Genomic DNA, 56,880 nt, shown 5'->3' with positions numbered 1-56,880 from the left:
ACCATCCGTACGGCGTCCTGGAGGCGGGCCTCGGTGGGGTGGCCGGTGTAGGTGCGGCGGCGGGGGCCCTTGGGGTTCCAGGTGGTGTAGTGGTGGACGGTGTCGCGGGGCACCATGTCGGTGCGGCGGCCGAGGAGTTCCAGGACGGGCAGGGCCTCGGGGACCGCGTGCAGCGGCTGCACGCCGTGCCGTTTCAGGGAGCCGAGCAGGATGCCGAGGTCCCGCATGGCGGCGAGCGCGCCGCCGACGCTCCACTGCGCGGCCCGGTCGAGGTCGGGGACCAGGGCGCGCAGGGCGACGGTCAGGGCGGCGACGTCGGCCCGCGCGTTCATCGCGGGCACCGCGGCGAGCAGGGCGTCGGCGCCCAGCGGGTCGGCGGCGCGTATGTCCTCGGTCGTGTGACGCGGGTCGCCGAGCAAAGGGGCCTCTATTCTTCGGGGCTCGGTGCGCCGGGGGAACGGGGCTCACCGGCCGGGTGGTCAGGGGGTGGGCATCGCGTCGTGGGGGGGGTCAGTACGGGTCGGGCACCCGGTCCTTCGGCGGGGCGGTCCGCGCCGGGAGGTGCGGGCGTACGGAGAGCAGGGCGGCCAGGGCGGCGAAGGCGGCGCCGGTGAGCAGGGCGGCGCGGAAGCCGGCGGTCTCGGCGGCGGCCCGGGCCGTGTCGCCGGCCGCGGTGCGGAGGGCGTCCCCGGTACGGCTGGTGGCGACGGCCACCAGGACGGCGAGGCCGAGGACGGAGCCGAACTGCTGGCTGGTGTTGACGAGTCCGGAGGCGAGTCCGGTCTCGGCGGGCGCGGCCTCGGCGGTGGCAGCCACGTTGGTGGTGACCGTGACCAGCGGCAGGGCGGCGCCGAGGAGGAGGCTGGGGGCGAGGACGGTGCTCGCGAAGGTGCCGTCGGAGGTGAGCGCCAGGGCCAGCCAGAGGGTTCCGGCGCACAGCAGGACGAAGCCGAGGGTCATGGTGCGGTGCAGGCCGACGCGGAGGATGATCCGGCCGGTCCGGGGGGCGACCGCGACGACGACGAGGGAGAGCGGCAGGAGTCCGAGGCCGCCGCCGAGGGGCGTGTGTCCGAGGACGTCCTGGAGGTAGAGGCTCACCAGGAAGAACATCGGGAACAGCGTGGTCTGGGCGAGCGCGGCGAGGACGTTGGCGAGCCGGAGCGCGGGCCGGGCGAGGACCGGGGGCGGGACGAGCGGGGCGGCGGCGCGGGTCTCGACGGCCGCGAAGACGAGCAGCAGCGCCAGGCCGGCGCCGCCGCTGCCGAGGGTGCGGACGGTGAGCCATCCCGCTTCGGAGCCGCCGACGAGGGCGTGGGCGAGGAGGCCGAGGCCGGCGGTGGCGGTGAGCGCCCCGGCGAGGTCGAAGCCGCCGGACGCCCCTCCGGTGCGCGGGTCGAGGACGGCGACGGCGAGGACGGCGAGGACGGCGGCGAGGAGGACGTTCAGCCAGAACGTGGCGCGCCAGCCGAGGGCGTTGGTGAGGACGCCGCCGAGGACCGTGCCGAGGACGCCGCCGAGGCCGCCCATGGCGGCGAAGGCGCCGAGGGCCCTGTGCCGGGCGGGGCCGTCGGGGAAGAGCAGGAGCAGCAGGGCGAAGGCGGCGGCCGCGGCGAAGGCGGCGCCGACGCCCTGGGCGGCGCGGGCCGCGACGAGGGCGCCGGCGCCGGGGGCGAGACCGCCGGCGGCGGAGGCGGCGGCGAGCAGGCCGAGGCCGCCGAGGAAGACCCGCCGGTGGCCGAGGAGGTCGGCGACGCGTCCGCCGAGGAGGAGCAGTCCGCCGAAGGCGATGAGGTAGGCGTTGGCGACCCAGGAGAGGCCGGCGGAGCCGGAGCCGAGGTCCTCGCCGACGGAGGGCAGCGCGACGTTGACGATCGCGGTGTCCGTGATCAGCAGCAGCTGGGTGGAGGCGAGCAGGGCGAGCGCCCCGCGCCGCGGGCCCGGTGGTGGCGGCGTCACCGGGTCGTCCCCAGGCCGTAGCCGTCGAGGCAGGCGCGGGCGAGGTTCTCGCACTCCTCCGCCGAGCCGGCCCAGGTCTGCATGGTGAGGTAGACGTGCGGGGCGCCGTGGTAGAAGCGCTCGTACTGCTCGTGGCGGCCGGCGAACTCCGAACCGAGGGCGTCCCAGGCGAGTTTGAGGAGTTTGACGCGGTCCTCGGCGGGGTGGCCGGGGCTGGAGAAGTAGCGGCGGACCAGCGGCCCGAGTTCGGGGTGGAGGAGGTCGCGGCCGCTGGCGGGGAGCTGGACGAGGGCGCCGCCGGCGAGGAGCTTGATGTCCTGGACGGCACGCGGGTAGAGCTCGCCGGCCATGATCCGCTGGGCGAAGGAGATCTCCTGCCCGGGGCGGACGCCGCCGCGCCCGCCGTCGACCTCCTCGTACGAGGCCTCGGCGGCGAGGACGAAGGCCTTGGCCTGGGCGACCATGCCGAGGAGCCGGCCGAGGGCCTGGGTGACGGCGGGCAGCTTCTCGGTGCCGTTCGAGCGGGTGATCAGGATCGCGAGGCCGGTGAGGAACTCCAGCTTGGTCCAGAAGCGGGTGGCGGACTGGTGGACGAGGTTCAGGTAGGCGGGGGTCCGCCACCAGATCGCGCCGGTTCCGGCCGGGTCCCGGTAGGTGAGGACCCGCTCCCAGGGCACGAAGACGTCCTCGCAGACGAGCATCGCGTCGTTCTCGTCGTACCGGGAGGAGAGCGGGTGGTCGAAGACGGACCGGGCGCGTTCCTCGTAGGAGGTGCGGGAGATCAGCTTGAGGCCGGGGGCGTCGAGCCGTACGGAGAAGGTGACGGCGTGCTCGGTGTCGTCGTCGGCGAGCGGTTCGATGGTGCCGACGAGGAGCTCGTCGGCGAAGACCGCGCCGGTGCCGATGGTCTTGGCGCCGCGGACGACGATCCCGCCGTCGCGTTCGGCGACGACCCGCAGGGCGAGGTCGTCCTCGCCGCGCCCGGTCGCGGGGTTGGTGAGGGTGAACGCGGTGTGCAGGTCGTCCTCGGCGATCCGGCGGTGGAGGGCGAGGGCGTGGCCGGCGGCGTCGAAGGCCTCGCCGGTGAAGACGGCGGGCGCGGCGGCGAACCCGGCGGCGCCGGCGGCCATGTAGTCGGGGGTGCGGCCGAGGAAGCCGTAACTCGCCTCGGCGGTGGTGCGGAAGGCGCGGCGCCGGGCGACGAGGTCCTCGTACGAGCGGGGGACGGCCCCGGCCCGGCGCACCCCGCCCTGGACGAGGACGGGGCGGTGCGCGGGGTCGTCGGCGAGGTCGAAGAGTCCGGCGAAGGAGGCCGCTCCGGCGCGGAAGGCGGGGTGGGCGGTGACGTCCTTGACGCGCTCGCCGTCGAGCCAGATCTCGCGCCCGTCGCGCAGTCCCTCCAGATACTCCTGCCCGGACCTCGTCACCGGTGTCTCGCCTCTCCTCGGGGTCGCGGCTGTGCCGGTCCCGAGCCTCTCCGGGCGGCCCCGGCCGGACAATGAACGTCCGTCCAGGGGTCCTTAAGAACCGTCCAGGGGCTCCCGAAGATGTCAGGTCGGGCGGTCCGGAAGCGCCTGCCGGTCCCGGCCGGGGGCGGATCAGGCGGCTCTGACCTCCCCCGACCGGTACTCGCCGGGGGTCATCCCGAACCATTTGCGGAAGGCGAGGTGGAAGCCGACGGCGCTGCGGTAGCCGACCCGCTCGGGCACGGCGGACTGCGGGAGGGAGGTCTCGGCGAGGAGCCGGCCGGCCTCCTGCATGCGGCGGGCGGAGAGGTACCGGGCGGGGGACTCCCCGACGAGCTCGCGGAAGGCGGCGGTGAACGCGGAGCGGGACATGCCGACCTCGCGGGCGAGGGAGTCGATGGTCCACGGCTCGGCGAACCGGGTCGCCATCATGACGACGGCCCTGCTGATCCCGGGGTGGCGGAGCAGCGGCAGCGAGGCCGGGTTGCCGGCGAGCTCGCGGAGCAGCGGGCGGAGCGCGAGGACGAACGCCATCTCGAAGGCGCGCAGCGTGATGAGCCGGTCGCCGGGGCCGACGGGCCGGTCGGGGGCGGCGAGCAGCCGGAGAGTGTCGCGGAGCAGCGGTTCGCGGTCGACCTGCCGGCCGTCGAGGACGAGGGCCCAGGGCAGGGAGGTGTAGAGGCCGGTGGCGGCGCCGGCGTCGTAGTGGAGTCCGGCGCACAGGAAGCGGCTGGCGGGTCCGCTGCCGTCGATGACGATCTCGCCGGAGGTGCCGGGCTGCCGTTCGGGCAGGACGGCCCTGAGGGGGACGCCCTGGCGGTCGGGCCGGTCGGAGAGGCGGTGCGCGGCGCCGGTGGGGAAGACGACGAGGTCGCCGGCGTGGAGTTCGACGGGGGTCTCGTCGTCGGCGGTGATCCAGCAGTCGCCCTCGACGACGTAGTGGAGGACGGCGCAGCTCCGTTCGGCGTCCCCCTCGATGGCCCAGGGGGCGCGGACGTGCCAGCGGCTGTCGAAGACGCCGGTGAGCCGGAGGGGTTTGAGGAGTTCGCTCAGCAGGTCCTCGTGCTCGCCCTCGCGGGGAGGGTCGAGGGGGTCGCGCTGGTCGTGACGGTCGGTTCCCACGGTTTCCATGGACGATCCTTCAACTTCCGCCCCGGTTTGTTAATTGAACGGACGAAGCGGCCGCGGCGAGCCTGGAGGGACGCCGACACGGCAGCGGTGACAGCCTATCGAAGGGCCTCAGACACACATGTCCAGTGAGATTCCGATGCGGGTGGCGGTCGTGGGCGCGACCGGCTTCCAGGGCGGCGCGGTGGCCCGCCTCCTCGCCGAGCGCCACCACCGGGTGCGGGGCCTGACCCGCCGCCCGGAGGCGGACCGGCCGCCGCTCCCCGGGGCCTTCCTCCTCGGCGGCGACCTGGGGGTGCCGGGCGACGTGCGGCGGCTCTTCGCGGGGACCACGCACGCGTTCGTCACGATGCCGCTGGTGTACGACGAGGAGCGGGTGGAGGCGTACGCGCGGAACGTCGCGGAGGCGGCGCTCGCGGCGGGCACGGAGCGGCTCGTGTTCAACGCCAACACCCGGCTGCCGCTGGGTCCGACGGGCGTCGCCGCCTTCGAGACGCGGCGGCTCGCGGAGCGGGTGCTGCGGGACAGCGGCGTGCCGCTGGTGGTGCTCCGGCCGCCGGTGTACCTGGACAACCTGTTCTCCCCGTGGAACGGGCCCGCCCTGGTCGACGAGGGCGTCCTCGCCTATCCGCTGCCGGAGTCCGCGCGGACGGCGTGGCTGTCGCACCGGGGCCTCGCGGAGGCGGCGCTCGCGGCGCTCACCCGGGAGGACCTGGAGGGCCGGACCTTCGACATCGGCGGGGACCGCGCCCTGACGGGCCGGGAGCTGGCGGCGGCCTTCGGGCGGGGGCTGGGCCGGGCGGTGCGGTACGAGGAGCTGGATCCGGCCGTGTTCGAGCGGGGTCTGGCGCAGCTGCTGGGACCGGCGACGGCGGCGGGGGTCGCGGGGATCTACCACTACATGGCGGGCGGCGCGGACCCGCTGCTGATGGCGGACGACGACGGGGTGTCGTCGGAGGTCCTCGGCGTGGAGCCGGCCCCGGTGGAGGAGTGGGTGGCGCGGCAGCCCTGGCAGGTGTGGTCGTCGGACGCGGAGGAGCCGGACGCGTCGCCGCTCCCCTGATCCCGGAACGGAGGAAGGAGCCCCGCCCACAAAGGCGGGGCCGTTTTCTTGTCCGGGTCCCGTCCTTGTCCGCTTCCCTACGCCCTAGTAGTTAACAAAGCGCCGGATTGCCCACCCGACAACCGTGGGAAGGCTCCTCCGGTACCGCCCCCGACCCCGTCTCCCCGTGCCCCCCGTTCCTATCGGTTCATCCCTGTGGACCCGCCATCCGAGTGAACGCGGACAGGAGCCGTCATGCCCGCAACCCGCCGGCCGCCGACGGAGCTAGAAAGAGCGCACCACCACCCGCACCCCCGTAACCCGTCAGGTGATGCCGTGAATCCGCTCATGGGACGCATTCCCGTACTGGACGTCCGCCCACTGGTCGACTGCGGTCGACGCCCCGCGAAGGCGGTGGCCGGAGAGACCTTCGAGGTGACGGCGACCGTCTTCCGCGAGGGCCACGACGCGGTCGCCGCCAATGTCGTGCTGCGCGGCCCGTCGGGCCGGCCCGGCCCCTGGACCCCGATGCGTGAACTGGCCCCGGGCACCGACCGGTGGGGTGCCGAGGTCACCCCGGACGTCGAGGGCCTGTGGACGTACACCGTGGAGGCCTGGAGCGACCCGGTGGCCACCTGGCGCCACACGGCGAGGATCAAGATCCCGGCCGGGATCGACTCCGAACTGGTCCTCGCCGAGGGGGCCGAGCTGCACGAGCGGGCCGCGAAGGGCGTCCCGAAGAAGGGCGGCGGCCGGGAGGCCGTGCTCGCGGCGGCGGACGCGCTGCGCGACGTGTCCCGCCCGGCGGCCGTGCGGCTCGCGGCGGCGCTGGCCCCGCGGGTGGTCGACGCCCTGGACCGCCATCCGCTGCGCGAACTGCTCTCCTCCTCCCCCGCGTTGCCGCTGCAGGTGGAGCGGGAGCGGGCCCTGTTCGGCTCCTGGTACGAGTTCTTCCCGCGCTCGGAGGGCGTGCGGAAGGTCAAGGGGCGCACGGTGCCGGGGAACTTCCGCACGGCGGCCGAGCGGCTCCCGGCGGTCGCGGCGATGGGCTTCGACGTGGTGTACCTGCCGCCGGTGCACCCGATCGGCGAGACCCACCGCAAGGGACCGAACAACTCCCTGTCGGCGGGCCCGAACGACGTCGGCGTGCCGTGGGCGATCGGCTCCCCGGAGGGCGGGCACGACGCGCTCCACCCGGACCTGGGGACCTTCGAGGACTTCGACGCCTTCGTGGCGCGGGCCCGGGAGCTGCGTCTGGAGATCGCCCTGGACTTCGCGCTCCAGTGCTCCCCGGACCATCCGTGGGTGGAGAAGCACCCGGAGTGGTTCCACCACCGGCCGGACGGTTCGATCGCGTACGCGGAGAACCCGCCGAAGAAGTACCAGGACATCTATCCGATCGCGTTCGACAAGGACATGGACGGGATCGTCGCGGAGACGGTGCGGGTGCTGCGGTTCTGGATGGACCACGGCATCCGGATCTTCCGCGTGGACAACCCGCACACCAAGCCGGTGGTGTTCTGGGAGCGGGTGATCGGCGAGATCAACCGGGCGGACCCGGACGTGATCTTCCTGGCGGAGGCGTTCACCCGGCCGACGATGATGCGGACGCTCGGCGCGATCGGCTTCCAGCAGTCGTACACGTACTTCACCTGGCGCAACACCAAGGAGGAGCTGACGGAGTACCTCACCGAGCTGTCCGGGGAGACGGCCGCGCTGATGCGGCCGAACCTCTTCGTGAACACCCCCGACATCCTGCACGCCTACCTCCAGGAGGGCGGCCGGCCCGCGTTCGAGGTGCGGGCGGTGCTCGCGGCGACGCTCTCGCCGTCCTGGGGCATGTACGCCGGGTACGAGCTGTGCGAGAACACCCCGCTGCGGGAGGGCAGCGAGGAGTACCTGGACTCGGAGAAGTACCAACTGCGGCCGCGGGACTGGGAGTCGGCTGAGCGGTCCGGGGCGACGATCACCCCGCTCATCACCGCCCTGAACCGGATCAGGCGCCGTCACCCGGCGCTCCGCCGGCTGCGGAACCTGACCTTCCACGACGTCGACAACCCGCAGGTGATCGCGTACTCGAAGCGCTCGGGTTCGAACATCGTTCTGGTGGTCGTCAACCTCGACCCGCACCACACCCAGGAGGCTTCCGTCTCGTTGAACATGCCGGAACTCGGCCTCGACTGGCACGAGACCGTGCCGGTGCGCGACGAGCTCACCGGCGAGACCTATCACTGGGGCAGGAACGCCTACGTGCGCCTGGAACCGGGCGTCACGCCCGCGCACGTGCTCGTCCTGCGACCGTCCCCGCAGACCGGAGGGTCACCCACCTCATGACGACTGTCAACGAGCCCGTCCCCGACACCTTCGAGGACACCCCCGCCAAGGACCGCGATCCCGACTGGTTCAAGCGGGCGGTGTTCTACGAGGTCCTCGTCCGCTCCTTCCAGGACAGCAACGGCGACGGCATCGGCGACCTGAAGGGCATCACGGCCAGGCTGGACTACCTCCAGTGGCTGGGCGTGGACTGCCTCTGGCTGCCGCCGTTCTTCAAGTCCCCGCTGCGGGACGGGGGCTACGACGTCGCCGACTACACGTCGGTGCTCCCCGAGTTCGGCGACCTCGCCGACTTCGTGGAGTTCGTCGACGCGGCCCACCAGCGCGGCATGCGCGTGGTCATCGACTTCGTCATGAACCACACCAGCGACCAGCACCCGTGGTTCCAGGAGTCGCGGCGCGACCCGGACGGCCCGTACGGCGACTACTACGTCTGGGCGGACGACGACAAGCAGTACGCCGACGCCCGGATCATCTTCGTCGACACCGAGTCCTCCAACTGGACCTTCGACCCGGTCCGCAAGCAGTACTACTGGCACCGGTTCTTCTCGCACCAGCCGGACCTCAACTACGAGAACCCGGCGGTGCAGGAGGAGATCCTGTCCGCGCTGAAGTTCTGGCTGGACCTGGGGATCGACGGCTTCCGGCTGGACGCGGTGCCGTACCTGTACCAGCAGGAGGGCACCAACTGCGAGAACCTCCCGGCCACCCACGCCTTCCTCAAGCGGGTCCGCAAGGAGATCGACGACCACTACCCGGACACGGTGCTGCTCGCCGAGGCCAACCAGTGGCCGGAGGACGTCGTCGACTACTTCGGCGACTTCCGCTCCGGCGGCGACGAGTGCCACATGGCCTTCCACTTCCCGGTCATGCCGCGCATCTTCATGGCCGTGCGGCGCGAGTCCCGCTACCCGGTCTCCGAGATCCTGGCGAAGACCCCGGAGATCCCCTCCGGCTGCCAGTGGGGCATCTTCCTGCGCAACCACGACGAGCTCACCCTCGAAATGGTCACGGACGAAGAGCGCGACTACATGTACGCCGAGTACGCCAAGGACCCGCGGATGCGGGCCAACATCGGCATCCGGCGGCGGCTCGCCCCGCTCCTCGACAACGACCGCAACCAGATGGAGCTCTTCACCGCACTGCTCTTCTCGCTGCCCGGCTCGCCGGTGCTCTACTACGGCGACGAGATCGGCATGGGCGACAACATCTGGCTCGGCGACCGGGACGGGGTGCGGACCCCGATGCAGTGGACCCCCGACCGGAACGCGGGGTTCTCCTCCTGCGACCCGGGCCGGCTCTACCTTCCGGCCATCATGGACCCCGTCCACGGGTACCAGGTCACGAACGTCGAGGCCGGCATGGCGTCCCCCTCCTCGCTCCTCCACTGGACGAAGCGGATGATCGAGATCCGTAAGCAGAACCGCGCCTTCGGGACGGGGACGTACACGGAACTCCCGGCGTCCAACCCGGCCGTGCTCGCCTTCCTGCGGGAGGACGGCGACGACCTGGTGCTGTGCGTGAACAACTTCTCGCGCTTCGCCCAGCCCACCGAGCTGGACCTGCGGCGCTTCGACGGCACGCACCCCGTGGAGCTGATCGGCGGGGTCACGTTCCCGGCCATCGGCCAGCTGCCGTACCTCCTGACCCTTGCGGGGCACGGCTTCTACTGGTTCCGTCTCAAGAAGGCCTGAGCCGCAGCCAGTTCCCGCTCGACCCGGGTGGGGCGGTTTCCCCCGCTCCACCCTGGGCACTGTGAACCACACACGATTCAGGTCCATACGGGTTTACTCACCGGACCCGTACGGATCTTCCCTTTCCGACACGTCCCGCACATCCGGACAGTCACAGCCGCCATCCGGGACACTCTGCGCATTTGAACGCATACGAAAGCCACTTGCGCGCCCCGGGGAAAGGACGCGATGCCATGCCGGAGACCGCATCCACCACCCGGGCCCCGGACGCCCTCCTTCCGTCCCTCGCCCCCCTGCTCCACGAATGGCTGCCACGGCAGCGCTGGTTCGCGGGCAAGGGCCGCCGGGTCACCGGATTCACGCTGGACGCGGCCACCGAGCTGCTGCCCCTGGACGGGACCGGACCCGGACTCCTCCACCTCCTCGTACGGGTCGAACAACCCGGCCGGCCGGCCGGGACACCCGCCGACTGCTACCAAGTCCTCCTGGGCGTACGGTCCCAGCTGCCGCCCCGCCTCGCCCCCGCCCTGATCGGGCGGATCCGGCAGGGGCCGCTCGCCGGACGGGCGGTGTACGAGGGGCTGCGCGACCCGCGCCTCGCGGGGCTCCTGTACGAACGCCTCCGCAGCCCGGGCCGCACCGGCCCCCTCCGCTTCCACGCCACGACGGCCCTGCCCCCCGCCCTGGCCCCCCGGATGCTGGACACCGAACAGTCCAACTCCTCCCTCGTCTACGGAGATTCGTTCATCCTGAAGATCTTCCGGCGCGTCAGCCCCGGAGCCAATCCGGACCTGGAACTGCCGCTCGCCCTCGCCGGAGCCGGCTGCGCCCGGGTCCCGGCCCCGGTGGCCTGGTTCGAGTCCGGGGCCTCCACCCTGGGCGTCCTCCAGCCCTACCTCCGGGACTCCCGGGACGGCTGGCGGCTCGCCCTCGACGCGCTCGCCGAAGGACGGGACTTCACGACCGAGGCGCGGGCCCTCGGCCGCGCCACCGCCGAGGTCCACCTGGCGCTCGCGCGGGCCCTCCCCACCCGGCGCCTGGACCGCGCGGAGACCGAGCAGCTGGCGGCGGCGATGGACCGGCGGCTGCACGCGGCGGCCCAGGCGGTCCCCGCCCTCCTGCCCCACGTGCCGGGCCTGCGGGCCGTGTTCGCGGCGGCGGGCGGCGGGAGCGTGGTGCAGCGCATCCACGGGGACCTGCACCTCGGGCAGACCCTGCGCGGCTCCGACGGGGCCTGGGCCGTCATCGACTTCGAGGGCGAACCGGCGAAGCCGCTGGACGAACGGCGCAGCCCCCAGCCCACCGTCCGCGACGTCGCCGGAATGCTCCGCTCCTTCGACTACGCGGCCCGCACGCACCGGCCCTGGAACGCGGAGTGGGCCTCCCGCTGCCGGGCGGCGTACTGCACGGGCTACGCGGAGGCGGCGGGGGTGGATCCCCGGGCGGATCCGGCGCTCCTCCGCGCGTACGAGACGGACAAGGCGGTGTACGAGGTCGTGTACGAGGCCCGCCACCGGCCGGACTGGCTCCCGGTCCCCATGTCCGCCATCCAACGCCTCGCCTCCTCATGACCACCCCCGCACCCTGCGGGGCGCTGCCCCTCCCGCACCCCCCGCACGGGACCCGCACCCGGGTGGGTCCCCCTCCGTGTGGGACCCGCGTCCGGGTGGGCGGCTCCCCCGCCCATGTGGGCCCGCGCCCTGCGGGGCGGTTTCCCACCCGCCGTGTGGGCAATCGTCCCGCTGGGGCGGGACGGGTGGGCACACGGGACGGCGCCCTCCAGCGGCGCCTCCGCGTTCCGCGCCTGGACCCGCACCACCAGCTGGGTGCACCTGGGGTGCGGGTTCAGGCCCAACAGCCTCGGGCGCCGGCCGGGCGCGGGTCCGTTGTGCCCACCCGTTCCGCCCCAGCGGAACGACTGCCCACAACGGGGGGCGCGGGGGCGCCGGCCCAGCGGGCGCAGCCCACAACGGGGGCGCGAGGGGTGGGCACCGCCCGGCGGGCGCACGCCCACAACGGCGGGTGGGCACCGCCCCGGCGGGCGCGCCCACAACGGGGGCAGACGCAGTCCGCAGCGGGGCGGGGCGACCCGTTCGGAGCAGTGGGCGGCGGGGGCGCACCCGGTCCCGCCTGCGCAAGCAGCACCCGCCCCCCGTTCGGCCGAGTGTCCCCCGTCACCACCTCACCGTTCCGTACCCGTACCCCCTTCCCCTGCCCCCAGGAGGCATCCCCGTGACCGCCCGTCCCGCAGGCAAGACGTCCAGCTCCGTGCGGAAGGCACGGAAGGCGCCGGTACTCGACCCCGGCGACCGGGCCCGGCTGCTCGCCGGGGAGCATCACGATCCGCACGGCGTGCTCGGCGCGCACCCGGTGAAGGGCGGGGTCGTCATCCGGGTGCTGCGTCCCTGGGCGAAGGAGGTCGCCGTCCTCACCAAGGGCAAGCGCCTCACGATGGACGACGACGGCGACGGACTCTTCTCGGTGTTCGTCCCGCTGCTGCGCAAGGTGCCCGCGTACGAGCTGCGGGTCAGGTACGACGGGGACGAGATGCCCGTCCACGACCCGTACCGCTTCCTCCCCTCCCTCGGCGAGCTGGACCTGCACCTGATCGGCGAGGGGCGGCACGAGGAGCTGTGGACGGCGCTCGGGTCGCAGCCCATGACGCACGAGGGCGTGGCCGGCACCCGCTTCGCGGTGTGGGCGCCGAACGCGCGCGGGGTGCGGGTGACGGGCGACTTCACGCACTGGGACGGCACGGCGCTGCCGATGCGTTCGCTCGGTTCGACGGGCGTGTGGGAGCTGTTCGTGCCGGGGATCGGCGAGGGCGCCGTCTACAAGTACGACATCGCGCGGCCCGACGGCTCGCACACCCTCCGCGCGGACCCGATGGCCCGCCGTACGGAGTGCCCGCCGAACACCGCGTCGATCGTCACCGCCTCGCACCACGCGTGGGAGGACGCGGAGTGGATGGAGCGGCGCGGGGCGCGGCCGGCGCACGAGGCGCCGATCTCCGTCTACGAGGTGCACCTGCCGTCGTGGCGGCCGGGGCTGACCTACCGCGAGCTGGCCGAGCAGCTGCCCGCGTACGTCCGTGACCTCGGGTTCACGCACGTGGAGCTGATGCCGGTCACCGAGCACCCCTTCGGCGGCTCCTGGGGCTACCAGGTCACCGGGTTCTACGCGCCGACGGCCCGCATGGGCACCCCGGACGACTTCAGGTTCCTGGTGGACGCGCTGCACCGGGCGGGGATCGGCGTGCTGATGGACTGGGTGCCCGCGCACTTCCCGAAGGACGACTGGGCGCTGGCGGAGTTCGACGGGCGTCCGCTGTACGAGCACGAGGACCCGCGCCGTTCGCACCATCCCGACTGGGGGACGCTGGAGTTCGACTACGGCCGCAAGGAGGTGCGGAACTTCCTGGTGGCGAACGCCGTGTACTGGTGCCAGGAGTTCCACATCGACGGTCTGCGGGTGGACGCGGTGGCGTCGATGCTCTACCTCGACTACTCGCGGGAGCACGGCGAGTGGGTGCCGAACGAGTTCGGGGGCCGGGAGAACCTGGACGCGGTCCGCTTCCTCCAGGAGATGAACGCGACCGTCTACCGCCGCTGCCCCGGTGTCGTGACCTTCGCCGAGGAGTCCACCGCCTGGGACGGGGTGACGCGGGCGACGGACCAGGTGGGTCCGGGCGGCTTCGGCGGGCTGGGCTTCGGCATGAAGTGGAACATGGGCTGGATGCACGACTCGCTGGAGTACATGCAGAAGGAGCCGGTGCACCGCAAGTACCACCATCACGAGATGACGTTCTCGATGGTGTACGCGTACAGCGAGAACTACATCCTGCCGATCTCGCACGACGAGGTGGTGCACGGCAAGCGGTCCCTGGTGTCGAAGATGCCGGGCGACTGGTGGCAGCAGCGCGCCAACCATCGCGCCTACCTGGGCTTCATGTGGGCGCACCCGGGCAAGCAGCTGTTGTACATGGGGCAGGAGTTCGCGCAGGGCGGCGAGTGGTCGGTGGACCACGGGCCGGACTGGTGGCTGCTCGACCCGGCGTACGGGGCGGAGGCGGACCACCGGGGGGTGCGGGACCTCGTCCGGGACCTGAACACGGTGTACGCGGCGACGCCCTCGCTGTGGGAGCGGGACACCGTTCCGGAGGGGTTCCAGTGGGTGGTGGGGGACGCGGCCGACGACAACGTCTTCGCGTTCCTGCGGTACGACGCCTTCGGTGCGCCGCTGCTCGCGGTGTGCAACTTCTCGCCGGTGGTGCGGCACGACTACCGGATCGGGGTCCCGGACGCGTTCGCGGCCTGGGCGGAGGTCCTGAACACGGACGCGGCGCGGTACGGCGGTTCGGACGTGGTGGGCACCGACCCGGTGAAGACCGAGTCGGTGCCGTGGCACGGCCGTACGTCGAGCGTGCGGATGACGCTGCCGCCGCTGGCGACGGTCTGGCTCAGGCCCGCGTGATGATCCCGAGCCGCTGAGTGGCCCGGGTGAGCGCCACGTACAGGTCGTTGACGCCGTGCGTGGCGCCCTCCCGGATGCCGTCGGGGTCGACGACGAGGACCGTGTCGAATTCGAGGCCCTTCGCCTGGCGGGGGTCGAGGAGGACGACCGGGCGGGTGAGGTCGGGCTTCGGGCCGTGGGAGGCCTCGGGGAGGGCGGCGACGAGGGCGGGGTGGAGCGCGGCGGGCGCGATCACGGCGAGCCGTCCCTCGGCCCGCGCCTCCCCCGCCACCGCGTCGGCGGTCTCCTTGACCACGTCCTCCACGGCCCGCCGCCAGGGCTCCACGCCCGTGGAGCGGACCGAGCTCGGCGGTTCGAAGGCGGGGTCGTCCTCCCTGCGGACCTCGGCGGCGACGGCCATGATCTCGGCGGGGGTGCGGTAGTTGACGCCGAGGCGGACGTGGTCCCAGCGGTCCTCGACGTACGGGCCGAGGATGGACTGCCAGGCGCCGACGCCGGCGGGGTCGCCGGTCTGGGCGGGGTCGCCGACGAGGGTCATGGAGCGGCTGGGGCTGCGGCGCATGAGGAGCCGCCAGGCCATGGCGGAGAGCTCCTGGGCCTCGTCGACGATGATGTGGCCGAAGGCCCAGGTGCGGTCGGCGGCGGCCCGCTCGGCGGCGGTGCGGTGGTCGGCCTCCTCGTGGCGCTCGGCGAAGCGTTCGGCGTCGATGATGTCGTGGGCGGAGAGGACCTCGGAGGCGTCCTTGTCGAGTTCCTCCTTGTCCTCGAACTCGTAGGTGCGGGAGGCGAAGGAGACGTCGAGGACGCCCTGCGCGTACTGGATCTGCTTCTGCCGTTCGGCCTCCTCGGCGGCGCGGAGGGCGGAGTCGTCCTCGCCGAGGAGTTCGGCGGCCTCGTCGAGGAGGGGGACGTCGGCGGGGGTCCAGGTGCCGCCGGTGCGGCAGACGGCCTCGATGTCCTCCTCGGGGAGGTGGGTGGGGTCCGCCAGGTAGTCGGCGAGGAACTCCTGCGGGGTGAGGGCGGGCCAGAGGGTGTCGATCGCCGCGTGGACGTCGGGGTTGGCGGCGATGCCCTTGGCGAGCAGGGCGATGTCGTCGGGGCCGAGGAAGTTGGGGCCGCCGTAGGGGTCGGCGCCGATGCGGTCGGCGAGCTGCTCGGCGAGGGCGTCGAGGATGCGGAAGACGAAGTAGGGGCGGGCGAGGTTGTGCGGGAGGAAGGTCTCGCGGGCCTTGTGGCGGGCTTCGAGGGCCATGTCCCAGTCGATGACCAGGTCGCCGTCCTCGTGCGGGACGATCAGCGGTTCGCCGCGCTCGGGGACCTGCTGGCGGTCCCGTACGGCCGCGGCGAGGGCGTCGGCCATGGCGGCGGCGCCCTTGACGGCGGCGGCGCGCGGGGTGTCGGTGCCGGTGGCGTGGACGCCGGGGAAGAGTTCGGCGGGGGTGGCGAGGAGGACGCCGGTCTCGCCGAGGGAGGGCAGGACGTTCCCGATGTAGCCGAGGAAGGCGGGGTTGGGGCCGACGATGAGGACGGCCCGCTTGGCGAGCTGCTCGCGGTGCGCGTAGAGGAGGTACGCGGCGCGGTGCAGGGCGACGGCGGTCTTGCCGGTGCCGGGGCCGCCCTCGACGACGAGGACCCCGCGGTGCGGGGAGCGGATGATGGCGTCCTGCTCGGCCTGGATGGTCTGCACGATGTCGTGCATGCGGCCGGTGCGGGCGGCGTCGAGGGCGGCGAGCAGCACCTCGTCGGCGTCCCGGCTCTCGTGGCCGGTGCGGGTGCCGTCGGCGAGGTCGAGGACCTCGTCGTGGAGGGAGACGACCTCGCGGCCCCGGGTGGTGATGTGCCGGCGGCGGGTGAGCCCCATCGGCTCGTACCCGGTGGCCAGGTAGAAGGGGCGGGCGATCTCGGCGCGCCAGTCGACGACGAGCGGGGTGCGGTTCGGGTCGTCCTCGCGGATGCCGAGCCGGCCGATGTGGTGGTCGCGGCCGTCCTTGAAGACGAGCCGGCCGAAGCAGAGACCGCTCTCCCCGGCGTTGAGCGCGGCGAGCAGCCCGGACTGTTCGGCGACCAGCACGTCCCGTTCGAGCCGTCCCTGGCTGCTGCCGACCCCGGGGGTGCGCAGCGCCTGCTGGACGGCGGCCTCGGCCTGGTCCCTCAGGTCGTCGAGTCGTGCGTAGAGATCCGTGATGAATCTCTGCTCATTCCGAAATTCCTCGGTTGACAATTCGACTCCCGGCGCGATACAGTGCGTTTATTGAACTTCTCCGTGTCTTCGGTGCGTCTGAACACGGAATCCATCAATATACGCGAGGCAATACCCCGACTGTCAATTCTAGTCGGGGTATTTCTGTATGCCCCGGTGTCGGACGGGCGCCTCGGCGCCGACCGCCTCAGTCCCCGTCCAGCACGTCCTCCAGTTCCGCCAGGAGGCGGCGCTTCGGGCGGGCTCCGACCATCGACTTCACCGGCTCGCCCCCGCGGAACACCATGAAGGTCGGGGTCCCGAGGATCCCGTACTTCAGCGCGGTCTCCGGGCTGCGGTCCACGTCGACCTCGACGATCCGCAGCCGCTCCGCCTCCTCGACGGCGATCGCGCCGAGCACCGGCTTCATCTGCCGGCAGGGCGGGCACCACTCCGCCGTGAACTTCACGAGCACCGGCAGTCCGGCGCCCAGCACCTCCGTGCCGAAGTCCCCGTCCGTGACCTCCGCCACGCCCTCCGCGTACGTCGTCATCTCCGCCGTCCCTCCGTCTCCGTCACCGCTTCGAGTTCGCACCGGGGCTCCGGGCCGTGCGGCAGTTCCGCCTCGGCCCGCAGCAGCTGGGCGCCCACCTGGGCGCGCACCGCCCGGAGCTGTTCGATCAGCCCGTCCAGCTCGGCGAGCTTGCGCCGGTAGACGGCGATCGAGGCGGGGCACGAGTCCCCCGCCGGGTGGCCCGCGCGCAGGCAGTCGACGAACGGCCGCGTCTCCTCCAGCTCGAACCCGAAGTCCTGCAGGGTCCTGATCTGCTGGAGCAGCCGCAGGTCGCCCTCGTCGTACGTGCGGTGGCCCCGCTCCGTGCGCCGTGCGGTCAGCAGACCGCGGGACTCGTAGTACCGCAGGGTCCGCGTGGTCGTCCCGGCCCGCTCGGCCAGCTCTCCGATGCGCATGTCCCCGACGGTAGGCCTTGACGCCGACGTCAAGGCAAGGGGTCGGCGCCCCGCCGGGTCAGCGCCCCGCCGGGTCAGCGCCCCGCCGGCGGAAGGAGGGGTTTGCGGACCACCGGGGACGACAGCACGATCGAGGTCGTGGTCCGGCCGAGGGCCGAGGTCTGCTCCAGGACCTCCTCCAGGTGGACGGTGTCGGTGACGGCGACCTTCAGGATCCAGCAGTCCTCGCCGACCACGTGGTGGACCTCCAGGACCTCCGGGCGCGCGGTGAGCTCCAGGGTGCGGGGGTGCTTCAGGGTGTAGCCGCCGTGCGGGTTCACGCGGATGAAGGCCTGGATGCCGTAGCCGAGCACGGCCGGCGAGACGTGCGCGCCGTAGCCGGTGACCGCCCCGCCCGCCTCCAGCCGGCGGACCCGTTCGGTGACGGCCGCGGGGCTCAGCCGGACGCGGCGGCCGAGCTCGCTGAGCTTGATGCGGCCGTCGGTCTGCAGGAGGTCCAGGATCTGCCGGTCGATGGGGTCGAAAACGGACACCGAGGTTTCGTCGGCGGCGGTGCGCGAATGCCGTGGTTCCTTCGGCGAGACGGCCTGGACTCCCATGTTTCCCCCTTCGACCGGCGAGCGCACAACGTAACACTTGTCGAAGAAACAAAACGCTCGGAAGAGCAGGGAAACCGGGGGAGTTGAGAGGGTTGGAGAAGACGGAACCCATGGACGTTCTGGTCATCGGCGGGAACCGCTATTTCGGAAAGCGGCTCATCGCGCTGCTGCGGGAATCCGGGCACCGGATCACGGTGCTCAACCGGGGTTCTTCCCCGGCCCCGGAAGGAATCGAGCAGCTGGTCGCCGACCGCGACGACGAGAACGCGCTCGTCTCCGTTCTCGCGGGCCGTTCCTTCGACGTCGTCGTGGACCAGGTCTGCTACACGCCGCGCCAGGCCGAGATCGCCCGGCGCGTGTTCGCGACGCACACCCGGCGCTATGTGATGACGTCGACGGTCGAGGTCTACGAGTACGAGGACTCGGCCGAGCCGGTCGCCGAGTCCGCCCTCGACCTGGCCGCCGTGACCGTCGACACGGGCCTGCCCTGGGAGGACCCCGAGTTCCTCGAAGCGCACTACGGGGAGGGGAAGCGGCAGGCCGAGGCGGTCTTCGCGGCGGGGACGCCGTTCGCCTGGGCCTCGGTGCGGGTGGCGCACGTCCTGGGCGGCGCGGACGACTTCACCGGCCGGCTCGACCACTACGCGCGGCACATCCGGGCGGGCGAGCCCATCGCCGTGCCGGCGGTGAACCGTCCGGCGACCTATGTGTACGTGGAGGAGATCGCCGCGTTCCTCGCCTGGGCGGTCCGGGCGGACTTCACCGGACCGGTGAACGCGCACTCCTCCTCCCCGCTCACCACCGCCGACCTCTGCGTGGAGATCGAGAGGCTGGTGGGCGGCCGGACCGTCTTCCGGGAGGTGGAGGTCGGCGAGGTCTCGCCGTTCTCCTTCGCCCGCTCGTACGCCATGTCCAACTCCCGCGCGGCCTCCCTCGGTTACTCCTTCTCCGACTCCGGCGCGTGGCTGGCGAAGGCCGTCTCCGAGACGCTGGGGGTGGAGCGCTGATGCGGTACCGGATGCTGGGGGACGTACGCGTCGGCGCCGTCGGGCTCGGCACGATGCCGCTCTCCATCGAGGGCCGCCCGGACGAGGCGCGGGCCGTCGCCACCGTGCACGCCGCCCTGGACGCGGGGGTGACCCTCCTCGACACCGCCGACTCCTACCACCCGCCGGGCGGCACGCCGGGCGAGGGCGAGCTCCTCGTCGGGCGGGCCCTCGCCTCCTACGGGGGCCGGGTGGACGACGTGCTCGTCGCGACGAAGGGCGGCCGGGGGCGCACGGCCGACGGCGGCTGGACCGTGGACGGCCGGCCCGAGCACCTGCGGCGGGCGGCGGAGGGCTCGGCACGGCGGCTCGGCGGCGACGCGATCGGCCTCTACCAGCTGCACAAGCCGGACCCGGCGGTCCCGTACGCGGAATCACTCGGCGCGGTACGGGAGTTGCTGGACGCGGGCACGGTGCGGCTCGCCGGGATCTCGAACGTGGACGCCGGGCAGATCCTTCTGGCCCGCGAGATCCTGGGCGACCGGCTGGTCTCCGTACAGAACCGCTACTCGCCCGCGGTGCGGGACGGCGAGGCGGAGCTGCGGCTCTGCGTCTCCCTCGGCCTCGCGTTCCTGCCGTGGAGCCCGCTGGGCGGGATCTCGCGCAGCTCCCTGGACGGGGCGTCCGCGCTGGAGGAGGACCCGGAGTTCGGCGCCTTCCACCGGGTGGCCCGGGCGCACGGCGTCAGCCCCCAGCGGGTGGCCCTCGCCTGGCTCCTGACCCGCTCGGACACGGTCCTCCCCATCCCGGGCGCGAGCCGCCCGGAGACGGCCCGGGACTCGGCGGAAGCGACGACCCTGCGCCTCTCCCCGGAGGACCTGTCGTCCCTCTCCCCGGGGGACTCCTCGCCCCTGAACACCCCCTGACCCACGCACCCACCGGGACCCACCCGCAGGGCCGCGCCGCTCCCACGCCCGGTTGCGGGCCCACCCGCGGGGCCGATACCCCCGCCCACCCCCGTTGCGGGCTGCGCCCGCTGGGCCGGCGCCCCCGCGCCCCCTGTTGTGGGCAATCGTTCCGCTGGGGCGGCGCCCCTCCCCGTACCCCGTTGTGGGCGCGCGCCCGCGGGCGGTGCCCCCGCCCACCCCGTTGTGGGCAATCGTTCCGCAGGGCGGAACGGGTGGGCACAACGGACCCGCGCCCTACCGGCGCCCGAGGCTCATGAGCCTGAACCCGCACCCCGTGCACAGCGCACCGGGGGTGCGGGTCAAGGCGCGGAACGCGGAGGCGCCGCTGAAGGGCGCCGTCCCGTGTGCCCACCCGTCCCGCCCCAGCGGGACGACTGCCCACACGGGGGTGAGCGGGGGCACCGCCCCGTCGGGCGCGGCGCACACGGCCCGGAGGCGTCGCCTCGCCGGGTGCGGGCCCGTACGACGGACGCAGGGCCGTACGGGCGGAGGCCGGTCGGGCGCGGCCCGCACGGGGGTGGCCGGTCGGAGGCCGGTCGGGCGCGGCCCGCACGGGGGGTCGGTCGGAGGCCGGGGGTCAGACGCCCGCTCGGGCCCTCTCCTCGCCCTCGTCCGTACGCTGGTCCGGGACCCCCGCCGCCCCGTGATCGTCCACGAGGGTCGTCTCGTCGAACGGCACCCGCCCCGCCAGCACCTCCGCGGCCCGCGCCTTGTCGATCTCCTTCGTCCACGTGCCGACGAGCACCGTCGCGACCGCGTTGCCCGCGAAGTTGGTCAGGGCGCGCGCCTCGCTCATGAAGCGGTCGATGCCGACGATGAGGCCGACCCCGTCGACGAGGTCGGGCCGGTGCGACTGGAGCCCGCCCGCCAGGGTCGCGAGCCCGGCGCCCGTGACGCCCGCCGCCCCCTTCGAGGCGATGATCATGAAGACGAGGAGCGAGATCTGCTCGCCGACCGACAGCGGGTCGCCCATCGCCTCGGCGGTGAAGAGCGAGGCCATCGTCAGGTAGATCGCGGTGCCGTCGAGGTTGAAGGAGTAGCCGGTCGGCACGGTGATGCCGACGACCGGCTTGCTGACGCCCAGGTGCTCCATCTTCGCGATGAGCCGCGGCAGCGCGGACTCCGAGGACGAGGTGGAGAGGATCAGCAGGAACTCGCGGCCCAGGTACTTCAGGAGGGCCCAGATGTTGATCCCGGCGATCAGGCGGAGCAGCGCGCCGAGGACCACGAAGACGAAGAGCCCGCAGGTCAGGTAGAAGCCGATCATGATGACGGCCAGCGACTTCAGCGCCGCCGCACCCGTCGCCCCGACGACCGCCGCGATCGCGCCGAACGCGCCGACCGGCGCGGCCCACATGATCATGCCGAGGATGCGGAAGACCAGCTTCTGGATGTGCCCGATGCCCCGGAGGACCGGTTCGCCCGCCGCGCCCATGGCCTGGAGCGCGAAGCCGGCGAGGAGGGCGACGAGGAGGGTCTGCAGGACCTCGCCCCCGGTGAAGGCGGAGACGAGGGTGGTCGGGATGATCCCGAGCAGGAAGTCCGGGGTCGACTCGTGCGCGCCCTCGGCCTGCTTGACGCCGGCCTCGGCGAGCTCCTTGGTGAGGTGGAGCCCGGAGCCGGGTTCCAGCAGGTTGCCGACGAGCAGACCGATCGCGAGCGCGACGGTCGACATCACGAGGAAGTAGCCGAGGGCGAGGCCGCCGACGGCGCCGACCTTCGCGGCCTTCCGGACGGAGCCGACGCCGAGCACGATCGTGCAGAAGATGATCGGCGAGATCATCATCTTGATCAGGTTGACGAAGCCGGTGCCCAGCGGCTTGAGCTCGACGGCGACGCCCGGCGCCAGGAAGCCGACCGTGATGCCGAGCAGTACGGCGCCGATGACGGCGAGATACAGATAGTGGGTGCGGTCCCGGCGTGCGGCCACGGGGTCCTCCTCGTGCTGATGGGTGTCCACGTCCCGGTGGACCTCCGCGACTATCCATCAGCCTGTGACCGGGGTCACGGTTGCGTGCGTTTCGTTCACGACGGGAACGGGATCGGGAGCGGGACGGGAACGCCCGGAAGGGCACGATTCGGGAACGCGGCGCCGCCGCACCCCTTCCCACGTGCACACTTACCCGCATGCGCCGCATGCGTCTCCCCCTCCCTCGCCCCCGCAGCCTGGCCGGCCAGCTCTTCGCGATGCAGGTCGTGCTCGTGGCCGTCGTCGTGGCGGGATGCGCGGTCTTCGCGTACGTCACGGACCTCGCGCAGGCCGAGGAGACCGCGCGGCGCCAGTCCACGGCGACCGCCGCCGCCGTCGCCGACTCCCCGTCCGTGGTCGCCGCCGCCCGCTCCGCCGACCCGACAGCCGCACTCCAGCCGTACGCGGAGTCGCTGCGCCGCCACGCGGGCGTCGCCTTCGTGGTGATCATGTCCCCGGACGGCACCCGCTGGACCCATCCCGAGCCGGCGCAGATAGGCCGCACGTACCTCGGGCACATCGAGCAGGCGCGGCAGGGCCGGCTCTACTCCGAGACGCACCTGGGCGTCCTCGGCCCCTCCGTGCGGACGGTGGCACCCGTCCTCGACCGCGACGGCCGGGTCGTCGCCCTGGTCAGCGCGGGCATCACGATCGACAAGATCAGCGAGCAGGTACGGGAGCAGGTGACCGCCCTGCTCGGCATGGCGGGCGTGGCGCTCGCGCTCGGCGGGGCGGGGACGTACGTCGTGAACGCGCGCCTGCGCCGCCACACGCACGGCATGAACGCCACGGAGCTGAGCCGGATGCACGACTACCACGAGGCCGCGCTGCACGCCGTGCGGGAAGGGCTCGTGATGCTCGACGGAGGGCGGCGGATCGCCCTCATCAACGACGGCGCGCGGGAACTCCTCGGCCTGGACGAGGGCGTGGTGGGCCGGCCGGCCGCGGAGCTCGGCCTGCCCGCCCCCCTGACCGGCGCGCTGCTCTCCTCGGAGCCGCGCGTCGACGAGACGCACCTGACGGCCGACCGGGTCCTCGTGGTCAACACCCGTCCTGTGGTGGGCGGGGAGCGGCGCGGCACCGTGGTCACGCTCCGGGACCGCACCGAGCTCCAGGCGCTCTCCGGCGAGCTGGACTCCGAGCGGGGCTTCACGGAGGCGCTCCGCTCCCAGGCCCACGAGGCGGCGAACCGGCTGCACACGGTCGTGTCGCTCATCGAACTGGGCCGGGTGGCGGAGGCGGTGGAGTTCGCGACGGCGGAGCTGGAACTCGCCCAGGCGCTCACCGACCGCGTCGTCGACGCCGTCGGCGAGCCGGTCCTCGCGGCGCTGCTGCTCGGCAAGGCGGCGCAGGCCAACGAGCGGGGTGTGGAGCTGGTCCTCACCGAGGACAGCCGCATCGACGACGGCCGGGTCCCGGAGGCCCTGCCCTCCCGGGACCTGGTGACGATCCTGGGCAACCTCATCGACAACGCGGTGGAGGCGGCCGGCGGGACCCCGCACGCGCGCGTGACGGTCACGGTCGCGGCCCGCGCGGGCGACGGCGAACTGCTGATCCGGGTCGGCGACAGCGGACCGGGCGTCCGTCCCGCCGACCGGGAGGCGGTCCTCGGCCGCGGCTGGTCCACCCGGGGCCCCGGCCGCGGCCTCGGCCTGGCCCTGGTGGGCCAGGCGGTCTCCCGCGCCTCGGGCACCCTGCACCTCACGGACGCGGAGGAGGGCGGCGCCCAGTTCACCGTGCGCCTCCCCCTGCGGCGGGAGACGGGGACGGAGACGGGGACGGGGTTTTCCGGGACCTCCCGAGCACCCGAGGCCGCCGAGCCCCCCGAAGCCGTCGAGGCCTCCAAGGCCGCCGGGGCCGCCGACGCGGAGGTGGCCCCGTGAGCGCGCAGTCCCTTCGGGTGCTCGTCGTCGAGGACGACCCCGTCGCCGCCGACGCCCACGCGCTCTACGCCGGGCGGGTCGAGGGCTTCACCGTCGTCGGGGTCGCGCACTCGCGGGCCGAGGCCGTGCGGATCCTGGACCGGACGCCGGTCGACCTGATCCTGCTCGACCTCTACCTGCCCGACGGCCACGGTCTCCAGCTGCTGCGGTCCCTGCGGGCCGCCGGCCACTCCGCGGACGTCATCGCCGTGACCTCCGCCCGCGACCTGGCCGTCGTCCGCGAGGGCGTGTCCCTCGGCGTCGTCCAGTACGTCCTGAAGCCGTTCGCCTTCGCCACCCTGCGGGACCGGCTCGCCCGGTACGCCGAGTTCCGGGCGGCCGCCGGGGAGGCCTCCGGACAGGACGAGGTGGACCGGGCCCTCGCCGCGCTCCGGGCCCCGCACCCCGCCACGCTCCCCAAGGGCCTCAGCGCCCCCACGCTCGAAGCCGTCACGCGCACCCTCCGGTCCACCCCGGCGGGGCTCACCGCCGCCGAGGCGGGCGCGGCCGTCGGGATCTCCCGGATCACCGCCCGCCGCTACCTCGAACACCTGGTCACGGAGGGCCGTGCCGTGCGCGCCCCGCAGTACGGCCAGATCGGCCGTCCCGAGCTCCAGTACCGCTGGCTCGGCGGCCCGGCACGCGGCCACTGAGCGGCCCCGGCTGTTACCGCCCGGTTCCCACGTTCCTACGACGTCGCACGTTGGAAGAACACACCGTAGCCAGCCGTCACCCTCCGCACCTACGGTGGCCGGGTGCACCAACCCTCCCCGCCCTTCGACGCCCTGGCCGCGCGCCGCCTCCGCGAGGGCCTCGGCATGCTCCCCGAACACGTCGCCTACGGCCTGCGGGCACAGTACGGCCTCTTCGTCGAACCCGAGACCGTCTTCGCCTGGGAACGCGGCCGGGCGGTCCCCGACGAGCAGGAGCTCACCGCCCTCGCGGGCGTCCTGTGGTGCTCCCCCGCCGACCTCATCGCCGCCGCCTCCACCCTGCGCGAGCACCGGGTCGCGCGCGGCCTCTCCACCGAGGAGCTCGCCCGGCGGGTGGGCGTGGCGACCCACGCGTACCAGCGGATGGAGGACGAGGGCCGCTGGCGCGGCACCGATCGCCAGACGGTCGCCCTCGCCGAGGCGCTCGGCCTCGGCCCGCGCGCCCTGATCACCGCGACCGGCGGCGACGAGGCCCTCGCCGAGCTGCTCCGCGACGCGGCGACCACCCGCTGGCAGGCGTACGTGAAGCCGACCGTGAAGCTGGTGCCGCTGCCGAAGCGGGTCGTGGAGGCCGCGCTCCAGCAGCTCCACTCGGACTACCACGCCCGGATGACGGCGGTCAGCAGCTGGGGCGCCCCGGGGACGACCGGCGACGAGGGACGCGCCTACCTGGACGGGATCACCGAGCACTTCTGGGCGGCGGTCGGCCCGTAGATCATCCGGGACCGGGGCCGTACATTGACGGCCGTGAGACGACACATACCCTTCGACCGACTCCACAACTTCCGTGACCTGGGCGGCTATCGGACCGCCGACGGCGGGACCGTGCGGTGGGAGATCCTCTACCGCTCCGACTCCCTCGGCAAGCTCGCGGACGCCGGCCCGGCCGACCTGCAACGCTTCCGCGCGCTGGGGGTGGGCACCGTGATCGACCTGCGCTACCCCTGGGAGATCGCCGGCAAGGGCCGCCTGCCGGAGACCGAGGAGGTCTCCTGGCACAACCTCTCCATCGAGCACCGCCCCTACGACCAGGAGGCGATCGACCCCGCCCTCGACCCCTGGCGCTACCTCGCCGACCGGTTCGCCGAGGTCGCCGAGGACGGGGCGGAGGAGCTCCGCGCGGCCCTGGAGCTGATCGCCGCCGCCGAGAGGCCGCTCGTCTTCCACTGCGCCTCCGGGAAGGACCGCACGGGTCTGCTCGCGGCCGTCGTCCTCGGCCTCCTGGAGGTCCCGGACGAGGAGATCCTCGCGGACTTCGCGCTCACCGAGCTGGCCACGGAACGGCTGATCGCCGACTGGCGGGCCGCGCACCCGGGCCGGGAACCGCGCTGGCCGGGCTACGGCCGGGCGCCCGCCGACGTCATCCGGCTGTTCCTCGCGGACCTGCGCGAGCGGTACGGCTCGGTGTACGAGTACGTCACCGGGCACGTCGGACTCGACCCGGCGGTGGTGACGGCGCTCAGGGCCCGCCTGGTCGAGGCCGCCTAGCCTCCGGGCCCCGGGGCCGCGTGTTCCCGGCCGCGTCCCCGGCCGTCGGGCGTCCGCCCGTCAGTCCCACCGGTCGAAGTCGAAGAGCTGCCCGGCCGCGTCCGGCGCGCAGGGCGCCTGGGCGAGCCGCGCCCAGGCGGCCGAGCGGTCGCCGACGACGGTGACGCAGCTGCCGGGGGTCGCGGAGCCCACCGGGACGATGCGGTAGCCCTCGACGGGAGTGCCGTACGCCTCCAGGGCGAAGGACTCGACCCGGGTCGGGTCGCCGCACTCGGAGTCCTCGTACGGGGCGCCGGGTATCCGGCCCCCGGAGGGTATGCCGGAGCAGCCGGGGCCGAAGTCGGGGTGGTCCGAAACGATCCTCCACCGGCCGCCGCCCGCCTCCGCCAGCGAGTAGCGCGGGAAGCCGGCGGCGGCGCACGGCAGCTGGTGGACCTGGCCGGTGCGGGTGCCGCGCCGCTCCCCGAGGCAGAAGTCGGTGCCGGCCACCCGGATCCGGACGTCCCCGGCGGCGGGGGCGGTGGGGGTGCGGGGCGGATGCCCGGCGTGCCCGTCCCGCAGGAAGGCGACGACGCTGATCCCGGCCAGTACGAGCCCGGCGAACGCGACGGCCGCGACGAGCGCGCGACGTATCCGGGAACCGGGACCGTGCGGGCCCCCGCCCTCCCCGTCGCCGCTCCCGGGGCCGGGAGCGGCGGGGCCGGGCCGGTCGGGGTCCTCCCCGCGGTCCTCGGGCGTGTCGGGGGCCTCCCCGGGCTCCGGGGCCCGCTCGTACACCCCCCGCCCCGCCAGCTCCCTCCGTACCGCCCGCCAGTGTTCCGCCTCGCCCTCCTCCACCCCGCAGGCGCGGACGAAGACGGTGAGGAGTTCCTCCCGGGGCAGGGTGGGGCGGGCCAGCATGTTCGCCACCGTGGAGCGGGGCAGGACGTCGCCGTGCGTCTCCGCGCGCGCCGACAGCTCGCGGTAGGTCAGGCCCGACCAGTCCTTGAGGGCCTGGAGGCGGGCGAGGAACTCGGCGGGGTTCCGTACCTCCCGTGGATCGGGCGCGTGCTCCCCCGGCGTCATCCGCCCCTCCTCCCTTCCCTCCGGACAGGGTTGGGACATGTCCGGGACAGCCCCAAGCCTTGTTGATCTCGCGCCGGGGCTCAAGAGTGGAATCCGGCATTTCCGGGGGAGTGCCGGGCACAGCGGGATGGCCCCGACCGTCCACGGGGGACGGTCGGGGCCACTCGGCGCCACTCGGGTCGTCCCGGGGAGGCCGGAAGCCCCGTCCCGGGTCCCGAAGGCGCCCCGGTCCGGTCAGAAGACCGACTCGGCCTCGCGCATCCGGTCCTCGGGGACCCTCTTGAGCTGGGTCACGGCCTCGGCCAGCGGCACCATCTCGACGTTCGTGCCGCGCAGCGCCGTCATGCGGCCGAAGTCGCCGCGGTGCACGGCCTCCACCGCGTGCCAGCCGAAGCGGGTGGCGAGCACGCGGTCGTACGCAGTCGGCGTGCCGCCGCGCTGGACGTGGCCGAGGATGACGGGGCGGGCCTCCTTGCCGAGGCGGCGCTCGAGTTCGTACGCGAGGGCCGTGCCGATGCCCTGGAAGCGCTCGTGGCCGAACTGGTCGATCTCGCCCTTGTCGTAGTCCATCGTGCCCTCGGCGGGGTGGGCGCCCTCGGCGACGCAGATGACGGCGAACTTCTTGCCGCGGGAGAAGCGCTCCTCGACCATCTTGACCAGGTCGGCGGGGTCGAAGGGCCGCTCGGGGAGGCAGATGCCGTGGGCGCCGCCGGCCATGCCGGACTCCAGGGCGATCCAGCCAGCGTGGCGGCCCATCACCTCGACGACCATCACGCGCTGGTGGGACTCGGCGGTGGTCTTGAGCCGGTCCATGGCCTCGGTGGCGACGCCGACGGCGGTGTCGAAGCCGAAGGTGCGGTCGGTGGAGGAGATGTCGTTGTCGATGGTCTTGGGGACGCCGACGACCGGCACGCCGGCCTCGTGGAGCATCCGGGCCGCGGTGAGGGTGCCCTCGCCGCCGATCGGGACGAGCGCGTCGAAGCCGCTCTTCTCGATGAGCTCCTTGGCGTTGTCGCAGGCCGCGCGGAAGCGGTCGCGCTCCAGGCGGGAGGAGCCGAGGATGGTGCCGCCGCGGGCGAGGATGCCGCTGACGGCGTTGAGGTCGAGGGGGCGGTAGCGGCCGTCGAGGAGGCCCGCGTAGCCGTCCTCGAAGCCGATGACCTCGTCGCCGTAGTGGGTGACGGCCCGGTGCACGACCGACCGGATCACTGCGTTCAGGCCGGGGCAGTCGCCGCCTGCGGTGAGAACTCCGATGCGCATCGTGCTTGGTCTCCTGCTCGGTCGCGGTCCGTTGTGAGCCACTCCAATTCTCACACGCGCCGCCCGACGGGCACGGTCGTCGCCCGTCCGCGCGTCCCCGCCCGCGGCCCCGCGGAGGCCTTTCGTCCCGGGGTTCCGGGCCCTTCGTCCAGGGGGCGACGTAACCATCGGCGGGGGTATTGTCAAGGGGGTGATGCCGCCCTATAGGGGGCTTTCCGAGCACTGCCGATTGACGCACGGGGCGCGGATCGGTGCCGCGAGAGCACCGCTCGGCCCTTCCGCAGGACTGGACAGGAGACCACGGCGTGACGCGCAGCGTGTACGTGACCGGGATCGACCGCGGTGACGGCCGCCAGGTCGTCGAGCTGGGAGTCATGGAGCTCCTCACCCGCCAGGTGGACCGGGTGGGGGTGTTCCGTCCGCTGGTGCACCACCGCCCCGACCGGCTCTTCGATCTGCTGCGCGCCCGCTACCGGCTCTCGCAGGACCCCTCGTCGGTCTACGGCATGGACTACCACGAGGCCTCGGCGCTCCAGGCCGAGCGGGGCACCGACGAACTGGTCTCCCGGCTCGTCGACCGCTTCCACGCCGTCGCCCGCGACTACGAGGTCGTCCTCGTCCTCGGCACCGACTTCGCCGCCACCCAGCTCCCCGACGAGCTCGCGCTCAACGCGCGCCTCGCCAACGAGTTCGGCGCCTCCGTCATCCCGGTGGTCGGCGGCAAGGGCCAGCCCGCCGAGTCCGTACGGGCCGAGGCCCGCAACGCCTTCCGGGCGTACGACGGTCTCGGCTGCGACGTGCTCGCGATGGTCGTGAACCGGGTGGCCTCCGAGGACCTCGTGGCCCTGGAGCGGCTCGCGACCCGGGTCCCCGTGCCCTGCTACGTCCTGCCCGACGAGCCGGCGCTCGCCGCGCCCACGGTCGCCCAGATCACCCACGCCCTGGGGGCCTCCGTCGTGCTCGGCGACGACGCGGGTCTCGCGCGGGACGCGCTCGACTTCGTCTTCGGCGGCGCGATGCTGCCGAACTTCCTCAACGCGCTGACCCCGGGCTGTCTCGTCGTCACCCCCGGGGACCGGGCCGACCTGGTCATCGGGGCGCTCGCCGCGCACTCGGCCGGCACCCCGCCGATCGCGGGCGTGCTGCTCACCCTGAACGAGCGACCCAGCGAGGAGATCCTGACCCTGGCGGCCCGCCTCGCGCCCGGCACCCCGGTCATCTCCGTGCCCGGCAACAGCTTCCCGACCGCCGCCGAGTTGTTCGCGCTCGAAGGGAAGCTGAGCGCGGCGACCCCGCGCAAGGCGGAGACCGCCCTCGGTCTCTTCGAGCGGCACGTGGACACCGCCGACCTCCTCAAGCGGATCTCGGTGGCGCGCAGCGGCCGGGTGACACCGATGATGTTCGAGCACGAGCTGCTCGAACAGGCCCGGGCCGACCGGCGCCGGGTGGTGCTGCCGGAGGGCACCGAGGAGCGGGTGCTGCGGGCGGCGGACGTGCTGGTCCGCCGTGACGTCTGCGACCTGACGCTGCTCGGCGACGTCGAGGCCATCCGCAAGAAGGCCGCCGACCTGAGCGTGAACCTGGGCGACACGCAGCTGATCGACCCGCAAACCTCGGAGCTGCGGGACTCGTTCGCGGAGAAGTACGCGGCACTGCGGGCCCACAAGGGCGTCACCGTCGAGCTGGCGTACGACGTGGTCTCGGACGTGAACTACTTCGGCACCCTGATGGTGCAGGAGGGCCTCGCCGACGGCATGGTGTCGGGGTCCGTGCACTCCACGGCGGCGACGATCCGGCCCGCGTTCGAGATCATCAAGACGAAGCCGGACGCGTCGATCGTCTCGTCGGTGTTCTTCATGTGCCTCGCCGACAAGGTCCTCGTGTACGGCGACTGCGCGGTCAACCCGGACCCGAACGCCGAGCAGCTCGCGGACATCGCCGCCCAGTCGGCGGAGACCGCGGCGCGCTTCGGGGTGGAGCCGCGGATCGCGATGCTCTCGTACTCCACCGGCACGTCGGGCTCCGGCGCGGACGTCGACAAGGTGCGGGAGGCGACGAAGCTGGTCCGCGAGGCCCGTCCGGAGCTGCGGATCGAGGGCCCGATCCAGTACGACGCGGCCGTCGAGCCGTCCGTGGCGGCGACGAAGCTGCCGGGTTCGGAGGTGGCGGGTCAGGCGACCGTGCTGATCTTCCCGGACCTCAACACGGGCAACAACACCTACAAGGCCGTGCAGCGTTCGGCCGGCGCCGTGGCCGTCGGCCCGGTGCTCCAGGGCCTGCGCAAGCCCGTGAACGACCTCTCGCGCGGCGCGCTCGTCAGCGACATCGTCAACACGGTCGCCATCACGGCGATCCAGTCCCAGGTCCCGACCCAGGAGCTCCCGGCATGACCGCCCACCCGTCGCCCACCACCGCCCTGCCCGACGAGCTCCGCTCGGCCCCTCCCGCTCACCCGTCACCCACCACCGCCCTGCCCGACGAGCTCCGCTCGACCCCTCCCTCCCGTGTACTGGTCCTCAACTCCGGCTCCTCGTCGGTGAAGTACCAGCTGCTCGACATGCGTGACGACAGCCGCCTGGCGCAGGGGCTGGTGGAGCGGATCGGCGAGGAGACCTCGCGGATCGTGCACACCCCGCGCAAGGGCGGCGAGAAGCGGGAGAAGAACGGGCCGATCGCCGATCACGCGGCCGCGCTGAAGGCGGTCGCCGAGGAGCTGGCGGCGGACGGCCTGGGCCTGGACTCCCCCGAACTGGCGGCGATCGGCCACCGGGTGGTGCACGGCGGGCTGCGGTTCACCGAGCCGATGGTGATCGACGACGAGGTACTCGCGGAGATCGAGCGGCTCGTGCCGGTGGCGCCGCTGCACAATCCGGCGAACCTGGTGGGCATCCGTACGGCGATGACGATGCGTCCGGACCTGCCGCAGGTGGCGGTCTTCGACACCGCCTTCCACACGACGATGCCGGAGGCGGCGGCGCGGTACGCGATCGACGTGGAGACGGCCGACGCCCACCGGATCCGCCGGTACGGCTTCCACGGCACCTCGCACGCGTACGTCTCGCGGGAGACGGCGCGGCTGCTCGGCAAGGAGCCCGAGGAGGTGAACGTGATCGTGCTGCACCTGGGGAACGGCGCCTCGGCGTCGGCGGTGCGGGGCGGCCGGTGCGTGGACACCTCGATGGGCCTGACGCCGCTGGAGGGCCTGGTCATGGGCACCCGTTCGGGGGACGTCGACCCGGCGGTGACCTTCCACCTGATGCGGAACGCGGACATGTCGGCGGAGGAGGTCGACGTGCTGCTGAACAAAAAGTCGGGTCTCGTGGGGCTCTGCGGCGACAACGACATGCGGGAGATCCGCCGGCGGATCGACGAGGGCGACGAGCGGGCGGCGCTCGCCTTCGACATCTACGTGCACCGGCTCAAGAAGTACATCGGGGCGTACTACGCGGTGCTCGGCCGGGTGGACGCGGTGGCGTTCACGGCGGGGGTCGGCGAGAACGCGGCGCCGGTGCGGGAGGCTGCGATCACGGGTCTGGAGGAACTTGGGCTCGCGGTGGACTCGGACCTGAACGCGGTGCGCTCCGACGAGGCCCGGATCATCTCGCCGGTGTATGCGCGGGTGGCGGTCGCGGTGGTGCCGACGGACGAGGAGCTGGAGATCGCGCGCCAGAGCTACGCGCTCGTTCTGGAGGGAGCGAGCTCGAACGAGTGAACGCCTGAGCGGGCCCGCGCCCATTTGTACTTTCCGCCAGACGGAATATTCCGCAGTGAAACAAACCGATAGGATCCGCCTCATGCGCCGTTCCAAAATCGTCTGCACGCTGGGCCCCGCCGTCGACTCGTATGAGCAGCTGAAGGCTCTCATCGAGGCCGGCATGAACGTGGCCCGATTCAACTTCAGCCACGGGTCCCAGGCGGAGCACCAGGAGCGGTACGACCGCCTCCGGCAGGTCTCCGCGGACATCGGGCGCGCCGTCGGCGTCCTCGCCGACCTCCAGGGCCCGAAGATCCGTCTGGAGACCTTCGCCGAGGGACCGGTCGAGCTGGTGCGCGGTGACGAGTTCACCATCACCACCGAGGACGTCCCGGGCGACAAGTCGATCTGCGGCACCACGTACAAGGGTCTGCCGGGCGACGTCTCCAAGGGCGACCAGGTCCTGATCAACGACGGCAACGTCGAGCTGCGGGTCGTCGAGGTCGACGGCCCCCGGGTCAAGACCATCGTCGTCGAGGGCGGCGTCATCTCCGACCACAAGGGCATCAACCTGCCCGGCGCGGCGGTCAACGTGCCCGCGCTGTCGGAGAAGGACGTCGACGACCTCCGCTTCGCGCTGCGGATGGGCTGCGACATGGTCGCCCTGTCCTTCGTCCGCGACGCCAACGACGTCAAGGACGTCCACAAGGTGATGGACGAGGAGGGCCGCCGGGTCCCCGTCATCGCCAAGGTGGAGAAGCCGCAGGCGGTCGAGAACATGGCGGACGTCGTCGCCGCCTTCGACGCCGTCATGGTGGCCCGTGGCGACCTCGCGGTGGAGTACCCGCTGGAGAAGGTCCCGATGGTGCAGAAGCGCCTCGTGGAGATGTGCCGCCGCAACGCCAAGCCGGTCATCGTCGCCACCCAGATGATGGAGTCGATGATCACCAACTCCCGGCCGACCCGCGCCGAGGCGAGCGACGTCGCCAACGCGATCCTGGACGGTGCGGACGCGGTCATGCTCTCGGCCGAGTCCTCGGTCGGCGCGTACCCGATCGAGACCGTGAAGACGATGTCGAAGATCGTCGCCGCGGCCGAGGAGGAGCTCCTCTCCAAGGGCCTCCAGCCCCTGGTCCCCGGCAAGAAGCCGCGCACCCAGGGCGGTTCCGTCGCCCGCGCGGCCTGCGAGATCGCGGACTTCCTCGACGGCAAGGCGCTGATCGCCTTCACGCAGTCCGGCGACACCGCCCGCCGCCTCTCGCGCTACCGCACGCAGCAGCCGATCCTCGCCTTCACGACGGACGAGGGCACCCGCAACCAGCTCACCCTGAGCTGGGGCGTGGAGTCCTTCCTGGTCCCGTTCGTCGACAACACGGACGCCATGGTCGACCTCGTGGACGCCGAGCTCCTCAAGCTCCAGCGCCACAGCGAGGGCGACATCATGGTCATCACCGCCGGCTCGCCCCCCGGCGTCCCGGGCACGACCAACATGGTCCGCGTCCACCACCTGGGCGGCGGAGAGCGCGCCTGACCCGCGTGACGCGTGACGAAGCCCCCGTCCGGTGCGGACGGGGGCTTCGTCGTGTGCGGCTCCCGGAGTGGTACGGGGGTCAGCTGGGCTCGATCGTGTTGCGGAGGCCCGGGATGCGGAGGGTGCCGCCGAACTGGCCGGCCTGCTTGAGCTTCACGTTGGTGAAGAAGACCTCCGGGAGGTTCAGCGGGGGTGGGGCCTCGGGGCTGAAGGTGATCGGGATGAGGCCGATGAGGTTCCCCTTCAGCTCCTCCGTGTACATCGTCACCGTGCCGTCGGTGATGGTCGACTCCTTGCCCGGGGTGGAGCGGACGTGGGCGGTGCGGCCCTCGGAGTGCTCCGTCAGCTGGTGCAGGTCCTTGATGCCCACCCCGGTGGCGGTGAACTTCAGCACCTTCTTGATCTTGCCGCTGCCGGTCTTCACCTCGACGATGCCGTGGTACTTCAGGCCGTGCAGGGTGAGCTTCGTGCTCTCCAGACGCCACGGGGCGTCCGGGAGCAGCGGGATGCCCTGTTCCAGGTCGGCGTCGGCGAGCGCCTGCGCGTCGTACTCGGGGCACGGGAAGCGGGGCTTGGCCCCGTCGGGTATGTCCGTGTCCTTCTTGGCGTCGAGGCCCTTGGCGCTCTCCGGGAGCTCCTCGACCTTCACGCCCGCCCGGTCGGCGGCCTTCTCGATCTCCGTCTTGGTCTTCTCCGTGGCCGGGTCCGTCGCCGTCTTCGGCTTCAGGGCCGTGGTGGTGGCCGTGGAGGGCGCGTCGGTGGCCGGCGCCTTGTCGGCGGGGGCCTCCGTCTGTTGCGGAGCGGGGGTCGTCGGCGCCGCCGTCGTGGGCGTGGCCGTCGGCGTCTTGTCCGGGCCGTCGAAGAGGTCCTTGAGGGCGTCGCCCAGGCCCAGCGGGTCCAGCGGGTTCTTGGACTGCGTCGGCGAGGGGGCGGCCGTGGGGGTCGCGGCGGGCGCGGGGGCGGTCGTCGCGTGTTCCTGCGTCTGCGGCGCGGCGGTCTGGCCGGGCTGCGTCGCGGTGGGCGCCGGGGCCCCGGTCGTCGTCGCGGTGGCGGAGGGCGTGGCGGTCGCCGAGGGGGCGTCCGTCGGCGTGGCCGTGGCGGTGGCGGTGGGGTCGGCGCTCTCCTTCGGCGTCGCCGTGTCCGTCGCCTCCGGCGTCGGCTCGTCCGAGCGCGTCACACAGGGGCCGGGGGCGAAGGGGATGTCCGTGTCGTCCGCGAGGGCGAGTCTGGGCGTGAGGCCCATGCCCACGAGCACCGCGGTCGGCATGGCCGCCAGGGCCATCGCCTTCCCCGCGGGGCCCTGGATCCTGTTCAGCAGCGACTTGCGCGGGGCCGCGTGCCGCGGGCCCCCTTTCGCGAGCGCCGACTGAGTCTCGTCACCCCGCACTGTTCCTCCCGCCGTTGGCGTCGATGGTGGTTTCGGTCGCCTGGTGCTCCGCCTCGCGCTGCTCCGGGAGCACGGCCGTGGGCACGGCTTCCGTGGCGGGCTCCGCACCGGCCTCGGAGGAGGCCTCCGAGCGACCGTCGTGCTCTGCGTCCTTCTCCTCGACGTCCTTCTCCTCGACCGGGGGCGCGGGCGCCCAGGCGGCGGACATGCCGCCTCCGACGAGGGCGAACAGGTACCCGACGACGAGACCGCCGAAGTTCGACACCGGGATGGAGACGAGTCCCAGGACGATGGCCGCGATGCCGGCGAAGACCCGGACGACGGGCTGGAACCACATCGTCAGACCCAGGGTGATGAGCAGGACGCCGATGATCAGCGCACCGGCTCCGGCGGTCGTCTGCATGGCGAGCGTGACGTTGCCGAGCCGCATGTCCCCGTACGGGAGGTACGCGATCGGTACGCCGCCGATCATGGTGAACAGTCCCGCCCAGAAGGGCCGGGTCTGCCGCCAGACCTTGAACCGGTTCTCCTTCTTGGGGACTTCGCGGGAGGCGGGGTACTCGGCGCTCATGGAACAGCTCCCTGGAAGCGGTGTTGCTGAGAAAGATGAAGAGAAGGAACCTGGCGGGTGGGACCGCACGCGACGGTCCCACCCTCCGGACGGATCGGTCCTCAGAGACCGGCCGGTCCTAGTAGCACTCGGCGTCGGTGCCGCGGTGCAGCGACAGGTGCAGGTCGGGGAGCTTGAAGGTGCCGGCCGTGGTAGCCCAGGCCTTCTGCTCCACGTTCTTCAGCGTGGCCTGCTCGGCGCGCTGGCCGAAGCCGTACGGGTTGGCCTTGGTGTTGGGCTGGATGCCCGGCTTGCCGGGCGACTTCGGAAGGGCACCGGCCGCGACGCCGATGTCGATGTTGCTGAACTCGGCGTCGGCCTTGAGCTCGGAGACATCGAGGTAGATGCCCTTCGCGTAGACCTTGTCCTCGTCCTTGCCGGTCTTGACGGCGTCGGTGCCGGCCTCCAGGCGGAGGGTGACGTCACCGACGAACGGCACCTTCGGCGTGACGACCGACTGGCACATGTTGGTGATCCAGGCCTCGGAGAAGCCGGACACGGCCACCGGGGCGGCGAAGTCCTTGCCCTCGAGGTCCTTGCCCGCGTCCACGCTGCCGTACTGGACGAAGTCCGTACCGACGAGGCTGTTGGCCTTAACCTTGAATTCCTGGCCGGAGATGCTGAAGGACGCGGCGAGCGCGCCCTGGGCCAGGCCGACACCGATCGCGGCCGTCGCGGCCACGCTCGGGACCATGACGACGGCGAACCGCTTCCATCTGGTCCCGCCACGAACCTGGGACTTCATGAGAATTCCTCCTTCTCGGACGTACATCTCCGGAGGGACCCCGGGGGGCCACCCTGGGATGGGAGAAGAGCTACGTCCTCGGGAAGGAGAGCGCCGAGGCATCAGGCGGCGCGATGCGCGTCCGAATCACCGGCGATCACCCCCGAGCGACAACCATGGGCCACGCCTTCGAGCGCGACCTGATTGGACAGGCCCCGGTCGGTGAGATCGGGAACCCCCCTGTCCACGACCGGTGCCGGAACACCGGTCCACTCGGTGGGGACCCTCGTCGCGTTCCCGGGTGGTTGCCGGGGTGATGCGATTCGGACCGAGCGTCGCCGATCGTGGTCCATTCCGGGCCCCCGCACAAGGGGGTTCGTTACTGGCTAGTAACGGGTGGATAACCACGTCATGGCGGGGCGGGACCGAACGGGCACGCTGGGTGCGTTCGAGCGACGGGGAATGTCAGGAGATCACCGCATGAATCCGGACAGAACGCCGGGTTCGATTTACTGCAAGTAACAGCGGCCGCGATTACCAAGTTTTGGTAAAGCGCGGCCGCGTTTTGTCACGCTGCTGCCAAATCGTCGGACGATCCGGCGCGCCCGGGGAGCTAGAACAGCACCCGGGCGAGGGCCTGCCGGGCGGCCGTCACGCGCGGGTCGTCGGCGCCGATCACCTCGAACAGCTCCAGGAGCCGGAGCCGCGCCGCGTTCCGGTCCTCGCCCGCCGTGCGGCGCACGGTCTCCACGAGGCGCCCGAAGGCGTCCTGCACGTGACCGCCCACCAGGTCCAGGTCGGCGGCGGCGATCTGCGCGGTGACGTCGGCCGGGTCGTCCGCCGCCTTCTTGCGGACGGCGCCCGGGTCGAGGTCCTGCACCCGGGCGAGGAGTTCGGCCTGCGCCAGACCGAGCTTGGCCTCCGGGTGGGCCGGGTCGTCGGCGAGCACGTTCTTGTACGCCTGGACGGCACCCGCCAGGTCGCCCGCGTCGAGCGCGGACATCGCCGCTTCGAGGAGCGCGTCGTACGGACCGGCCGGCCGCGCCGCCGGGTCCGAGGCGTCGGCGCCCGCGTCCACGGCGATGCCGGTCAGACCGAAGCGCTCCTCGCCGACCTGGATCAGCTGGTCGAGGGTCTCCCGGATCTGCGCCTCGGGCACCGCGCCCTGGAAGAGCGGCAGCGCCTGACCGGCGACCACCGCGAAAACGGCCGGAATTCCCTGGATGCCGAACTGCTGCATCAGCATCTGGTTGGCGTCGACGTCGATCTTCGCGAGCAGGAAGCGGCCGTTGTACTCGACGGCCAGCCGCTCCAGGAGGGGGCCGAGCTGCTTGCAGGGCTCGCACCACTCGGCCCAGAAGTCGAGGACGACCGGAACCTCGGCCGAGCGCTGGAGCACGTCGCGCTCGAAGCCGGCCTCGTCGACGTCGATCACCAGGGCCGACGGGGGCACGGCGGCGGAACCGCCCTGCCGGGCGGCTTCGGCGCGCACCTGCTCCGCCTTCGCCTTGGCCTCTCCGGCCGCCTTCACCGCGGCGAGGTCGACGACGCCGCTCATGGACATGTTTCGGGGCTGCATGGATACATCCTCCCCCTTCCGCGCGCGTAACCGGTAAGCCATGGCCGAACCGTGCCGTCCGCGCATCTCCCGCCGGTGTGCGAGACGCGTGGACGACACGGTTCTTCGTCTTCGGTGGCCCCGGGTCCCCACCCGGTGCCCTCTGTCGCGCCGGATCCCCATCCGGCACTGTGGTTGTCGCTCAGGCCGCTCAATGCCTTTCGCTACAGGTCGTAGCGTAACTCCAGGGAAGGATCCGGCGGGAGGGCGGGAACGGGATCCGTACGGTGAACTGCCTCACATCACCGGCCTCTGGCGGTATACCTACCGGCGGGTATGGTCGCTTTCCATGTGTAAGCGCACCAACCCCCGCGGCAGCCGCACCGGGCGCCCCCGCTCCACGGAGGCCGACACGGCCATCCTGGAGGCCACCCGCGCGGCCCTGGTCGAACTGGGCTGGTCCAAGCTCACGATGGGGGACGTGGCCGGCCGCGCCGGGGTCGCGAAGACGACCCTCTACCGCCGCTGGGCCAACAAGAACGAGCTCGTCGTGGACGCCGTCGCCGTCCTCTTCGACGAACTCGAACTGCCCGACCTGGGTTCCCTCCAGGCCGACATCGAGCACGTGGTGCTGCAGTTCGCGGCCCTCCTCGAACGGCCCGAGACGAAGACGGCCCTGATGGCCGTGGTGGCCGAGTCCACCCGGGACGAGCCGCTCCGCGAACGCATACGCGCCTCCATCGTCGACCGCCAGAAGCGGCTGGTCCTGGCGGGCCGCGAGCGGGCCCAGCGGCGCGGTGAACTCCCCGACGAGCACCCCGTGTCCACCGTCGCCGCCCTCGACGACCTGATCTTCGACGTGGTCGCCGGCGCGGTGGTGCACCGCGCCCTGGTGAGCGCGGAGCCGGTGGACGGGCCCTGGGCGGCGCGCCTCTCCGCCCTCCTCCTCGGCGGCCTGGGCGCGGCGGCGGCGCGCTAGGGGGCCGGAGCCCCGGCGGCGCACCGGAGGACCGGAGCCCCGGCGGCGCACCGTCGGGTTCAGAAGCCCGGGGGCTCCGTGTAGACCCCCCACTCCTCGCGCAGGGCGTCGCAGATCTCGCCGAGCGTGGCCTCGGCGCGGACGGCCTCCAGCATCGGGGGGATCATGTTCGACCCGTCCCGGGCCGCCGCGAGCATCGCGTCGAGCGAGGCGCGGACCCGGGCGTCGTCGCGCCGCTCCTTACGCTCCCCGAGGACCCGGACCTGCTCCCACTCGACCTCGTGGCTGACCCTCAGGATCTCCAGGTCGCCGGTGACCGAGCCGTGGTGGACGTTGACGCCGACGACCCGTTTCTCGCCCTTCTCCAGGGCCCGCTGGTAGCGGAAGGCGGACTCGGCGATCTCGCCGGTGAACCAGCCGTCCTCGATGCCGCGCAGGATGCCGGAGGTGATCGGGCCGATCGGGTGCCTGCCGTCCGGATGGGCGCGCAGGCCGCGTTCCTCGATCTGCTCGAAGATCTTCTCGGCGTCGGCCTCGATGCGGTCGGTGAGCTGCTCGACGTACCAGGAACCGCCCAGCGGGTCGGCGACGTTGGCGACGCCGGTCTCCTCCATCAGCACCTGCTGGGTGCGCAGCGCGATCTCGGCGGCCTGCTCGCTGGGGAGCGCGAGGGTCTCGTCGAGGGCGTTGGTGTGGAGGGAGTTGGTGCCGCCGAGGACGGCGGAGAGCGCCTCGACCGCGGTCCGCACGACGTTGTTGTACGGCTGCTGGGCGGTGAGGGAGACCCCGGCGGTCTGGGTGTGGAAGCGGAGCCACTGCGCCCTGTCGGTCCTGGCGCCGTAGACCTCCTTCATCCAGCGGGCCCAGATCCGGCGGGCGGCGCGGAACTTGGCGATCTCCTCGAAGAAGTCGAGGTGCGCGTCGAAGAAGAAGGAGAGGCCGGGGGCGAAGACGTCGACGTCGAGGCCGCGGGAGAGGCCGAGTTCGACGTAGCCGAAGCCGTCGGCGAGGGTGTACGCCAGCTCCTGCGCGGCCGTCGCCCCCGCCTCGCGGATGTGGTAGCCGGAGACCGAGAGCGGCTTGTACGCGGGGATGCTCGCCGCGCAGTGCTCCATCAGGTCGCCGATCAGGCGCAGATGGGGCTCGGGCCGGAAGAGCCACTCCTTCTGGGCGATGTACTCCTTGAAGATGTCCGTCTGGAGCGTGCCGTCGAGGACGGCCGGGTCGACGCCCTGGCGTTCGGCGGCGACCAGGTACATGCAGAAGACCGGGACGGCGGGCCCGGAGATCGTCATGGACGTCGTGACGTCGCCGAGCGGGATGTCCTTGAAGAGGACCTCCATGTCGGCGGCGGAGTCGACGGCGACCCCGCAGTGGCCGACCTCGCCGAGGGAGCGGGGGTCGTCGGAGTCGCGGCCCATGAGGGTCGGCATGTCGAAGGCGACGGAGAGGCCGCCGCCGCCCGCGGCCAGGATCATCTTGTACCGCTCGTTGGTCTGCTCGGCGTTGCCGAAGCCGGCGAACTGGCGGATGGTCCAGGTCCGGCCCCGGTAGCCGGTGGGGTGCAGACCGCGGGTGAAGGGGTACTCGCCGGGCCAGCCGATGCGCTCGAAGCCCTCGTAGGTGTCGCCGGGCCGGGGCCCGTAGACCGGCTCCACGGGGTCGCCGGAGAGCGTGCTGAAGTCCGCCTGCCGCTTGCGGGCCTCGTCGTAGCGGGCCTGCCAGCGGCGGCGGCCCTCCTCGATGGCGTCAGCGTCCATCCTTCGAAGTTACTAGGACGTCCTAGTAACTGTCGACGGCAAACCCCCGCACAGGTGTACGGGGGTGGGGGTCAGGCCTTGACCGGCTGCGCCTGCGCGCCGCTGACCAGCGGAAGCGTCTCGGCGACGACCTTGCGCTCGACGAAGAAGGCGGCGGTCGGGATGGTGCCGGAGATCAGCACCCACAGCAGCTTGCCGAACGGCCACTTCGCCTTGGAGCCCAGGTCGAAGGCGAAGATCAGGTAGATGATGTAGAGGACGCCGTGGAGCTGGGAGACCGCGAAGGTCAGGTCCTCGCCGACGCCGAAGCCGTACTTGGCGACCATGCACGCGCACAGGATGAGGAGCATGACCGCGGTCACGTAGGCCATGACGCGGTAGCGGGTCAGCACGCTGGATTTCATGCCGTCGAGCGTAACGGCACGTTCCGGGCGATCTTCGCGGGGGTCGGGGTGTGCTCAGCCCTCGTCGAAGTCGTGCGCCGCGACCCGCAGCGGGCGCAGCATCGCGAAGATCTCCGCGCACTCCTCCGCGTCGTACGCCCCCAGGCCGAAGTCCATCTCCATGAGGTCGCGGGTCGCGGCCTCGACCACCTCGCGGCCCTTCTCCGTGATGGAGGCGAGGGTGCCGCGGCCGTCGTTGGGGTTGGGCCGCTTGGCGACGAGGCCCGACTTCACCAGCCGGTCCACCGTGTTCGTCACCGAGGTCGGGTGGACCATCAGCCGCTCGCCGATCTTGGACATCGGCAGCTCGCCCGCCTTGGAGAAGGTGAGCAGGACCAGGGCCTCGTAGCGCGCGAAGGTCAGCCCGTACGGCTTGACGACCGCGTCGACCTCCGCGAGGAGGATCTGGTGGGCGCGCATGATCGAGGTGATCGCGGCCATCGAGGGGACCGGGCCCCAGCGCTTCTGCCAGAGTTCGTCGGCTCGGGCGATGGGGTCGAAGGGGAGACTGAGCGGCTTCGGCACGCATCGACCTTACCGACTGGTCATATGCCGGTCAGCCCCGTCTCGCCCTTCGGTCGCGCGCAGCTCGACGGCGGCGGCGAGGAGACAGACCGTGCCGAGGACGCCGGTCCCGGCCACGACCGTGTGCACGGGCGCGAACTCGGCCGCGATCCCGGCCCCGGCCATGCCGACGCCCTGGACGGTCATCATGCCCGCGGTCATCAGGGTCATGGCCCTCCCCCGCTGCTCCTCGGGGACGGCGGCGACGAACCAGGCGTCGAGACCGAGGGTGTACGCGCCGGTGGCGCCGGCCAGGAACAGGCCGACGGCCGCGAGGGCGACGCCCGGCCGGGGGGCGTACAGGAGGTACGGCAGGACGCTCGCGACGGCGAGCGGAAGGACGATCCGGGAGCGGGTCCCGGCGGAGAGGAACGATCCGGCGAAGAGCTCGCCCGCGATGGTGCCGACGGGCAGCGCGCACATGAGGAGGCCGAGGGCGGCGGTGGAGACGCCGATCTCGTCGGCGTAGGGGGCGGCGAGCGCCTCGGGGACGACGGCGAAGAGCGGCGGCACCCAGAACATCAGCATCAGGGCGCGCACGCGCCGGTTCCGCAGCACCGCCCAGGTGCCGGCGAGCCCGCTCGTGGACGCGGTCGCCCTGGCCGGGCGGCGGGCGGTGCCGAGGCGCAGGAGCAGCGCGGAGACGAGGAACGTGGCGGCGGTGACGGCGAGGGCGCCGCGCGGCGGGACGAGGGTGAGGAGGACGCCGCCGGCGGCGAAGCCGGCGAGCAGCGCGCTCTGCGACACGATCCGCAGCAGCGAGCGCCCGAGCACGAAGAGCTCGCCCTCGCCGAGGATGTCGGCGAGGGTCGCCATGCGGGTGCCGTTGAAGACGGGCGAGACGACGGCGACGGCGCAGCGCAGCACGAGCAGGGCGGCGACGGGGGTGGCGGGCGCGACCATGAGCGCGACGCAGCCGGCGCAGACGAGGTCGCAGACGACGAGGATCCGCCGGGGTGGCAGCCGGTCGGTGAGCCCGGCGAGGAGGGTGCCGCCGAGGAGGTAGGGCAGGAACCCGAGGGCGAAGGTGAGCGAGGAGAGGAGCGGGGACCGCGTCAGGTCGTACACGAGCACGGTGAGCGCGAGCTCACTGACGACGACGCCGAGCAGCGAGAACAGGTGCGCCGCGAACACGAACCGGAACTCGGGGACGGCGAAGACGGCGAGGTACCCGGGGGCGGCGCCCGCACCCCCGGGACCGGTGGCCGGGGCCGGGGGCGCGCCGGCGGGCGCGGGCCCGGCGGCAGGCACCGGACCGGTCACGGGACCGGCGGCCGGAGCCGGGGCGGGCACGGCGGATCCCGTGGGAGTCGGTACGGCCCCGGGGGTCGGTGTCCCGGACGGCGGGGTGGGCGGGGCGGGGGCCGGGGGGAGCTGGGTGGGAGTGGCCGCGGGCGCCGGGGGCGGCGTCCGGGTGTCGTTCTCGGGCATGGGCGCAGCCTGCCGGGCGTGGGGGCCGCGCCCTAGACTTTCGGCTCCAGCCGAATGTTCAGCCGCGTCCCCGGAGGGCCCCGTGCCGTACCACCTGCGTTTCGGCGAGGCCGACCCGCTGCGGATCCGGTTCGCGATCTCGCCGCTCTGGGAGACGCACTCCGCCGTACGGGTGCTCGCAAGGCCCGCGAAGCAGGGCTACCACCTGCCGTGGATGCGGCGGATCGCGGGCGCCGCGCGGGAGCTCGACCTCGGGCCGCTGCAGCTGCTGATGCCGCTGCGCGGGCACAGCCCGGACTTCCTGTACCCGCCCCCGCTGGGCCCCGCCGCCGCCTTCGAGGACGAGATCACGGCCGTACGGGAGACCGACCCGGCGCTCGCCCTGGACGACTTCGAGCGGGCGCTCGCCGAGACGCCGGGGGCGGCGGAGACGGCGGAGGGCCGACGGCTGCTCGCCGATCCCGCCGGGGCGGTGGGCCGGCTCGCCGATCTGCTGCGGGCCGCCTGGGAGGCCCTGATCGCGCCCGAGTGGCCGCGGCTGCGCGCGCTCCTGGAGGCGGACGTGGCGTACCACTCGCGGCGGCTCGCGGAGGGCGGCCTCGAACGGCTGCTGGGCGAGCTGCACCCGGCCTTCGACTGGGCGGCGGAGACGGCCACGCTGCGGGTGGACTATCCCGGGGAGCACGACCGGCCGCTGGAGGGGCAGGGGCTCGTGCTGATGCCGTCGGTGTTCACCTGGCCGGACGTGGTGAGCGGTTTCGATCCGCCGTGGCAGCCGACGGTGGTCTACCCGGCGCGCGGCATCGGCGGGCTGTGGTCCGAGCCCGCCGACCGCACGCCGGAGGCGCTGGCCCGGCTGCTGGGGCCGGTGCGCGCGGACGTGCTGTGCGCGCTCGACGAGCCGCTGGGCACCACGGCGCTCGCCCATCTCCTGGGCCGGGCGCCGTCGTCCGTCTCGTCGCACCTGGCGGTCCTGCGGGACGCGGGGCTGCTGACCTCGCGGCGGTACGGCCACCAGGTGCTGTACGAGCGGACCCCGCTGGGCATCGCGCTGTCGCAGCCGGAGGGGAACTAGGGGGTGTCTTGTCGACCAGGCCGGGCTCGCGGCGCCTGGCACCGCTCCCTGATCCCGCCTGATCGACAAGACGCCCCCTAGGACCTGCCGCGGCCGCCCTGGCGCCGCAGGGTGTACGTGACGGCCTTGCGCGCCACCGGGTTCAGTTCCTCGACCGCGGCCATCAGGGCGCCGAGCTGTTCGAGGGCGGCGAGGGCGGTCTCCGCGCCCACCGGGTCGACCCCTTCGTAGAGTTCGAGGCCGACGAAGGAGGCGGCGACCGCGCGGGCGAGCCCGGCGGGGTCGGTGAACTCGGCGAACGGGGTCCCGGCGAGGACGCGGACGAGGACCTGCTCGATCTCGGCGATCCACAGGTCGAGTCCGGCGGCGGTGGCAGGGGCGAGCCGGGGGTGGGTCTGGGCGCCGGCGAGCAGCTGTCCGAGGACGGCGACGTGGCCGGCGTCCCGTTCCTCGGCGTGCATCTCGCGTCCGAAGGCGAGCAGCTCGGAGAGGCTGCCGACGGAGCGGAGCCGGTCCCGGTGGCGGGCCACCCGCTGCTCGGCGCCGTGCCGGCAGGCGGCGGAGAGCAGTTCGTCGACGGAGCCGAAGTGGTAGAAGACCAGGGCCTGGTTGACCCCGGCGGTGGTCGCGATCGCGCGCGCGGAGGCCTTGGCGATGCCCTGTTCGACGAGGGTGCGCAGGGCGCCGTCGAGGAGCTTCTCCCGGGTCTCCCGGCTCCTGGCGTCCTGCGCCTTCACCTCTTGCGCCTTCGTGCCCGCCGCGGTCCGCCCGCTCACACCCGTACCTCCTCGCGCACCGGGCGCAGCCCGGCGCGCACCCCGGTGGAGCGTACGTCGGCGTAGGCGGCGGTGAAGGACCCCTGGTAACCGAAGAGGGGGCCGAAGTGGCGGTTGACGACCCGGACGTCGATGCGGAAGCGGCCGGTGCGCTCGTCGAAGGACTCGCGCACCTCGGCCCGGCCGGCGAGGAGCTCCGGGACGCGCACGTCCACGGGGCCTTCGCGGAAGCGGTGTTCGCCGGAGGTGATGAGGAGCGAGCCGTCGGGTTCGACGGTGGGGTGCAGGTCGCTGGCGAGGTGCTGGTGGGTGCCGAGGTAGTCGAGGACGCAGTCGCGCTCGGGGCTGTGCACCATGGTGGCGTCGAAGCGCCGGGGGCCGCCGGGCAGGTCGAAGGTGCGGACGAAGGTGACGGTCTCCCGCCCGTACGAATCGAGGTAGGGCACGTTCTCGATGGTGAAGGGGACGTCGCGGCCGGTGCGGGGCAGCAGGATGTTCCGCAGTCCGCCGAGGGCGAGGAAGGGCTTCACGAAGGCCCGGCCGTGCCAGATCCGGTCCATGACGCCCCGTCCGACGCACAGCTCGCCGCTCGCGAGCCCGACGGAGAAGCGCCGCCGGAGTTCGGGGTGCAGTCGCTCGAACGCGGCGTCGCCCATGGCGGTGCGGAAGATCGAGGGCGCGGCGGGGGTCACGGTCGCGGTCACGGCTGCTCCAGGGTGGCGAGGAGCCGGGGCTCCCGGTGGCGGGCGGGCGGGGTGCGCAGACAGCGGCGGGCCGCGGGGGTGCTCGGGGAGGGCGGTACGAGGACGGCGGCGGCGAGTCCGAGGACGGTGAGGGGGACGGCCGCGAGCGAGACGGGGCCCAGCGGCAGGGAGGCCGCGAGCACCGGGACGGCGACGAGCAGGACGCGGGCGGCGATTTCGAGGAGCCAGCGGTCGCGGGAGCGTTCGGGGGTGATGCCCCGCTCGCACCAGAGCCGCAGCCGGTCGAAGGACCAGGCGGTGGCCCAGCCCATGAGGGGCCGGAAGAGGAGCCGGTCGGCGAGCCGGCCGGGGCGGCCCCAGCGGGGCCGGTAGTCGTAGCCGGTGAGGAAGCGGACGCCGTCGGGCGTGGGGACGTAGCGCCAGTAGCCGCTGCCCTCGGCGAGGAGCGAGAGCGGGTGCGGGGAGGCGAAGCGGAGGGCGGAGACCCGGTCGCCGCCGGCCCGGTGGCGCTCCCCCGCGGAGACACCGGTGCCGGCGACGGCCAGGAAGGGCAGGACGCGCGTCGCGTAGCGGAAGCGGCGGGGCTCGCCCTCGGCGCGCGGGAGGTAGGAGATCTCGGTGAACCGCAGGTCCCAGCGCTGGTGCCGGTCGGGTTCCTGCGTGCGTTCCCAGAGCGTCTCCAGGTCCGCGCGGACCCGCGTCTCGATGTAGAGACCCATGACGTCCCCCTGCTCGTCCGGCATTTTGAGCGACCGCTCAAAACTGCCCGCGAGCGAAGGTAGCCGATTTTGAGCACTCGCTCAACCGGGGGCAGCGAGAAGCCCCCGACCCTTGAGGAGGGCCAGGGGCTGGTTCTGTTCGGGGGCGCGTCAGGCGCCGAGGTGGCGCTCCACCGTCTCGACCTTCGAGGTCAGTCCGTCCGTCACGCCCGGACGGATGTCGGCCTTCAGGACGACGGAGACGCGCGGCGCGCGGGCCTCGACGGCGGCGACGGCGCGCTTCACGACGTCCATCACCTCGTCCCACTCGCCCTCGACGGAGGTGAACATGGCGTCGGTGCGGTTCGGCAGTCCGGACTCCCGGACGACCCGCACGGCGTCGGCGACGTACTCGCCGACCTCCTCCCCCACGCCCAGCGGGGTGACCGAGAACGCGACGATCATGCGTTGACCACGCCCTCGCGACGCGCGCGGGAGGCGATGACCGCGTCCTCGGCCTCGCGCTTCAGCTTCCGCTCGGCGTAGAAGCCGCCCAGGGGCAGCACCGAGAGGACGAAGTAGAGGGCCGCGACCTTGAAGCTCCACTTGGTGCGGTTCCAGGCGTCCAGCCAGAAGAGGACGTACAGGACGAAGAGGATGCCGTGGATCGCGCCCATGACCGGCACCGCGTTGAAGTCCGTCGTCCGCTTGAGAACCGAGCAGACCAGCAGGAGCAGGAACGAGACGGCCTCCGGCGCGGAGACGAGCCGGAGCCGGTGGAGGGAGGAAGCGGTCTTGATGTCCACGGAGGGGGTCACCTTCGTTCGATCTTGTGAACGGATGCACAAGGGCCCGTCCATTGTGCACGGCGACTTTGCTGTCTCTTTGGCCGGGGGCCCAGTACCTTCCTGGGGTGGCAACGTTCCGACTCCAAGGCAGCAAGGTGCTCGCCGTCTCCATGACAGGCGACGCCGTCAAGGCGAAGAACGGCTCGATGGTCGCCTACGACGGCCAGATGGCGTTCAAGAAGATGAGCGGTGGCGGTGAGGGCCTGCGCGGCATGGTGACCCGCCGGCTCACGGGTGAGCAGATGGAGGTGATGGAGGTGCGCGGTCAGGGGACCTGCTGGTTCGCCGACCGGGCTTCCGAGATCAACCTCGTCTCGCTGCACGGCGACAAGCTGTGGGTGGAGGCCAGCAATCTGCTCTGCACCGACGCGGGGCTGCGCACCGGCACCACCTTCACGGGCCTGCGCGGCGGCGCCACCGGGAACGGTCTCTTCACCACGACCGTCGAGGGCACCGGTCAGGCCGCGATCATGTCGGACGGTCCGGCGGTGGTGCTGCGGGTGACCCCGCAGTACCCGCTCCAGGTGGACCCCGGCGCGTACATCGCCCACCAGGGCAACCTCCAGCAGCACTTCCAGTCCGGGGTGACCTTCCGCACCCTGATGGGAGAGGGCGGCGGCGAGGCCTTCCAGATCCGCTTCGAGGGCGACGGGCTCGTGTACGTGCAGCCGAGCGAGCGGAACACGATCGGGGGCGACGTCTGATGCCGTTCCGCGAGATCAACTCGAAGATGGTCGAGGCGACCGTCGTCCCCGGGCAGCGGATGTTCAGTCAGCGCGGCGCGATGCTCGCGTACCGCGGCGACGTCACTTTCACGCCGAACATGGCGGGCGGCCAGGGCGGCCTGATGTCGATGATCGGCCGCCGGGTGGCCGGCGAGGCGACCCCGCTGATGACCGTCGAGGGCAGCGGCACGGTGATGTTCGGGCACGGCGGCCACCACATCCACGTGATCGCGCTGTCGGGCGACACCCTGTACGTGGAGGCCGACCGGCTGCTCGCCTTCGACGGGACCCTGGAACAGGGCACGATGTTCATGGGCTCGCAGGGCGGGGTCATGGGCATGGTCCGCGGTCAGGTGACCGGCCAGGGCCTCTTCACCACGACCCTGAAGGGCCACGGCTCGGTGGCCGTGATGGCGCACGGCGGTGTCATCGAGCTGCCGATCTCCCCGGCCCGCCCGGTCCACGTCGACCCGCAGGCGTACGTGGCGCACCGCGGCGACGTGCGGAATAAGCTCTCCACGGCGCTGGGCTGGCGCGACATGGTGGGGCGCGGCTCCGGCGAGGCCTTCCAGCTGGAGCTGAGCGGCAACGGCGTGGTGTACGTCCAGGCCTCGGAGGAGAAGCTGTGAGCACCCCGGTGATCCACGACCCGACGACCCTTCCGTCGGACGACAACGTCAATCCGTACACCTTCTGCGTGGAGCTCAAGGGGAGCCAGTGGTTCCTGCAGAAGGGGAAGATGATCGCCTACTACGGGCGGATCGAGTTCAACGGCATCGGGCACGGCCGGCTCGACCGGCTGGTGCGGACGTCCTTCCACTCGCCGCTGCACGCGAGCGACTGGGTGGTGGCCGAGGGCAGCGGGAAGATGCTGCTGGCGGACCGGGCCTTCGACGTGAACTCGTACGACCTGGACGACGGCAACCTGACGATCCGCTCCGGGAACCTGCTGGCCTACCAGCCGTCGCTGGCGCTGAAGCAGTCGATCGTGCCGGGTTTCGTGACGCTGATCGGCACGGGCAAGTTCGTGGCCGCGTCGAACGGGCCGGTGGTCTTCATGGAGCCGCCGATGCGGGTGGACCCGCAGGCGCTCGTCGGCTGGGCGGACTGCCCCTCGCCCTGTCACCATTACGACCACGGCTACCTGACGGGCGTGATGGGCGGCGTCCGGGCGCTGACGGGCATCGGCGGGAGCTCGGGCGAGGAGCACCAGTTCGAGTTCGTCGGCGCGGGCACGGTGCTGCTGCAGTCGACGGAGCTGCTGATGCCGGAGCTGGCGACCGGCGCGCCGCCGGCGCAGCCGGGTGTTCCGGGCGGGCACGGGGCGCCTGGTTCCGGCCAGGGGCCGCTAGGTTCGGTACCGCGCCTTCCCGGCCAGCTCGGTGACCTCCAGCGTCGCTTCGGCCTGTAGCCGGTAGTCTGCGGAGTGTGACGTCCTCGAACGTCTGCGCCGCGTCGGGCCAGGGGCGCCCGTCGCGCGGTGCCCGGCGTCACACTCCCGGACTTCGTCAAGTATTCAACTTCTTAGGTAGAATCCATACATGGACACCGAGACGGCCACCCCCTGGCTCACCGACGGCGAGCAGTGCGCCTGGCGCACGTTCCTGGACGTCCAGAGAATGCTGACGTACCAGCTGGAGCGGGACCTCCAGCCCTTCGGCCTGACGATGAACGACTACGAGATCCTGGTGAACCTCTCGGAGTCGGCGGAACGGCGGCTGCGCATGAGCGACCTCGCCGCCGCCACCCTCCAGTCGAAGAGCCGGCTCTCCCACCAGATCACCCGCATGGAGAACGCCGGTCTCGTACGCCGCGAGAACTGCGAGTCCGACCGCCGCGGGCTCTACGCCGTCCTGACCGACGACGGCATGGAGACCATGCGCAAGGTCGCCCCGCACCACGTCGAGTCGGTGCGCAGGCACTTCATCGACCAGCTCAGCGGGGAGGCCCTCGGCGACCTCCACGAGTCCCTGAAGCCGATCGCCGAACAGCTCCGCGGCCGCCGCGGCAAGCCGTGACCTGACAGAGTACGAAGAGGGCCTCTCCGAAGACCGGAGAGGCCCTTCTCGTACGTGCGGGAGCGTCGGAGGCGCGGGAGCCCCGGTAAGCGCGGGAGCCTCCGAAGCCCGCGGGAGCTAGCTCCCGGTCAGGCTCTCGACCAGCTCGTCGGCGGCCGCGTACGGGTCCAGGGCGCCCGCCGTGATCCGCTCGGCCAGGGCGTCCAGGCGCCGGTCGCCGCGCAGGTCGCCGATCCGCTCGCGCAGGGCCGTGACCGCGATGGTCTCCACCTCGCGCGCGGCACGGGCCCGGCGGCGCTCCGCCAGGACCCCGCGCTCCTCCATCCAGGCGCGGTGCTTCTCCAGGGCCTCCACGACCTCGTCGACGCCCTCGCCGCGCGCCGCGACCGTCTTCACGATCGGCGGCCGCCAGTCGCCCGCCGCCCGCGCCTCGCCGAGCCCCAGCATGTGGTTGAGCTCGCGGGCGGTGGCGTCCGCGCCGTCCCGGTCGGCCTTGTTCACCACGTACACGTCGCCGATCTCCAGGATGCCCGCCTTCGCGGCCTGGATGCCGTCGCCCATGCCCGGCGCGAGCAGGACCACCGAGGTGTCGGCCTGGGAGGCGATCTCCACCTCCGACTGGCCGACGCCGACGGTCTCCACGAGGATCACCTCGCAGCCGGCCGCGTCCAGGACGCGGATGGCCTGCGGGGCGGACCAGGCGAGCCCGCCCAGATGGCCGCGGGTCGCCATGGAGCGGATGTAGACGCCCGGGTCGGAGGCGTGCTCCGACATCCGGACCCGGTCACCGAGGAGCGCTCCCCCGCTGAAGGGCGAGGACGGGTCGACGGCGAGCACGCCGACCCGCTTCCCGGCCCGGCGGTACGCGGAGACCAGCGCGGACGTCGACGTGGACTTGCCCACGCCCGGCGAGCCGGTCAGGCCCACCACGTACGCGCCGCCGGTGAGCGGCGCCAGCGCCGCCATCACCTCGCGCAGCTGCGGGGACGCCCCCTCGACGAGCGAGATCAGCCGGGCCACGGCCCGCGGCCGGCCCTCCCGGGCCCGGGCGACGAGTTCGGGGACGTCCACCATGCGCTGCTCCTCGGTCGGATGCTTACTTGCCGTTGCCGGGCACGCGGACGATCAGCGCGTCGCCCTGGCCGCCGCCGCCGCAGAGGGCCGCCGCGCCGACGCCGCCGCCGCGCCGCTTGAGCTCCAGGGCGAGGTGCAGCACGACGCGGGCGCCGGACATGCCGATGGGGTGGCCGAGGGCGATCGCGCCACCGTTGACGTTCACCTTCTCGGGGGTGACGCCGAGGTCCTTCATTGACTGGACGGCGACCGCGGCGAAGGCCTCGTTGATCTCGATCAGGTCGAGGTCCTCGACGCCCAGGCCCTCCTTCTTGAGGGCGTGCAGGATCGCGTTGGACGGCTGCGACTGGAGCGAGTTGTCCGGGCCGGCCACGTTGCCGTGGGCGCCGATCTCGGCGATCCACTCCAGGCCCAGCTCCTCGGCCTTGGCCTTGCTCATCACGACGACCGCGGCGGCGCCGTCGGAGATCTGCGAGGAGGTGCCGGCGGTGATGGTGCCGTCCTTGGCGAAGGCCGGACGGAGCTTGCCGAGGGACTCGACGGTGGTCTCCGCGCGGATGCCCTCGTCCTGGGCGAAGACGACCGGCTCGCCCTTGCGCTGCGGGATCTCGACCGGGGTGATCTCGGCCTCGAAGATGCCGTTCTTCTGGGCGGCGGCGGCGCGCTGGTGCGAGAGGGCGGCGATCTCGTCCTGCTCGGGGCGCTGGATGCCCAGGCGGGTGTTGTGCTTCTCCGTGGACTCGCCCATGGCGATGCCCTCGAAGGAGTCGGTGAGACCGTCGTACGCCATGGCGTCGAGCATCTCGATCGCGCCGTACTTGAAGCCCTCGCGGGACTTCGGGAGCAGGTGCGGGGCGTTGGTCATGGACTCCTGGCCGCCGGCGACGACGACGTCGAACTCGCCGGCGCGGATCAGCTGGTCGGCGAGCGCGATGGCGTCGAGGCCCGACAGGCACACCTTGTTGATGGTGAGCGCGGGGACGCTCATCGGGATGCCGGCCTTGACCGCGGCCTGACGGGCGGGGATCTGGCCGGCGCCCGCCTGGAGCACCTGGCCCATGATCACGTACTGCACCTGGTCGCCGCCGATGCCGGCCCGGTCGAGGGCCGCCTTGATGGCGAAGCCGCCGAGGTCGGCGCCCGAGAAGGACTTGAGCGAGCCGAGCAGGCGACCCATGGGCGTGCGGGCGCCCGCGACGATCACTGAGGTGGTACCGGTCGTTCCAGACATGAGGCACGGCCCCTTGGGATGAGGAGTGAACGAGGGTTTACCGCCAATGTACTGAGCGGTGCGGCGCCCGGTCACCGGCCTGCCGGTGTGACGGCGCGCACGTTGCGTAACCACCCCGGCGGGGGTGCACTGGAGCCATGCTGACGCGTATCGACCACATCGGGATCGCCTGTTTCGACCTGGACAAGACCGTCGAGTTCTACCGTGCCACGTACGGGTTCGAAGTCTTCCACTCCGAGGTCAACGAGGAGCAGGGCGTCCGCGAGGCCATGCTCAAGATCAACGCCACCGACGACGGCGGGGCCTCCTACCTCCAGCTCCTGGAGCCCACCCGGGAGGACTCCGCGGTGGGCAAGTGGCTCGCCAAGAACGGCGAGGGCGTGCACCACATCGCCTTCGGCACGGCCGATGTCGACGGGGACGCCGAGGCCATCCGGGGCAAGGGCGTCCGGGTCCTCTACGACGAGCCGCGGATCGGCTCCATGGGCTCCCGGATCACCTTCCTCCACCCCAAGGACTGCCACGGCGTGCTCACGGAACTGGTCACCTCGGCGAAGCCGTCCGCTGACCACTCCTCAGCGGAGCACTGACCACCGGATTCCTGGCCCGGTAGAGTGGGCGGCTCCGGGCCGGGGCCGGTCGGGGCCGCTCCGTGCGGCACCGAAGTCGGGATGTCGGGGTCGTCCGATCTGCCACGATTCCCCGGGGGTCCGTCCTCGGCCGTGAGGGCGTGCTCGTAGGAGTGTTGCGACCAGGGGACGGATGGGACCGCGCAGTGCGGGGCTACGAACGCCAGGAGAGCCACCGAGCTGAAGACGACCATCTCGCCAGGTTCGAAGCCGAGATGGACCGGCTGAAGACCGAACGCGAGAAGGCCGTCCAGCATGCCGAGGACCTGGGCTACCAGGTCGAGGTCTTGCGCGCCAAGCTCCACGAGGCGCGCCGCACCATCGCGTCCCGGCCCGCGTACGACAGCGCCGACATCGGCTACCAGGCCGAGCAGCTGCTGCGGAACGCGCAGGCGCAGGCCGAGCAGCTCCGTCAGGACGCCGAGCGCGAGCTGCGCGAGGCCCGCGCCCAGACCCAGCGCATCCTCCAGGAGCACGCCGAGCACCAGGCCCGGCTCCAGGCCGAGCTGCACAACGAGGCCGTCCAGCGCCGCCAGCAGCTCGACCAGGAGCTCAACGAGCGCCGCCAGACCGTCGAGGCGCACGTCAACGAGAACGTCGCCTGGGCCGAACAGCTGCGCGCCCGCACCGAGTCCCAGGCCCGCCGCCTCCTGGACGAGTCCCGCGCGGAGGCCGAGCAGTCGCTCGCCGCCGCCCGCGCCGAGGCCACCCGGCTCGCCGAGGAGACCAGCCGCCGCGTCGGCGCCGAGGCGGAGGCCGCCCGGGCCGAGGCCGAAGCGATTCTGCTGCGCGCCCGCAAGGACGCCGAGCGGCTCCTGAGCGCCGCCTCCAGCCAGGCGCAGGAGGCCACCAGCCACGCCGAACAGCTCCGTTCGACCACCGCCGCCGAGACCGACCAGGCCCGCCGGCAGGCCACCGAACTCTCCCGCGCCGCCGAACAGCGCATGCAGGAGGCCGAGGAGAAGCTGCGGCTCGCCCGCGTCGAGGCCGAGAAGACCCTCGCCGAGGCCAAGGAGTCCGCCGCCAGGCAGCTCGCCTCCGCCGAGTCGGTCAACGAGCAGCGCACCCGCACCGCCAAGACGGAGATCGCCCGGCTCGTCGGCGAGGCCACCAAGGAGGCCGAGGCGCTCAAGGCGGAGGCCGAGGAGAAGCTCCGCGAGGCCACCGCCGAGGCGGAGAAGCTCGTCACGGAGGCCTCCGAGAAGGCCCTCACGGCCGCCGCCGAGGACTCCGCCGCCGCGCTCGCCAAGGCCGCCCGCAGCGCCGAGGAGATCCTCACCAAGGCGTCCGAGGACGCCCGGGAGACCACCCGCAAGGCCGCCGAGGAGGCCGAGCGGGTCCGCCGCGAGGCCGAGGCCGAGGCGGACCGGCTGCGCGCCGAGGCCGGGGAGCAGGCCGACGAACTGCTCGGCTCCGCGAAGGACGACACCAAGGAGTACCGCGCCAAGACGGTCGAGCTCCAGGAGGAGGCCCGCCGGCTGCGCGGCGAGGCCGAGGCGCTGCGCGCCGAGGCCGTCGACGAGGGCGAGCGGATCCGCGGCGAGGCCCGCCGCGAGGCCCTCCAGCAGATCGAGGAGGCGGCCAGGACCGCCGAGGAGCTCCTCAGCAAGGCCCGTACGGACGCCGACGAGCTGCGCGCCAAGGCCGGCGCCGAGAGCGAGCGGGTCAAGTCGGAGGCGATGGAGCGCGCCCAGACGCTCCGCGCCCAGGCCGAGGAGACCCTGGAGCGCACCCGCGCCGAGGCCGAGCGGCTGCGCGCCGAGGCCGAGGAGCAGGCCGAGTCGGTGAAGGGCGCGGCCGAGGAGGCCGCCGCCGGACTGCGCGCGGACGCCGAGCGGGCCGCCGAGGCGCGCCGCGCGGAGGCCGCCGAGGAGCTGGCCCGGCTGCACGCCGACGCCGAGGCGAAGGTCGCGGCCGCCGGCGAGGAGCTCACCGACGCGCGGGCCGAGGGCGAGCGGATCCGGCGCGAGGCCGCCGAGGAGACGGAGCGGCTGCGGACCGAGGCCGCCGAGCGGATCCGGTCCCTGCGGGAGCAGGCCGAGCAGGAGGCCGAGCGGCTGCGCGCCGAGGCCGCGTCGGACGCGTCCACCACCCGTACGGAGGCCGAGTCCGCCGCCGTACGGCTGCGCACGGAGGCTTCCGAGGAGGCCGAGCGGCTGCGGTCGGAGGCCCAGGAGACCGCCGACCGGGTGCGGGCCGAGGCCGCCGCCGCCGCCGAGCGGGTGGCCGCCGAGGCCGCCGAGGCCCTGGCCGCCGCGCAGGAGGAGGCCAACCGGCGCCGCCGGGAGGCCGAGGAGACCCTGGAGTCGGCCCGTTCCGAGGCCGGCCGGGAGCGCGAGCACGCCCGCGAGCAGTCCGAGGAGCTCCTGGCCGCCGCCCGCAAGCGGGTCGAGGAGGCGCAGGCCGAGGCGCATCGCCTGGTCGAGGAGGCGGACGCGCGGGCGACCGAGGTGGTCACCGCCGCCACGCGAGCCGCCCAGGAGGTGCGGGACTCGGTGGCCGGTCTGCGCGAGCAGGCCGAGGAGGAGATCGCCGGGCTGCGCAGCGCCGCCGAGCACGCGGCGGAGCGGACGCGCACCGAGGCGCAGGAGGAGGCGGACCGGGTCCGCGCCGACGCGTACGAGGAGCGGGAGCGGGCGTCCGAGGACGCCGTCCGCACGCGGGCGCGTGCCCAGGAGGAGTCGGAGGCCGCGAAGGCGCTGGCGGAGCGGACGGTCACGGACGCGCTCGCCGAGGCGGAGAAGCTTCGGGCGGACACCGCCGAGTACGCGCAGCGGGTGCGGACCGAGGCGACGGACTCGCTCGCCTCGGCCGAGCAGGACGCGGCCCGCACGCGCGCGGACGCCCGGGAGGACGCGAACCGGATCCGTTCGGAGGCCGCCGAGCGCGCCGAGACGACGGTCGGCGAGGCGCGCGCGGAGGCGGAGCGGATCGCCGCCGAGGCGGCCGAGCTGCGCGCGGAGGCCGAGCGGCTCAAGGCCGACGGCGAGGCGCACGCCGAGGCGCTGCGCGACGCGGCGATCGCCGAGGGCGAGCAGATCCTGGACGAGGCCCGGCAGGCGGCGGACAAGCGCCGTTCGGACGCGGCCGAGCAGGCCGACACCCTCGTCGGCGAGGCGACGGCCGAGGCCGAGCGGATCGCGGCCGAGGCCGCCGAGCTGCGGGAGACGGCCGAGCGCGACGCCCAGCGGCTGCGTGCGGAGGCCGAGCAGGTCAAGGCCGAGGGCGTGGCGCAGGCCGAGGCGCTGCGGGCCGAGGCCCGCGCCGAGGGCGACCAGATCCTCGACGAGGCCCGCAAGGCCGCCGACAAGCGCCGTTCGGACGCCGCCGAGCAGGCCGACACCCTCGTCGGCGAGGCCACCGCCGAAGCCGAACGGCTCACCGCCGAGGCGGTCGAGCTCATGGAGACGACCGAGCAGGACGCCGCGCGCATCCGCGCCGAGGCCGAGCAGGTCAAGGCCGACGGCGTGGCACAGGCGGAGGCGCTGCGGGCCGAGGCCCGCGCCGACGCCGACCAGATCCTCGACGAGGCCCGCAAGGCCGCCGACAAGCGCCGTTCGGACGCCGCCGAACAGGCCGACACCCTCGTCGGCGAGGCCACCGCCGAAGCCGAACGGCTCACCGCCGAGGCGGTCGAGCTCATGGAGACGACCGAGCAGGACGCCGCGCGCATCCGCGCCGAGGCCGAGCAGGTCAAGGCCGACGGCGAGGCGCACGCGCAGGCCCTGCGCAACGCCGCGCTGGCCGACGCCGACCAGATCCTCGACGAGGCCCGCAAGGCCGCCGACAAGCGCCGTTCGGACGCCGCCGAACAGGCCGACACCCTCGTCGGCGAGGCGACGGCCGAGGCCGAGCGGATCGTGAACGAGGCGGCCGAGCTGGCCGATTCGGTGGGCGCGGAAGCCCGCGCCGAGGCGGACCGGACCGTCGCCGCGGCCTCGGAGGAGGCCGAGCGGCTGCGCGCCGAGGGCGCCGAGGCGATCGCGGAGGCCCTGCGGGACGCCGAGCGGATCCGTACCGAGTCCGAGCGGGTGAAGGCCGAGGCCGCCGCGGCGGGCGAGCAGATGCGGGCGGAGGCCCGCGCGGAGGCGGACCGGACCCTCGACGAGGCCCGGGAGGCCGGGGCCCGGAAGCGTTCGGACGCGGCCGAGCAGGCCGACCAGCTCATCGCCAAGGCCCAGGAGGAGGCGCTGCGCGCCACCACGGAGGC

General features: G+C 73.0%; 48 protein-coding genes (2 of these 48 only partly in view). 22 read left to right on the top strand and 26 right to left on the bottom strand.

The annotated features are described in order from the left end of the window. The 4 genes from ACIGW4_RS18900 to ACIGW4_RS18885 all read right to left on the bottom strand — a co-directional run. Positions 1-419, bottom strand: the 5' portion of a protein-coding gene (locus tag ACIGW4_RS18900; protein ID WP_123455475.1) for a monodechloroaminopyrrolnitrin synthase PrnB family protein. The gene continues 688 nt to the left of window position 1, outside the view; only the first 419 of its 1,107 coding nucleotides appear in the window; the start codon lies at positions 417-419; its stop codon lies off the left edge, out of view. A 91-nt stretch (positions 420-510) separates the two neighbouring features. Further along, positions 511-1,956, bottom strand: a complete 1,446-nt coding sequence (locus tag ACIGW4_RS18895; protein WP_399581619.1) for an MFS transporter — start codon at positions 1,954-1,956, stop codon at positions 511-513. Further along, on the bottom strand, positions 1,953-3,383 hold the full coding sequence (locus ACIGW4_RS18890) for a 4-hydroxyphenylacetate 3-hydroxylase family protein (RefSeq protein ID WP_399581616.1): 1,431 nt from the start codon (positions 3,381-3,383) through the stop codon (positions 1,953-1,955). The genes ACIGW4_RS18895 and ACIGW4_RS18890 overlap by 4 nt, the downstream gene beginning before the upstream one ends. Positions 3,384-3,554: 171 nt before the next feature. Continuing rightward, the gene (locus ACIGW4_RS18885) at positions 3,555-4,553 is read right to left on the bottom strand and encodes an AraC family transcriptional regulator (RefSeq protein ID WP_123455472.1); all 999 of its coding nucleotides are present in this window, start codon (positions 4,551-4,553) and stop codon (positions 3,555-3,557) included. Between the two features lie 118 nt (positions 4,554-4,671). On the opposite strand from ACIGW4_RS18885, the gene ACIGW4_RS18880 reads away from it, so the two are divergent. From ACIGW4_RS18880 to glgB, 5 genes are all read left to right on the top strand, one after another. Continuing rightward, positions 4,672-5,613: an SDR family oxidoreductase gene (locus ACIGW4_RS18880; RefSeq protein WP_398707560.1), complete on the top strand. Its 942-nt coding sequence runs from the start codon at positions 4,672-4,674 to the stop codon at positions 5,611-5,613. A gap of 327 nt (positions 5,614-5,940) precedes the next feature. Beyond that, a complete protein-coding gene (locus ACIGW4_RS18875; RefSeq protein ID WP_399581612.1) occupies positions 5,941-7,926 on the top strand; it encodes an alpha-1,4-glucan--maltose-1-phosphate maltosyltransferase in 1,986 nt (661 codons plus the stop codon). Continuing rightward, entirely contained in the window at positions 7,923-9,620 is a 1,698-nt protein-coding gene (gene treS, locus ACIGW4_RS18870) for a maltose alpha-D-glucosyltransferase (RefSeq protein ID WP_123455469.1), read from the top strand. Before ACIGW4_RS18875 ends, treS begins: the two co-directional genes overlap by 4 nt. A gap of 233 nt (positions 9,621-9,853) precedes the next feature. Beyond that, positions 9,854-11,191: a maltokinase gene (locus ACIGW4_RS18865; protein ID WP_123455468.1), complete on the top strand. Its 1,338-nt coding sequence runs from the start codon at positions 9,854-9,856 to the stop codon at positions 11,189-11,191. A 661-nt stretch (positions 11,192-11,852) separates the two neighbouring features. Further along, entirely contained in the window at positions 11,853-14,093 is a 2,241-nt protein-coding gene (gene glgB, locus ACIGW4_RS18860) for a 1,4-alpha-glucan branching enzyme (protein ID WP_399581610.1), read from the top strand. Here the strand turns inward: glgB and ACIGW4_RS18855 are convergent. The 4 genes from ACIGW4_RS18855 to ACIGW4_RS18840 all read right to left on the bottom strand — a co-directional run bounded on the left by ACIGW4_RS18855 (position 14,080) and on the right by ACIGW4_RS18840 (position 17,840). Next, positions 14,080-16,314: a HelD family protein gene (locus tag ACIGW4_RS18855; protein ID WP_399581608.1), complete on the bottom strand. Its 2,235-nt coding sequence runs from the start codon at positions 16,312-16,314 to the stop codon at positions 14,080-14,082. The genes glgB and ACIGW4_RS18855 overlap by 14 nt on opposite strands. 166 nt (positions 16,315-16,480) lie before the next feature. Beyond that, a complete protein-coding gene (locus ACIGW4_RS18850) occupies positions 16,481-16,825 on the bottom strand; it encodes a thioredoxin family protein (protein ID WP_359588311.1) in 345 nt (114 codons plus the stop codon). Then, on the bottom strand, positions 16,822-17,241 hold the full coding sequence (locus ACIGW4_RS18845; protein WP_123455465.1) for a MerR family transcriptional regulator: 420 nt from the start codon (positions 17,239-17,241) through the stop codon (positions 16,822-16,824). The genes ACIGW4_RS18850 and ACIGW4_RS18845 overlap by 4 nt, the downstream gene beginning before the upstream one ends. 74 nt (positions 17,242-17,315) lie before the next feature. Next, a complete protein-coding gene (locus ACIGW4_RS18840) occupies positions 17,316-17,840 on the bottom strand; it encodes an Lrp/AsnC family transcriptional regulator (protein WP_185094634.1) in 525 nt (174 codons plus the stop codon). Positions 17,841-17,950: 110 nt separating this feature from the next. Between ACIGW4_RS18840 and ACIGW4_RS18835 the strand changes: the two genes are divergently transcribed. After that, positions 17,951-18,847 (top strand): NAD-dependent epimerase/dehydratase family protein, encoded by an 897-nt coding sequence (locus ACIGW4_RS18835; RefSeq protein ID WP_399581604.1) that lies wholly within the window; start codon positions 17,951-17,953, stop codon positions 18,845-18,847. Next, positions 18,847-19,752, top strand: coding sequence for an aldo/keto reductase (locus ACIGW4_RS18830; RefSeq protein ID WP_399581602.1), 906 nt, complete (start codon positions 18,847-18,849; stop codon positions 19,750-19,752). Before ACIGW4_RS18835 ends, ACIGW4_RS18830 begins: the two co-directional genes overlap by 1 nt. Positions 19,753-20,371: 619 nt before the next feature. Here ACIGW4_RS18830 and ACIGW4_RS18825 read toward each other — a convergent pair. Beyond that, complete coding sequence (locus tag ACIGW4_RS18825; protein ID WP_399581600.1) at positions 20,372-21,724, bottom strand: cation:dicarboxylate symporter family transporter; 1,353 nt, start codon at positions 21,722-21,724, stop codon at positions 20,372-20,374. A gap of 206 nt (positions 21,725-21,930) precedes the next feature. Here ACIGW4_RS18825 and ACIGW4_RS18820 point away from each other — a divergent pair, with 206 nt between their 5' ends. The 4 genes from ACIGW4_RS18820 (at position 21,931) to ACIGW4_RS18805 (ending at position 25,886) form a co-directional block, all read left to right on the top strand. Next, the gene (locus ACIGW4_RS18820) at positions 21,931-23,646 is read left to right on the top strand and encodes an ATP-binding protein (RefSeq protein ID WP_399581644.1); all 1,716 of its coding nucleotides are present in this window, start codon (positions 21,931-21,933) and stop codon (positions 23,644-23,646) included. Then, positions 23,643-24,338 carry a response regulator gene (locus ACIGW4_RS18815; protein WP_123455462.1) on the top strand — a complete coding sequence of 232 codons (696 nt, stop codon included), beginning with the start codon at positions 23,643-23,645 and terminating at the stop codon, positions 24,336-24,338. Before ACIGW4_RS18820 ends, ACIGW4_RS18815 begins: the two co-directional genes overlap by 4 nt. A gap of 165 nt (positions 24,339-24,503) precedes the next feature. Beyond that, positions 24,504-25,112: a helix-turn-helix domain-containing protein gene (locus tag ACIGW4_RS18810; protein ID WP_398707729.1), complete on the top strand. Its 609-nt coding sequence runs from the start codon at positions 24,504-24,506 to the stop codon at positions 25,110-25,112. Positions 25,113-25,145: 33 nt separating this feature from the next. Continuing rightward, the gene (locus ACIGW4_RS18805; protein ID WP_399581598.1) at positions 25,146-25,886 is read left to right on the top strand and encodes a tyrosine-protein phosphatase; all 741 of its coding nucleotides are present in this window, start codon (positions 25,146-25,148) and stop codon (positions 25,884-25,886) included. 60 nt (positions 25,887-25,946) lie between these two features. On the opposite strand, the gene ACIGW4_RS18800 is transcribed toward ACIGW4_RS18805, so the two are convergent. Together ACIGW4_RS18800 and ACIGW4_RS18795 are read right to left on the bottom strand one after the other, a co-directional pair. After that, positions 25,947-26,951: a hypothetical protein gene (locus tag ACIGW4_RS18800; RefSeq protein WP_399581596.1), complete on the bottom strand. Its 1,005-nt coding sequence runs from the start codon at positions 26,949-26,951 to the stop codon at positions 25,947-25,949. Positions 26,952-27,185: 234 nt separating this feature from the next. Further along, positions 27,186-28,211 carry an ATP-dependent 6-phosphofructokinase gene (locus ACIGW4_RS18795; protein WP_123455458.1) on the bottom strand — a complete coding sequence of 342 codons (1,026 nt, stop codon included), beginning with the start codon at positions 28,209-28,211 and terminating at the stop codon, positions 27,186-27,188. A gap of 305 nt (positions 28,212-28,516) precedes the next feature. Between ACIGW4_RS18795 and pta the strand changes: the two genes are divergently transcribed. The 3 genes from pta (at position 28,517) to pyk (ending at position 33,436) form a co-directional block, all read left to right on the top strand. Continuing rightward, complete coding sequence (gene pta, locus ACIGW4_RS18790; RefSeq protein ID WP_398707544.1) at positions 28,517-30,601, top strand: phosphate acetyltransferase; 2,085 nt, start codon at positions 28,517-28,519, stop codon at positions 30,599-30,601. Continuing rightward, positions 30,598-31,923 carry an acetate kinase gene (locus ACIGW4_RS18785; protein WP_399581594.1) on the top strand — a complete coding sequence of 442 codons (1,326 nt, stop codon included), beginning with the start codon at positions 30,598-30,600 and terminating at the stop codon, positions 31,921-31,923. Before pta ends, ACIGW4_RS18785 begins: the two co-directional genes overlap by 4 nt. A gap of 82 nt (positions 31,924-32,005) precedes the next feature. After that, positions 32,006-33,436 carry a pyruvate kinase gene (gene pyk, locus ACIGW4_RS18780; RefSeq protein ID WP_359588298.1) on the top strand — a complete coding sequence of 477 codons (1,431 nt, stop codon included), beginning with the start codon at positions 32,006-32,008 and terminating at the stop codon, positions 33,434-33,436. A 79-nt stretch (positions 33,437-33,515) separates the two neighbouring features. On the opposite strand, the gene ACIGW4_RS18775 is transcribed toward pyk, so the two are convergent. The 4 genes from ACIGW4_RS18775 to ACIGW4_RS18760 all read right to left on the bottom strand — a co-directional run bounded on the left by ACIGW4_RS18775 (position 33,516) and on the right by ACIGW4_RS18760 (position 37,736). Then, complete coding sequence (locus tag ACIGW4_RS18775) at positions 33,516-34,823, bottom strand: hypothetical protein (RefSeq protein ID WP_399581591.1); 1,308 nt, start codon at positions 34,821-34,823, stop codon at positions 33,516-33,518. After that, positions 34,813-35,394 (bottom strand): DUF6114 domain-containing protein, encoded by a 582-nt coding sequence (locus ACIGW4_RS18770; protein WP_123455453.1) that lies wholly within the window; start codon positions 35,392-35,394, stop codon positions 34,813-34,815. The genes ACIGW4_RS18775 and ACIGW4_RS18770 overlap by 11 nt, the downstream gene beginning before the upstream one ends. 118 nt (positions 35,395-35,512) lie before the next feature. Beyond that, entirely contained in the window at positions 35,513-36,178 is a 666-nt protein-coding gene (locus ACIGW4_RS18765; RefSeq protein ID WP_123455452.1) for a DUF6230 family protein, read from the bottom strand. A gap of 592 nt (positions 36,179-36,770) precedes the next feature. Further along, positions 36,771-37,736: a tetratricopeptide repeat protein gene (locus ACIGW4_RS18760; protein ID WP_123455450.1), complete on the bottom strand. Its 966-nt coding sequence runs from the start codon at positions 37,734-37,736 to the stop codon at positions 36,771-36,773. Positions 37,737-38,064: 328 nt separating this feature from the next. Between ACIGW4_RS18760 and ACIGW4_RS18755 the strand changes: the two genes are divergently transcribed. Continuing rightward, positions 38,065-38,694, top strand: a complete 630-nt coding sequence (locus ACIGW4_RS18755; protein ID WP_123455449.1) for a TetR/AcrR family transcriptional regulator — start codon at positions 38,065-38,067, stop codon at positions 38,692-38,694. Between the two features lie 59 nt (positions 38,695-38,753). Here ACIGW4_RS18755 and ACIGW4_RS18750 read toward each other — a convergent pair whose 3' ends face one another. The 4 genes from ACIGW4_RS18750 to ACIGW4_RS18735 form a co-directional block, all read right to left on the bottom strand. Next, a complete protein-coding gene (locus ACIGW4_RS18750; protein ID WP_123455448.1) occupies positions 38,754-40,454 on the bottom strand; it encodes a methylmalonyl-CoA mutase in 1,701 nt (566 codons plus the stop codon). Between the two features lie 71 nt (positions 40,455-40,525). Beyond that, positions 40,526-40,858: a DUF3817 domain-containing protein gene (locus ACIGW4_RS18745; RefSeq protein WP_190154737.1), complete on the bottom strand. Its 333-nt coding sequence runs from the start codon at positions 40,856-40,858 to the stop codon at positions 40,526-40,528. Between the two features lie 54 nt (positions 40,859-40,912). Further along, positions 40,913-41,422 carry a MarR family winged helix-turn-helix transcriptional regulator gene (locus ACIGW4_RS18740; RefSeq protein ID WP_123455446.1) on the bottom strand — a complete coding sequence of 170 codons (510 nt, stop codon included), beginning with the start codon at positions 41,420-41,422 and terminating at the stop codon, positions 40,913-40,915. 9 nt (positions 41,423-41,431) lie between these two features. Beyond that, a complete protein-coding gene (locus ACIGW4_RS18735) occupies positions 41,432-42,892 on the bottom strand; it encodes an MFS transporter (protein WP_398707524.1) in 1,461 nt (486 codons plus the stop codon). Positions 42,893-42,974: 82 nt separating this feature from the next. Between ACIGW4_RS18735 and ACIGW4_RS18730 the strand changes: the two genes are divergently transcribed. Further along, on the top strand, positions 42,975-43,967 hold the full coding sequence (locus tag ACIGW4_RS18730; protein ID WP_398707522.1) for a DUF5937 family protein: 993 nt from the start codon (positions 42,975-42,977) through the stop codon (positions 43,965-43,967). Positions 43,968-44,044: 77 nt separating this feature from the next. Here the strand turns inward: ACIGW4_RS18730 and ACIGW4_RS18725 are convergent, their stop codons facing one another. From ACIGW4_RS18725 to ACIGW4_RS18705, 5 genes are all read right to left on the bottom strand, one after another. Further along, complete coding sequence (locus ACIGW4_RS18725; protein WP_398707520.1) at positions 44,045-44,743, bottom strand: TetR/AcrR family transcriptional regulator; 699 nt, start codon at positions 44,741-44,743, stop codon at positions 44,045-44,047. Further along, positions 44,740-45,399, bottom strand: coding sequence for a DUF4166 domain-containing protein (locus ACIGW4_RS18720; RefSeq protein ID WP_123457498.1), 660 nt, complete (start codon positions 45,397-45,399; stop codon positions 44,740-44,742). Before ACIGW4_RS18720 ends, ACIGW4_RS18725 begins: the two co-directional genes overlap by 4 nt. 44 nt (positions 45,400-45,443) lie before the next feature. Further along, positions 45,444-46,166 carry a hypothetical protein gene (locus ACIGW4_RS18715; RefSeq protein WP_399581586.1) on the bottom strand — a complete coding sequence of 241 codons (723 nt, stop codon included), beginning with the start codon at positions 46,164-46,166 and terminating at the stop codon, positions 45,444-45,446. Between the two features lie 150 nt (positions 46,167-46,316). Beyond that, complete coding sequence (locus ACIGW4_RS18710; protein ID WP_123455443.1) at positions 46,317-46,610, bottom strand: MTH1187 family thiamine-binding protein; 294 nt, start codon at positions 46,608-46,610, stop codon at positions 46,317-46,319. After that, positions 46,607-46,951, bottom strand: coding sequence for a DUF3817 domain-containing protein (locus ACIGW4_RS18705; protein ID WP_123455442.1), 345 nt, complete (start codon positions 46,949-46,951; stop codon positions 46,607-46,609). Before ACIGW4_RS18705 ends, ACIGW4_RS18710 begins: the two co-directional genes overlap by 4 nt. Positions 46,952-47,058: 107 nt before the next feature. Between ACIGW4_RS18705 and ACIGW4_RS18700 the strand changes: the two genes are divergently transcribed. The 4 genes from ACIGW4_RS18700 (at position 47,059) to ACIGW4_RS18685 (ending at position 49,736) form a co-directional block, all read left to right on the top strand. Beyond that, positions 47,059-47,697, top strand: a complete 639-nt coding sequence (locus ACIGW4_RS18700) for an AIM24 family protein (protein ID WP_041662875.1) — start codon at positions 47,059-47,061, stop codon at positions 47,695-47,697. Then, positions 47,697-48,347 carry an AIM24 family protein gene (locus ACIGW4_RS18695; protein ID WP_123455441.1) on the top strand — a complete coding sequence of 217 codons (651 nt, stop codon included), beginning with the start codon at positions 47,697-47,699 and terminating at the stop codon, positions 48,345-48,347. Before ACIGW4_RS18700 ends, ACIGW4_RS18695 begins: the two co-directional genes overlap by 1 nt. Further along, positions 48,344-49,129: an AIM24 family protein gene (locus ACIGW4_RS18690; protein WP_123455440.1), complete on the top strand. Its 786-nt coding sequence runs from the start codon at positions 48,344-48,346 to the stop codon at positions 49,127-49,129. Before ACIGW4_RS18695 ends, ACIGW4_RS18690 begins: the two co-directional genes overlap by 4 nt. A 130-nt stretch (positions 49,130-49,259) precedes the next feature. Next, on the top strand, positions 49,260-49,736 hold the full coding sequence (locus ACIGW4_RS18685; RefSeq protein WP_123455439.1) for a MarR family winged helix-turn-helix transcriptional regulator: 477 nt from the start codon (positions 49,260-49,262) through the stop codon (positions 49,734-49,736). Positions 49,737-49,853: 117 nt separating this feature from the next. Here ACIGW4_RS18685 and meaB read toward each other — a convergent pair whose 3' ends face one another. Both meaB and ACIGW4_RS18675 read right to left on the bottom strand, forming a co-directional pair. Beyond that, entirely contained in the window at positions 49,854-50,810 is a 957-nt protein-coding gene (gene meaB / locus ACIGW4_RS18680; RefSeq protein ID WP_123455438.1) for a methylmalonyl Co-A mutase-associated GTPase MeaB, read from the bottom strand. A 22-nt stretch (positions 50,811-50,832) separates the two neighbouring features. After that, entirely contained in the window at positions 50,833-52,041 is a 1,209-nt protein-coding gene (locus ACIGW4_RS18675) for an acetyl-CoA C-acetyltransferase (protein WP_123455437.1), read from the bottom strand. Positions 52,042-52,178: 137 nt separating this feature from the next. On the opposite strand from ACIGW4_RS18675, the gene mce reads away from it, so the two are divergent. Both mce and scy read left to right on the top strand, forming a co-directional pair. Then, positions 52,179-52,631 carry a methylmalonyl-CoA epimerase gene (gene mce / locus ACIGW4_RS18670; protein ID WP_123455436.1) on the top strand — a complete coding sequence of 151 codons (453 nt, stop codon included), beginning with the start codon at positions 52,179-52,181 and terminating at the stop codon, positions 52,629-52,631. A 185-nt stretch (positions 52,632-52,816) separates the two neighbouring features. After that, on the top strand, positions 52,817-56,880 hold the 5' portion of the coding sequence (gene scy / locus ACIGW4_RS18665; RefSeq protein ID WP_399581581.1) for a polarized growth protein Scy. 694 nt of this gene lie beyond the right edge of the window; 4,064 of the gene's 4,758 nt are visible here — the first part of the coding sequence; its start codon is at positions 52,817-52,819; its stop codon lies beyond the right edge, outside the window.

The organism is Streptomyces sp. NPDC053513, assembly GCF_044544765.1.
Classification (GTDB): Bacteria; Actinomycetota; Actinomycetes; order Streptomycetales; family Streptomycetaceae; genus Streptomyces; species Streptomyces litmocidini.
This window is presented reverse-complemented; position numbering and strand designations above follow the sequence as displayed.

What these genes read in the sequence shown, in the direction of transcription:
- ACIGW4_RS18885 (WP_123455472.1), bottom strand. Translation starts at nt 4,553, where the DNA reads ATGGAAACCGTGGGAACCGACCGTCACGACCAGCGCGACCCCCTCGAC.
- ACIGW4_RS18850 (WP_359588311.1), bottom strand. Translation starts at nt 16,825, where the DNA reads ATGACGACGTACGCGGAGGGCGTGGCGGAGGTCACGGACGGGGACTTC.
- ACIGW4_RS18765 (WP_123455452.1), bottom strand. Translation starts at nt 36,178, where the DNA reads ATGAAGTCCCAGGTTCGTGGCGGGACCAGATGGAAGCGGTTCGCCGTC.
- ACIGW4_RS18800 (WP_399581596.1), bottom strand. Translation starts at nt 26,951, where the DNA reads ATGACGCCGGGGGAGCACGCGCCCGATCCACGGGAGGTACGGAACCCC.
- ACIGW4_RS18830 (WP_399581602.1), top strand. Translation starts at nt 18,847, where the DNA reads ATGCGGTACCGGATGCTGGGGGACGTACGCGTCGGCGCCGTCGGGCTC.
- ACIGW4_RS18715 (WP_399581586.1), bottom strand. Translation starts at nt 46,166, where the DNA reads ATGGGTCTCTACATCGAGACGCGGGTCCGCGCGGACCTGGAGACGCTC.
- ACIGW4_RS18710 (WP_123455443.1), bottom strand. Translation starts at nt 46,610, where the DNA reads ATGATCGTCGCGTTCTCGGTCACCCCGCTGGGCGTGGGGGAGGAGGTC.
- ACIGW4_RS18770 (WP_123455453.1), bottom strand. Translation starts at nt 35,394, where the DNA reads ATGAGCGCCGAGTACCCCGCCTCCCGCGAAGTCCCCAAGAAGGAGAAC.
- ACIGW4_RS18745 (WP_190154737.1), bottom strand. Translation starts at nt 40,858, where the DNA reads ATGAAATCCAGCGTGCTGACCCGCTACCGCGTCATGGCCTACGTGACC.
- ACIGW4_RS18735 (WP_398707524.1), bottom strand. Translation starts at nt 42,892, where the DNA reads ATGCCCGAGAACGACACCCGGACGCCGCCCCCGGCGCCCGCGGCCACT.
- ACIGW4_RS18865 (WP_123455468.1), top strand. Translation starts at nt 9,854, where the DNA reads ATGCCGGAGACCGCATCCACCACCCGGGCCCCGGACGCCCTCCTTCCG.
- ACIGW4_RS18810 (WP_398707729.1), top strand. Translation starts at nt 24,504, where the DNA reads ATGCTCCCCGAACACGTCGCCTACGGCCTGCGGGCACAGTACGGCCTC.
- ACIGW4_RS18820 (WP_399581644.1), top strand. Translation starts at nt 21,931, where the DNA reads ATGCGTCTCCCCCTCCCTCGCCCCCGCAGCCTGGCCGGCCAGCTCTTC.
- ACIGW4_RS18720 (WP_123457498.1), bottom strand. Translation starts at nt 45,399, where the DNA reads ATGGGCGACGCCGCGTTCGAGCGACTGCACCCCGAACTCCGGCGGCGC.
- ACIGW4_RS18835 (WP_399581604.1), top strand. Translation starts at nt 17,951, where the DNA reads ATGGACGTTCTGGTCATCGGCGGGAACCGCTATTTCGGAAAGCGGCTC.
- ACIGW4_RS18785 (WP_399581594.1), top strand. Translation starts at nt 30,598, where the DNA reads ATGACCGCCCACCCGTCGCCCACCACCGCCCTGCCCGACGAGCTCCGC.
- meaB (WP_123455438.1), bottom strand. Translation starts at nt 50,810, where the DNA reads ATGGTGGACGTCCCCGAACTCGTCGCCCGGGCCCGGGAGGGCCGGCCG.
- ACIGW4_RS18675 (WP_123455437.1), bottom strand. Translation starts at nt 52,041, where the DNA reads ATGTCTGGAACGACCGGTACCACCTCAGTGATCGTCGCGGGCGCCCGC.
- ACIGW4_RS18760 (WP_123455450.1), bottom strand. Translation starts at nt 37,736, where the DNA reads ATGCAGCCCCGAAACATGTCCATGAGCGGCGTCGTCGACCTCGCCGCG.
- ACIGW4_RS18685 (WP_123455439.1), top strand. Translation starts at nt 49,260, where the DNA reads ATGGACACCGAGACGGCCACCCCCTGGCTCACCGACGGCGAGCAGTGC.
- ACIGW4_RS18695 (WP_123455441.1), top strand. Translation starts at nt 47,697, where the DNA reads ATGCCGTTCCGCGAGATCAACTCGAAGATGGTCGAGGCGACCGTCGTC.
- mce (WP_123455436.1), top strand. Translation starts at nt 52,179, where the DNA reads ATGCTGACGCGTATCGACCACATCGGGATCGCCTGTTTCGACCTGGAC.
- ACIGW4_RS18755 (WP_123455449.1), top strand. Translation starts at nt 38,065, where the DNA reads ATGTGTAAGCGCACCAACCCCCGCGGCAGCCGCACCGGGCGCCCCCGC.
- ACIGW4_RS18845 (WP_123455465.1), bottom strand. Translation starts at nt 17,241, where the DNA reads ATGCGCATCGGAGAGCTGGCCGAGCGGGCCGGGACGACCACGCGGACC.
- ACIGW4_RS18840 (WP_185094634.1), bottom strand. Translation starts at nt 17,840, where the DNA reads ATGGGAGTCCAGGCCGTCTCGCCGAAGGAACCACGGCATTCGCGCACC.
- ACIGW4_RS18795 (WP_123455458.1), bottom strand. Translation starts at nt 28,211, where the DNA reads ATGCGCATCGGAGTTCTCACCGCAGGCGGCGACTGCCCCGGCCTGAAC.
- treS (WP_123455469.1), top strand. Translation starts at nt 7,923, where the DNA reads ATGACGACTGTCAACGAGCCCGTCCCCGACACCTTCGAGGACACCCCC.
- ACIGW4_RS18750 (WP_123455448.1), bottom strand. Translation starts at nt 40,454, where the DNA reads ATGGACGCTGACGCCATCGAGGAGGGCCGCCGCCGCTGGCAGGCCCGC.
- pyk (WP_359588298.1), top strand. Translation starts at nt 32,006, where the DNA reads ATGCGCCGTTCCAAAATCGTCTGCACGCTGGGCCCCGCCGTCGACTCG.
- ACIGW4_RS18880 (WP_398707560.1), top strand. Translation starts at nt 4,672, where the DNA reads ATGTCCAGTGAGATTCCGATGCGGGTGGCGGTCGTGGGCGCGACCGGC.
- ACIGW4_RS18875 (WP_399581612.1), top strand. Translation starts at nt 5,941, where the DNA reads ATGGGACGCATTCCCGTACTGGACGTCCGCCCACTGGTCGACTGCGGT.